This is a genomic window from Kitasatospora sp. LaBMicrA B282 (assembly GCF_050325825.1).
GTDB lineage: Bacteria > Actinomycetota > Actinomycetes > Streptomycetales > Streptomycetaceae > Kitasatospora.
The window spans coordinates 1-56,792 of record NZ_JBNQTI010000008.1 but is presented as its reverse complement, the minus strand read 5'-3'; the positions used below and the strand labels follow the sequence as shown (position 1 = coordinate 56,792).

At 73.2% G+C, this 56,792-nt stretch carries 49 protein-coding genes and 1 riboswitch (1 of these 50 running past the window's edge); of the genes, 28 read left to right on the top strand and 21 right to left on the bottom strand.

The genetic code is table 11. The annotated features are described in order from the left end of the window. The 5 genes from ACQRUO_RS04325 to ACQRUO_RS04305 all read left to right on the top strand — a co-directional run. Nucleotides 1-1,329, top strand: partial view of an MFS transporter gene (locus tag ACQRUO_RS04325; protein WP_428314348.1) — the 3' portion only. The gene continues 150 nt to the left of window position 1, outside the view; only the last 1,329 of its 1,479 coding nucleotides appear in the window; the start codon falls outside the window, past its left edge; its stop codon occupies nt 1,327-1,329. 93 nt (nt 1,330-1,422) lie between these two features. Then, a riboswitch (M-box (ykoK) riboswitch) is annotated at nt 1,423-1,602 on the top strand. Between the two features lie 263 nt (nt 1,603-1,865). Beyond that, on the top strand, nt 1,866-2,321 hold the full coding sequence (locus ACQRUO_RS04320; protein WP_428314347.1) for a hypothetical protein: 456 nt from the start codon (nt 1,866-1,868) through the stop codon (nt 2,319-2,321). 161 nt (nt 2,322-2,482) lie between these two features. After that, the gene (locus ACQRUO_RS04315; protein WP_428314346.1) at nt 2,483-3,805 is read left to right on the top strand and encodes a hypothetical protein; all 1,323 of its coding nucleotides are present in this window, start codon (nt 2,483-2,485) and stop codon (nt 3,803-3,805) included. Nucleotides 3,806-3,881: 76 nt separating this feature from the next. After that, complete coding sequence (locus tag ACQRUO_RS04310) at nt 3,882-4,235, top strand: hypothetical protein (protein WP_428314345.1); 354 nt, start codon at nt 3,882-3,884, stop codon at nt 4,233-4,235. A gap of 117 nt (nt 4,236-4,352) precedes the next feature. Then, nucleotides 4,353-5,348, top strand: a complete 996-nt coding sequence (locus ACQRUO_RS04305) for a LysR substrate-binding domain-containing protein (RefSeq protein WP_428314344.1) — start codon at nt 4,353-4,355, stop codon at nt 5,346-5,348. Between the two features lie 11 nt (nt 5,349-5,359). On the opposite strand, the gene ACQRUO_RS04300 is transcribed toward ACQRUO_RS04305, so the two are convergent. Further along, nucleotides 5,360-7,945 (bottom strand): glycosyl hydrolase, encoded by a 2,586-nt coding sequence (locus tag ACQRUO_RS04300; protein ID WP_428314343.1) that lies wholly within the window; start codon nt 7,943-7,945, stop codon nt 5,360-5,362. A gap of 415 nt (nt 7,946-8,360) precedes the next feature. On the opposite strand from ACQRUO_RS04300, the gene ACQRUO_RS04295 reads away from it, so the two are divergent. Then, a complete protein-coding gene (locus ACQRUO_RS04295) occupies nt 8,361-9,323 on the top strand; it encodes an SDR family NAD(P)-dependent oxidoreductase (RefSeq protein WP_428314342.1) in 963 nt (320 codons plus the stop codon). A 95-nt stretch (nt 9,324-9,418) separates the two neighbouring features. Here ACQRUO_RS04295 and ACQRUO_RS04290 read toward each other — a convergent pair whose 3' ends face one another. From ACQRUO_RS04290 to ACQRUO_RS04265, 6 genes are all read right to left on the bottom strand, one after another. Further along, a complete protein-coding gene (locus tag ACQRUO_RS04290; protein WP_428314341.1) occupies nt 9,419-10,012 on the bottom strand; it encodes a hypothetical protein in 594 nt (197 codons plus the stop codon). Beyond that, entirely contained in the window at nt 10,009-11,157 is a 1,149-nt protein-coding gene (locus ACQRUO_RS04285) for an MAB_1171c family putative transporter (protein ID WP_428314340.1), read from the bottom strand. Before ACQRUO_RS04285 ends, ACQRUO_RS04290 begins: the two co-directional genes overlap by 4 nt. After that, nucleotides 11,154-11,747 (bottom strand): hypothetical protein, encoded by a 594-nt coding sequence (locus tag ACQRUO_RS04280; RefSeq protein WP_428314339.1) that lies wholly within the window; start codon nt 11,745-11,747, stop codon nt 11,154-11,156. The genes ACQRUO_RS04285 and ACQRUO_RS04280 overlap by 4 nt, the downstream gene beginning before the upstream one ends. A 240-nt stretch (nt 11,748-11,987) precedes the next feature. Next, complete coding sequence (locus tag ACQRUO_RS04275; RefSeq protein WP_428314338.1) at nt 11,988-12,815, bottom strand: hypothetical protein; 828 nt, start codon at nt 12,813-12,815, stop codon at nt 11,988-11,990. A gap of 39 nt (nt 12,816-12,854) precedes the next feature. Continuing rightward, the gene (locus ACQRUO_RS04270) at nt 12,855-13,406 is read right to left on the bottom strand and encodes a SigE family RNA polymerase sigma factor (RefSeq protein ID WP_428314337.1); all 552 of its coding nucleotides are present in this window, start codon (nt 13,404-13,406) and stop codon (nt 12,855-12,857) included. A 61-nt stretch (nt 13,407-13,467) separates the two neighbouring features. After that, a complete protein-coding gene (locus ACQRUO_RS04265; RefSeq protein ID WP_428314336.1) occupies nt 13,468-14,190 on the bottom strand; it encodes a DUF2306 domain-containing protein in 723 nt (240 codons plus the stop codon). A gap of 216 nt (nt 14,191-14,406) precedes the next feature. Between ACQRUO_RS04265 and ACQRUO_RS04260 the strand changes: the two genes are divergently transcribed. The 3 genes from ACQRUO_RS04260 (at nt 14,407) to ACQRUO_RS04250 (ending at nt 17,045) form a co-directional block, all read left to right on the top strand. Continuing rightward, nucleotides 14,407-15,594: a sensor histidine kinase gene (locus ACQRUO_RS04260; RefSeq protein WP_428314335.1), complete on the top strand. Its 1,188-nt coding sequence runs from the start codon at nt 14,407-14,409 to the stop codon at nt 15,592-15,594. Beyond that, complete coding sequence (locus tag ACQRUO_RS04255) at nt 15,591-16,280, top strand: response regulator (protein ID WP_428314334.1); 690 nt, start codon at nt 15,591-15,593, stop codon at nt 16,278-16,280. The genes ACQRUO_RS04260 and ACQRUO_RS04255 overlap by 4 nt, the downstream gene beginning before the upstream one ends. Nucleotides 16,281-16,355: 75 nt before the next feature. Beyond that, nucleotides 16,356-17,045, top strand: coding sequence for a hypothetical protein (locus tag ACQRUO_RS04250; RefSeq protein ID WP_428314333.1), 690 nt, complete (start codon nt 16,356-16,358; stop codon nt 17,043-17,045). A 28-nt stretch (nt 17,046-17,073) separates the two neighbouring features. Here ACQRUO_RS04250 and ACQRUO_RS04245 read toward each other — a convergent pair whose 3' ends face one another. After that, on the bottom strand, nt 17,074-18,015 hold the full coding sequence (locus tag ACQRUO_RS04245; RefSeq protein WP_428314332.1) for a TauD/TfdA dioxygenase family protein: 942 nt from the start codon (nt 18,013-18,015) through the stop codon (nt 17,074-17,076). A gap of 140 nt (nt 18,016-18,155) precedes the next feature. Beyond that, on the bottom strand, nt 18,156-19,778 hold the full coding sequence (locus ACQRUO_RS04240) for an IucA/IucC family protein (RefSeq protein WP_428314331.1): 1,623 nt from the start codon (nt 19,776-19,778) through the stop codon (nt 18,156-18,158). Nucleotides 19,779-19,844: 66 nt separating this feature from the next. Between ACQRUO_RS04240 and ACQRUO_RS04235 the strand changes: the two genes are divergently transcribed. Continuing rightward, nucleotides 19,845-21,335, top strand: coding sequence for an IucA/IucC family protein (locus ACQRUO_RS04235; RefSeq protein WP_428314330.1), 1,491 nt, complete (start codon nt 19,845-19,847; stop codon nt 21,333-21,335). Nucleotides 21,336-21,455: 120 nt separating this feature from the next. Further along, nucleotides 21,456-22,229, top strand: coding sequence for a DUF427 domain-containing protein (locus ACQRUO_RS04230; RefSeq protein ID WP_428314404.1), 774 nt, complete (start codon nt 21,456-21,458; stop codon nt 22,227-22,229). Nucleotides 22,230-22,276: 47 nt separating this feature from the next. Here the strand turns inward: ACQRUO_RS04230 and ACQRUO_RS04225 are convergent, their stop codons facing one another. The 3 genes from ACQRUO_RS04225 to ACQRUO_RS04215 form a co-directional block, all read right to left on the bottom strand. Then, nucleotides 22,277-22,810, bottom strand: coding sequence for an SMI1/KNR4 family protein (locus tag ACQRUO_RS04225; protein WP_428314329.1), 534 nt, complete (start codon nt 22,808-22,810; stop codon nt 22,277-22,279). 678 nt (nt 22,811-23,488) lie between these two features. Beyond that, complete coding sequence (locus tag ACQRUO_RS04220) at nt 23,489-24,352, bottom strand: hypothetical protein (RefSeq protein WP_428314328.1); 864 nt, start codon at nt 24,350-24,352, stop codon at nt 23,489-23,491. A gap of 150 nt (nt 24,353-24,502) precedes the next feature. Further along, a complete protein-coding gene (locus tag ACQRUO_RS04215) occupies nt 24,503-25,984 on the bottom strand; it encodes a hypothetical protein (protein ID WP_428314327.1) in 1,482 nt (493 codons plus the stop codon). A gap of 724 nt (nt 25,985-26,708) precedes the next feature. Here ACQRUO_RS04215 and ACQRUO_RS04210 point away from each other — a divergent pair. From ACQRUO_RS04210 to ACQRUO_RS04185, 6 genes are all read left to right on the top strand, one after another. After that, nucleotides 26,709-27,305: an ATP-binding protein gene (locus ACQRUO_RS04210; protein WP_428314326.1), complete on the top strand. Its 597-nt coding sequence runs from the start codon at nt 26,709-26,711 to the stop codon at nt 27,303-27,305. Between the two features lie 234 nt (nt 27,306-27,539). Further along, the gene (locus ACQRUO_RS04205) at nt 27,540-28,175 is read left to right on the top strand and encodes a Tat pathway signal sequence domain protein (RefSeq protein WP_428314325.1); all 636 of its coding nucleotides are present in this window, start codon (nt 27,540-27,542) and stop codon (nt 28,173-28,175) included. A gap of 284 nt (nt 28,176-28,459) precedes the next feature. Further along, nucleotides 28,460-29,113: a DUF4360 domain-containing protein gene (locus tag ACQRUO_RS04200; RefSeq protein ID WP_428314324.1), complete on the top strand. Its 654-nt coding sequence runs from the start codon at nt 28,460-28,462 to the stop codon at nt 29,111-29,113. A 194-nt stretch (nt 29,114-29,307) separates the two neighbouring features. Then, nucleotides 29,308-30,552 (top strand): phthiocerol/phthiodiolone dimycocerosyl transferase family protein, encoded by a 1,245-nt coding sequence (locus tag ACQRUO_RS04195; RefSeq protein ID WP_428314323.1) that lies wholly within the window; start codon nt 29,308-29,310, stop codon nt 30,550-30,552. A 215-nt stretch (nt 30,553-30,767) separates the two neighbouring features. Then, a complete protein-coding gene (locus tag ACQRUO_RS04190) occupies nt 30,768-31,772 on the top strand; it encodes a 3-oxoacyl-ACP synthase III family protein (RefSeq protein ID WP_428314403.1) in 1,005 nt (334 codons plus the stop codon). A 77-nt stretch (nt 31,773-31,849) separates the two neighbouring features. Continuing rightward, a complete protein-coding gene (locus tag ACQRUO_RS04185) occupies nt 31,850-33,259 on the top strand; it encodes a condensation domain-containing protein (RefSeq protein WP_428314322.1) in 1,410 nt (469 codons plus the stop codon). 7 nt (nt 33,260-33,266) lie between these two features. Here ACQRUO_RS04185 and ACQRUO_RS04180 read toward each other — a convergent pair whose 3' ends face one another. Further along, nucleotides 33,267-36,044 (bottom strand): ATP-binding protein, encoded by a 2,778-nt coding sequence (locus tag ACQRUO_RS04180; protein WP_428314321.1) that lies wholly within the window; start codon nt 36,042-36,044, stop codon nt 33,267-33,269. A gap of 220 nt (nt 36,045-36,264) precedes the next feature. Between ACQRUO_RS04180 and ACQRUO_RS04175 the strand changes: the two genes are divergently transcribed. Both ACQRUO_RS04175 and ACQRUO_RS04170 read left to right on the top strand, forming a co-directional pair. After that, entirely contained in the window at nt 36,265-37,821 is a 1,557-nt protein-coding gene (locus tag ACQRUO_RS04175) for an MFS transporter (RefSeq protein WP_428314320.1), read from the top strand. Nucleotides 37,822-38,102: 281 nt separating this feature from the next. Beyond that, nucleotides 38,103-39,320, top strand: coding sequence for a hypothetical protein (locus tag ACQRUO_RS04170; protein ID WP_428314319.1), 1,218 nt, complete (start codon nt 38,103-38,105; stop codon nt 39,318-39,320). Between the two features lie 48 nt (nt 39,321-39,368). Here ACQRUO_RS04170 and ACQRUO_RS04165 read toward each other — a convergent pair whose 3' ends face one another. After that, nucleotides 39,369-39,959: a TetR/AcrR family transcriptional regulator gene (locus ACQRUO_RS04165; protein WP_428314318.1), complete on the bottom strand. Its 591-nt coding sequence runs from the start codon at nt 39,957-39,959 to the stop codon at nt 39,369-39,371. Nucleotides 39,960-40,078: 119 nt separating this feature from the next. On the opposite strand from ACQRUO_RS04165, the gene ACQRUO_RS04160 reads away from it, so the two are divergent. Both ACQRUO_RS04160 and ACQRUO_RS04155 read left to right on the top strand, forming a co-directional pair. Then, nucleotides 40,079-40,816 (top strand): SDR family oxidoreductase, encoded by a 738-nt coding sequence (locus tag ACQRUO_RS04160; protein ID WP_428314317.1) that lies wholly within the window; start codon nt 40,079-40,081, stop codon nt 40,814-40,816. A 113-nt stretch (nt 40,817-40,929) separates the two neighbouring features. Beyond that, nucleotides 40,930-42,837: a terpene synthase family protein gene (locus ACQRUO_RS04155; protein ID WP_428314316.1), complete on the top strand. Its 1,908-nt coding sequence runs from the start codon at nt 40,930-40,932 to the stop codon at nt 42,835-42,837. Between the two features lie 88 nt (nt 42,838-42,925). On the opposite strand, the gene ACQRUO_RS04150 is transcribed toward ACQRUO_RS04155, so the two are convergent. Beyond that, nucleotides 42,926-43,189: a HisA/HisF-related TIM barrel protein gene (locus tag ACQRUO_RS04150; RefSeq protein ID WP_428314315.1), complete on the bottom strand. Its 264-nt coding sequence runs from the start codon at nt 43,187-43,189 to the stop codon at nt 42,926-42,928. Between the two features lie 42 nt (nt 43,190-43,231). Here ACQRUO_RS04150 and ACQRUO_RS04145 point away from each other — a divergent pair, with 42 nt between their 5' ends. Then, nucleotides 43,232-44,074: an alpha/beta fold hydrolase gene (locus ACQRUO_RS04145; protein WP_428314314.1), complete on the top strand. Its 843-nt coding sequence runs from the start codon at nt 43,232-43,234 to the stop codon at nt 44,072-44,074. A 128-nt stretch (nt 44,075-44,202) separates the two neighbouring features. Here the strand turns inward: ACQRUO_RS04145 and ACQRUO_RS04140 are convergent, their stop codons facing one another. Both ACQRUO_RS04140 and ACQRUO_RS04135 read right to left on the bottom strand, forming a co-directional pair. Beyond that, nucleotides 44,203-44,325: a hypothetical protein gene (locus tag ACQRUO_RS04140; RefSeq protein WP_428314313.1), complete on the bottom strand. Its 123-nt coding sequence runs from the start codon at nt 44,323-44,325 to the stop codon at nt 44,203-44,205. Next, entirely contained in the window at nt 44,322-44,582 is a 261-nt protein-coding gene (locus ACQRUO_RS04135) for an acyl carrier protein (protein ID WP_428314312.1), read from the bottom strand. Before ACQRUO_RS04135 ends, ACQRUO_RS04140 begins: the two co-directional genes overlap by 4 nt. 278 nt (nt 44,583-44,860) lie before the next feature. Between ACQRUO_RS04135 and ACQRUO_RS04130 the strand changes: the two genes are divergently transcribed. Further along, a complete protein-coding gene (locus tag ACQRUO_RS04130; protein ID WP_428314311.1) occupies nt 44,861-45,961 on the top strand; it encodes a beta-propeller fold lactonase family protein in 1,101 nt (366 codons plus the stop codon). A 71-nt stretch (nt 45,962-46,032) separates the two neighbouring features. Here ACQRUO_RS04130 and ACQRUO_RS04125 read toward each other — a convergent pair whose 3' ends face one another. From ACQRUO_RS04125 to ACQRUO_RS04115, 3 genes are all read right to left on the bottom strand, one after another. After that, nucleotides 46,033-47,100 (bottom strand): gluconolaconase, encoded by a 1,068-nt coding sequence (locus tag ACQRUO_RS04125; RefSeq protein WP_428314310.1) that lies wholly within the window; start codon nt 47,098-47,100, stop codon nt 46,033-46,035. Between the two features lie 102 nt (nt 47,101-47,202). Next, the gene (locus ACQRUO_RS04120) at nt 47,203-48,345 is read right to left on the bottom strand and encodes a hypothetical protein (protein WP_428314309.1); all 1,143 of its coding nucleotides are present in this window, start codon (nt 48,343-48,345) and stop codon (nt 47,203-47,205) included. A gap of 51 nt (nt 48,346-48,396) precedes the next feature. Further along, a complete protein-coding gene (locus ACQRUO_RS04115) occupies nt 48,397-49,464 on the bottom strand; it encodes a gluconolaconase (RefSeq protein WP_428314308.1) in 1,068 nt (355 codons plus the stop codon). Nucleotides 49,465-49,861: 397 nt separating this feature from the next. Here ACQRUO_RS04115 and ACQRUO_RS04110 point away from each other — a divergent pair, with 397 nt between their 5' ends. Next, complete coding sequence (locus tag ACQRUO_RS04110; protein WP_428314307.1) at nt 49,862-50,863, top strand: LysR family transcriptional regulator; 1,002 nt, start codon at nt 49,862-49,864, stop codon at nt 50,861-50,863. On the opposite strand, the gene ACQRUO_RS04105 is transcribed toward ACQRUO_RS04110, so the two are convergent. Further along, nucleotides 50,794-52,236, bottom strand: coding sequence for a CoA transferase (locus ACQRUO_RS04105; protein WP_428314306.1), 1,443 nt, complete (start codon nt 52,234-52,236; stop codon nt 50,794-50,796). The two genes, ACQRUO_RS04110 and ACQRUO_RS04105, sit on opposite strands and share 70 nt — an antisense overlap. Before the next feature lie 301 nt (nt 52,237-52,537). Here ACQRUO_RS04105 and ACQRUO_RS04100 point away from each other — a divergent pair, with 301 nt between their 5' ends. The 4 genes from ACQRUO_RS04100 to ACQRUO_RS04085 all read left to right on the top strand — a co-directional run bounded on the left by ACQRUO_RS04100 (nt 52,538) and on the right by ACQRUO_RS04085 (nt 56,586). Further along, complete coding sequence (locus ACQRUO_RS04100) at nt 52,538-53,722, top strand: CaiB/BaiF CoA transferase family protein (RefSeq protein WP_428314305.1); 1,185 nt, start codon at nt 52,538-52,540, stop codon at nt 53,720-53,722. 77 nt (nt 53,723-53,799) lie between these two features. Then, complete coding sequence (locus tag ACQRUO_RS04095; protein WP_428314304.1) at nt 53,800-54,972, top strand: acyl-CoA dehydrogenase family protein; 1,173 nt, start codon at nt 53,800-53,802, stop codon at nt 54,970-54,972. Next, nucleotides 54,969-56,042, top strand: coding sequence for an acyl-CoA dehydrogenase family protein (locus ACQRUO_RS04090; RefSeq protein WP_428314303.1), 1,074 nt, complete (start codon nt 54,969-54,971; stop codon nt 56,040-56,042). The genes ACQRUO_RS04095 and ACQRUO_RS04090 overlap by 4 nt, the downstream gene beginning before the upstream one ends. Nucleotides 56,043-56,121: 79 nt before the next feature. Beyond that, on the top strand, nt 56,122-56,586 hold the full coding sequence (locus ACQRUO_RS04085) for a hypothetical protein (protein WP_428314302.1): 465 nt from the start codon (nt 56,122-56,124) through the stop codon (nt 56,584-56,586). The last annotated feature ends 206 nt before the right edge of the window (nt 56,587-56,792 follow it).

The window sequence follows — 56,792 nt, the reverse complement described above, 5'->3', positions numbered from 1 at the left end:
ATGCTGGACTTCTTCATCGTCAACGTCGCCCTGCCGACCATCGACCGCGACCTCACCGCCGGGCCGGCCACCCTGGAACTGTTCGTCGCCGGGTACGGGATCGCCTACGCGGTGCTGCTGGTGCTCGGCGGTCGGCTCGGCGACCTCTACGGTCGCCGCCGGTTGTTCATCGCAGGTGCGCTGGCCTTCGGTCTGACCTCGCTGGCCTGCGGCGCCGCGCCCACCGCGATCGCGCTCGTCGCCGCGCGGGTGGCGCAGGGCGCCGCGGCGGCCCTGATGCTGCCGCAGGCGCTGGCCACCATCCAGTCCGCCACCGAGGGCGAGCGCAAGGCCCGGGCGATGGGCATCTACGGCGCGGTCGGCGGGATCGCCGTGGTGATCGGCCAGGTGCTCGGCGGGGTGCTGCTCTCGGCGAACCTGTTCGGCACCGGCTGGCGGTTCATCTTCCTGGTGAACGTGCCGGTCGCACTGGCCGCCGCGGTCCTGGCGCTGCGCGCGGTGCCGGAGACCCGCTCCCCGCACCCGGCCCGGGTCGACCTGCCCGGTACCGCGCTGCTCGCCGGCGCGCTGCTCGCGCTGCTCGTCCCGCTGATGGAGGGCCGCTCGCTCGGCTGGCCCTGGTGGAGCTGGACGCTGCTGGCCGCCTTCCCGTTCGTGCTGACCGCCTTCGTCGCGGTGGAGCGGGCGGCGGAGCGGGCCGGCCGGATCCCGCTGATCCCGATCTCGCTGCTCCGGGTGCACGGGTTGCGGACCGGTCTGACCATGGCCGTGCCGTTCTTCGCCGGCTTCGGGGGCTTCATGATGGTGATGGCCGTCGCGCTGCAGCTCGGTCTGCACGAGGGTCCGATCGCCGCCGGCTTCGCGATGGTGCCCATGGCGGTCGGCTTCTTCGCCGCCTCGCTGTCGGGGCCCCGGCTGCTGGCCCGCTTCGGCTCCAAGGTGATCGTCAGCGGCGCGGTCGTCCAGGCGGTCGGCCTGGCGGTGCTGGCGCTGACCGTCCTGACGGACTGGTCGGGGCTGAGCCCGCTGACGCTGCTGCCGGGCATGCTGGTCGCCGGCACCGGGCAGGGGCTGGTGATGCCCCCGCTGATCCGCCTGGTGCTCTCGGAGGTGCCGCTCGAGTCGGCCGGTGTCGGCGGCGGGATCCTCGCCACCACGCAGCAGTCCAGCCTGGCCCTGGGGGTGGCGACGCTCGGCACGCTCTTCCTGTCGGTCTCGCCGTCCATGGGCATGCACCACGCGCTGGCGCTGGTCCTGGCGCTGCAGCTGGCACTCACGCTGGGCGTGATCGCGCTGTCCACGCGCCTGCCGAAGCGGGTGGGGCAGTGACCGGGCGGGGTACGGGTGGGGCGGGGTACCGGTGCGGCGGGGGCGGGGCTTGCATGATCGGTTCGTGGGGCTACAATGAGTGAGGTTTTTCAGAAGGCACCTCGTTCGGTGAGGCGTCTTCACGGACACAGGCCACTGATCCCAACCGTCGAGAGACGCTCCGGATCAGGACAGATCCTCCCGACCTAAGGGTTGATCCCAAGTGGCTTCCCGCCGCCGGTGCGGCGGGATCACGCCGTGGAGTGCCAAAGCTCTGACGAGTTGGGGTGTGCCGTCGGTCCGTCCGTCGGCCCGCTCCTTGCCGTGTCGATCAGGCGCCGCCGTGCGCCCCGGCCGGGAGGAGGCGAGAGACATGGACTGCAGTAGTCCGGGCCACCAGTGCCCCCGCACCCGTTCGTCCTCGCCCCAGCTCGGCACGCGCTGACCCGCACCGACCCACCCGCCACCTCTGCCCGCGGCCCCGCGCCGCGGTCACGGCGAGCCGTCGGTCTGCGCTCGCGTGCCCCGCACGCCGATGCGCCTCCCGGAGATCAGCCATGACCAGCCTGACGTTCCGCCGTTCCCTGACCGCCCCCGCCGCTGCTCCCGTCACGGGCTCCGCGCGACCCGCCGCCCGCGCCGGGCGCGGCAGCGGCCGCCTGTCGCGGGTCCTGCCCCTGGGCCGGACCGCCGTCGCACCTCGCGCCGCCGCGCGGCCCGTGGTGCTGCCGACCGCCGGCGGGTGCGAGGCACGCGGGTCGCTGCGCCTGACCCTGCAGGACGGCATCGCGCGGCGCTACCTCCTCGACTTCCGGGACTTCGCCACCACCACCTCGCCGGACGTCGCCTTCGACGCCCGGGTGCGGACCGCTTACCAGCTGGCCCTCCAGGGGCACGCCCCGCAGTGGATCGCCGACCAGCTCAGCCTGCCCACCGGTGCCGCCCACGACATCGCCGCCAACGCCGCCCGCTCCGGCCCGGCCGGCCCCGGACACCTGCCGTCCGACGTCTGAAGCGGCGCAGCGCACACCCGAGGTGACGACGGATCAACACCGCCCGCAGCGGCGGGCCGCGGCACCGACACGGCGGCGGTGCGTGTACGGCCGGCCGGTGGTGCCTATGCTCGCCCCGAGGGGCGGGGAGCGCGCGCGAGCCGGAGACCGGAGCCAGGACGATGACAGACCCTGCAGCGAACCCCGAGGGCGACGAGACCTTCGAGCCCACGGCGGACCCGGCGAGCGCCGCGCAGCTGCCGCAGTACGAGGGGGTGAACGTCTGTCGGGTGGCGGCGCTGTCCACCATGTTCGAGGGCCACGGTGAGGGCGGCGACGGCGAGCGGGTGCGGGAGCTGGCTGAGGAACTGGGAGAGATCGGGTTCTCGTCGGAGCTCAGCAGCGGGGAGCGCCGCTGGCCGGTCGGCGACCCGAGCGGTTTCCTCCCGGCCGCCGACCGACTCCCGGCGGCCGACGACCGCGTCGGGCTGTGGCAGGAGCTGAACGCCACGGCGCAGCCCCAGGTGGCGACGGCGTTCCTGTGCGCCGTGCTCGGGAGCCGGCTGGAGCGCGAATCCGCGGCGGCGGCCGCCGCCCTGTGGCGACGGATCAACGACTACCCGTTCCCGCCCCGCCGCGAGGTGAGCGAGATCTGGCCCGGGCTCCCCGGCGCCGCCGACATGGAACGCTGGGCCGGTCCGGGCCGCGTCGACTTCGACCCCGACGTGGCGGAGGTCGAGCCGGTGCCGTGGGATCCCGACCGCTGGACGGACGTGTTCGGCCAGGTGCCGAGGCCGGCGGGGGACTCAACGGACCTGATCCTCGACATCCACACCCTGGCCCGGATGCGCCTCAGCCTGGCCCTGCGCTCGCCCGATGCCATGACCCGCTCGCTGGCGATGGCGGCCCTGCTGCCCGCCGAACCGGCGGCGGCCGCCGCCCCTGCACCGCCCGCACAGTCCGCCACGACACCGGCCGGCGCCCCGCCGGTCTCGACGATGATCCACGGCACCTGGGGGTGGAAGGGCGACTGGTGGTACCCCGGGGGCGGGTTCCACACCTACATCCTGGGCGGGCCGCGCACGAACCTCTACAGTCGCGGCGCCGCCTTTGCCTGGAGCGGCGCCTACCGGGCCGGTCACCGCAGGCGGGCGGCGGTGCGGTTCGGCGACTGGGCGAGCGACCTGGCACCGGGCGGGTTGGAGACGGTGTTCGGGCACAGCTACGGCGGTGAGGTCGCGGCCCGGGCCTCGCTGGCCGGGACGACGATGAACCAACTGGTCCTGCTGAGTTCGCCGGCGACCGCGGTGGTCGACACTGCGGCTGCGTTCGTCCCGGTCGTCGACATCCGGTTGCGCCTCGACCCGGTCCTCGCCCTGGCCCGGACCCGGCAACGGCTGACGAAGCGGAGCAACGTCCGGCAGGTGCTGCTGAAGTGGTGGCGCATCGACCACGGCGCCACGCACAAGGAGGCGGTCTGGCTGAAGGAGGGGATCACGATCTGACCGGTGGCGCGTGAGAGAGCGCCGCTCCCGGGGAATACCGACACCCGACCCGAGTACCGGACCAGGGAGCCGCCGCATGCCCGCCCCACTCTGGAAGCAGCACCCCGAGCCGCACGACTTCCCCGCCGCCCTGGACTACCTGGAGATGCTGCTGGCGCCCGACGAGGCCGCGCGGGCGGTCGAGCGCCTCCAGCAGGCCGACACGGTGGTGAAGAAGGCCAAGGACATCCTTCGGGCCTCCGGCCTGCCCCTGCTGCCGAAGGAGAACACCCACGTGAGCGAGAACATCGCCAAGGTGCAGCAGGGCGAGAAGCTCTCCCCAGTCCTGCTGCTGCGGGGCCGACCCCTCGTCATCGCCGACGGCTACCACCGGGTGTGCGCCGTCTACTACCTCAGCGAGGACCTGGAGATCCCCTGCCGGCTCGTGTAGCGACGCGACCTGAGACCTGAAACCCAAGGCCTCTGACGGTGTGACATTTCACATGTGAACCAGAATGCGAGCTTCCGCAGTCTTCCGGGAGCCACCGGCTGCCCATAGCATCGCGTTATGGATCTAGAGGTACGGCACCTACGGATCATCTGCGCCATCGAGGAGGCCGGCAGCCTCAGCCGGGCAGCCGCCGCGCTGCGCCTCACCCAGCCCGGGCTGAGCACCCAACTGCGCAGAATCGAGGGGATGCTGGGCGGCTCGCTGTTCGACCGGACCTCCTCGGGGGCGGTCCCGACCCCGTTCGGCGAGGTGGTGCTCACCCGGGCGCGCGCGGTGCTGCCGACCATCGACGACCTGCTCGGCACGGCCGCGCTGGCCGCCCGCGGGACCGGCTGCTTCCGGCTCGGCTCGATCAACTCCCCGCTGCTCGGCGGGGTGATCGCCGCGATCCGGGAGCGGCACCCGGGCGGGCGGATCACCTCGCGCGGCCAGAGCTCGCCCAACCCGCTGCTGGACGACATCGCCCAGGGGCGGCTGGAGGCCGCGGTGGTGGGGGACAGCCCCGGGTACGAACTGGCGCACCGGGCCGGGATGGTGTTCGAACCCGTCGTCACCGAGCCGGTGTTCGTCGCGCTGCCGGCCGGGCACCGGCTGGCGGCGCAGGAGCAGGTCGAGCTGGCCGACCTGGCCGGGGAGGACTGGGTGTCGCCGCCGCCGGACGACGACCGCACCCGCGAGTACTGGCACGGCGTGTTCCTGACCACGGGGGCGCGGATGCGCACCACGCACGAGGCGGAGGGGCGGTTGCTGCTGGAACTGGTGCGCAGCGGCCACGCGGTGAGCCTATGCCAGGCGACCTTCGAGGAGGTGCCGGGCATCGCGGTCCGCCCGATCGGCGGCGACCCGTTGTGGTACCGGCACGTGCTGGCCTGGCACCAGGACGGGCCGGTCGCGGCGATCGGGCCGGCGGTCGTCGAGCAGGCGCGGGCGGCGTACGGCCGGGCCGCGCGGCGCAGCGCCGCGTACCGGCGCTGGTCGGAACGCACCGGTGCCGGTCGGGTCGGGACCGGCCGGACCGCCGAGCGTCAGGGGCGCGACGCACCGCGCCCCTGACGCTTGCCCCGCTAGCCCAGGTCGGCCAGCTTCAGCTGCCACAGCCCGCGGCCGTGGGTGGCGACGACCACCGAGCTGCCGTCGGGTGTCACGGTGAGGTCGGTGGCCACGGAGCTCGGCAGGCCGCGGCCGAGGCGGGACCAGCAGGTGGGGTCGGAGACGGTGGCGGTGTAGACAAGGTGGTCGGTGGCCAGGATCAGCCGGCCGTCGGCGATCACCAGGGCGTCGGCCGGCAGGTCGGGCAGGTTGCCGCTGATGTCCCGCCAGCTGGTGCCGCCGTCGTGCGACTCGAAGACGTGGCCGGTGCCCGCGCCCGGGATCCACTTGCTGGAGTACGCGCCGTACACGGCGTAGACGTGCGCCGGGTCGGCCGGGTCGCCGACCAGGCGGGTGACGTAGCGGTTCGGCAGGTTCGGCGCGGTCACCGGGTGCCAGCTGCCGCCGTAGTTGGTGGCGATGCCGCTGCGGAAGCCGGTGCCCTGCTGGTCGGACGGCTCGCAGGCACCGCACCAACCGACGTACTCCACCCCCTGGTTCGCCTCGACCGCGGTCGCCGAGGCGGTGGGGCCCAGGTCGTAAGCCTGCTGCCAGTCGCAGCTCGGGGTGGTCTTCGAGCAGACCGTGTCGAAGCCCTTGTGGGTCTCCCAGACGTACCGGCCGGCGATCACCCAGTGGTTCAGGTCGGCCCGGTCGGCGGAGTACGGCGCGATGAACTGCATGTTCGGATCGCAGGCGGCGATCGGTGCGTTGCTGTCGCAGCTGGGGCTGATCTCGCGGAACGCCGCGGCGGTGCCGTCCGAACGCCCGCCGGTGGTGGTCACCGTGAGGTCGCCGCGGACGTACTCGGCGGCGGCCCGGTCGGCGTCGGCCGGGTCGACGATGACGTCGCCGCCGTCACCGGCGAACGGCTGCAGCACGTCGTGCGAGTTGCCCCGGACGAGCGTTCCGCCGTTGTCCTGCAGGCCGCCCCAGAAGGCCGTGCCGCCCTGCGGGTCGCGGCCCGAGCCCACGTAGAAGTACTGGAGGGTGCGCAGCCCGGAGTTGAGGTCGCGCCAGTGGCCCGGGTCGCTGTCGGAGACCGGGCGGGACCAGACGCCGCCGTCGCTGCCGACGTACAGCGTGCCGTCCGTGCTGATCGCGATCGCGTGCTGGTCGGTGTGCACGGTGGGCGGGCAGCCGGTCGACGTGCCGTAGCACGGCAGGGAGTAGTTCCAGAACGGCGCCAGTGTGTGCCAGCTCGCGCCGCCGTCCCGGCTCTCGTAGATCTCCTCCAGGCCGAGGTAGAGGTGCTTGGGGTCGGCCGGGTCCACCTTGACGTACTGGTTGTACCAGGAGCCGACGCCGGGCTCGTAGCCGCTCGGGAAGCTCTGCGCGGAGCCGGACCTGGCCAGCGTGCCGGCGTCGGCGACCAGCGTCCAGGGGCCGTTCGGGTCGCCGTCGGCGGAGACGTACAGGCCCTTGAAGGCCGTCGACTGCAGCGGCGCGGGGCGGCTGCCGGCCAGGTACTTCGGGGACTGGACCAACGCGTACAGCGCGCTGCCGTCCGGCGCGTAGTCGAGACTGGTCCGGCCGATGTCCGAAGCGTCCAGCCCGGTCGGCTGGACGAGCCTGAAGGTGCCGGGCGCGCCGCCCTCGGTGGAGAGGTACAGGCCGTCGTACGGCGTGCCGCTGCGGTAGCCGAGCGCGGCCAGCACGGTGCCGCCGTGGCTGCCGGGGCGGACCACCACGCTGGAGATGATCGAGGTGCGGGTGGGGTCGTGGGCCGGGTTCGGGTCCGGCTTCAGCACGGGCTGCCAGGGCTGCTCCGGCCCGGCGTGCAGCGGGCGGCGCCACAGGCCCTGGCTGGTGGCCGCGAAGACCTGGTCGCCGGTGCCGGTGATCGCCGCCACCTGGCCGTTGAGGAGTTCGTCCCCGCCGACCCGGTGGAAGCTCTGGCCGTGGTCGGTGGAGCGGTAGACGCCCTGGCCGGTGTAGTTGTCGGCGCTGGTGTTGGCCTCGCCGGTGCCGACCCAGAGCGAGTGGTCGGCCGGGTCGACCCAGAGCGAGCCGATCGACGCGGTGGCCTCGTGCTGGAACTCGGGCTGCCAGTGCGCACCGCCGTCCGACGAGCGCCAGACCCCGCCGTCGGCGAACCCGGCGTAGACCCAGGGCCCGTCGGTGGCCAGCGCGGAGGCCCGGCCGGTCACCAGGCCCCAGCCCGAGCCGTAGTCGGAGAACGACGGGTCGGCGTACCCGGGGGTCTCGCTGTTGGTCGACCCGCTGGTCAGCTCGGTCCACCGGCCGCCGACGGACCACAACCCGTCGCCCGCCGCGGCGCCTTCGGCGAGCGCGGCGCCGGAGACCGTGGCTGCCGGGGCCGTTCGGGCGGCGGCGAACTGCTGGGCGCCCGCCACCGGGTCGTCCGGGTCGCCGCCGGTGTCGGCGTGGGTGTGCACCCCGGCGCTGACGGTCGGGTGCACCGACCGTTCGAGCAGGGCGAGTTGGCGCTGCGCCGAGGACGGCAGCGGATCGGGGGCGGCGCCGGCGGCGGTACTGCCGATCGTGAGAACCGCTGCGGCCGTGACGGCGACCGCGAGCAGGCCGGGGCGTCGGAGCATCGAAGGTTCCTCCTGGGCATGGGTCGATGTCGTCCGGTGCTCCCGCCACCAGGTGGACGCCGGTGAGCGTAGCCGGTCCGCCGTCAACTCGCCTAGAGGCGGCCCCAATTCCGGCCCGATGGCGATCGATGCAGGTCAGCCGGGCGATAACGCCGAATTATGGGCAGCTGGTACTTCCCCTCGCCGGCCTGGCCGCCGATGCTTGGAGCCAACACCCCTCCGGCGTACCAGTGGCCGGCGGCCGGCTCCCGCCCGGCCGATTCCCGGGCACAGCTGACTCAGTGCACGTGTCGACGTGACGCAGTATCAGCAGCGCTCGCAGGCCCGCCCCGACGCCCTGGCGCGCGCGCCTAGCATCACAGGCCGGAGCGCGGCTTCGCCGGCCGCGGCGGGGGCAGGGAGAGGGGAACTGGTCATGACCGTGCAGTCTTTCGGGCACTGGACCACGGCCGCCGAGGTGATCTCCGGGCACCGGCTGCCCGGGGTGCGCGCGGTGGTCACCGGCGGTGCCTCCGGGATCGGGGAGGAGACCGCCCGGGTCCTGGCCGGGGCCGGCGCCGAGGTGGTGGTGGCCGGCCGCAACCGGGCCAACGGCGAGGCCGCGGTGGCCCGGATCCGGCGTGCCACCGGCAGCGACCGGGTCGGCTTCGAGCTGCTGGACCTGGGCTCGCTCGCCTCGGTCGCCGAGTTCACCGAGCGCTACCTGGCCGTCGGCGGCCCGCTGGACCTGCTGGTGAACAACGCCGGGGTGATGGCCGCACCGTTCAGCCAGACCGCGGACGGCTTCGAGCTGCACTTCGGCACCAACCACCTGGGCCACTTCGCCCTCACCCTGGGACTGCTGCCGGCCCTGCGGGCCGCTGCGGCGCCCCGGGTGGTGGTGCTCTCCTCCCGGGCGCACAGCCTCAGCGACGTCCACCTGGACGACCTGCACTACCAGCGCCGCCGCTACGCCCCGTGGGAGGCCTACGGCCAGTCGAAGACGGCCAACGTGCTCTTCGCGGTGGGCTTCAGCCGGCGCTTCGGCCCCGAGGGCATCCAGGCCAACGCGGTGATGCCCGGGGTCTTCCTCTCCCCGCTGTGGCGGCACACCGGCCAGTGGAGCGAGTCGAGCGAACGCCGTCAGGAGCGCGGCGACCGGCGCAGCCCGTCCGGCTGGAAGACCATCGAGCAGGGCGCGGCCACCTCGGTCTGGGCCTGCGTGGCACCGGAGCTGGCCGGGGTCGGCGGCGCCTACCTGGACGACTGCGCGATCACCCCGGCGATCCACGGCCGCGGCGGCGCGGGCATGCGGGACGGGGTGCACATGAGCTACGCCTCCGACCCGGAGCGGGCCGAGCTGCTCTGGGAGGTCTCGGAGAAGCTGATCGCCCGCTGAGCCCGGTAGTACGAGGCGAACGCACGGGCCCCTGCGCCGCTCGGCGGTGCAGGGGCCCGGGTTTCGGCTCGCGGCGCGCAGCGCGCCGGCGGTGCTCAGCGGAGCAGCTGGAAGACCGCGCCACCGACGACCGCGCCGAGGAAGGTGCCGACGACCACCTGGGCGAGGGTGTGGTCCCGGAGCTTCACCCGGGACCAGCCGATCACGGGAACCAGCGGGCTCAGCAGCAGCGGCCAGGGCCCGTAGGCGAGGACGAGGATGGCGATGGCACCGGCGGAGACGGCGGTGTGCACGGAGACCTTCCACCACACCGTGATCGCGAGCACCACGAAGAGCGAGACGAGCATCGCGATGACGAGCGCGGTCACCTCGCGCGGGCCGCCGAGGCAGTAGGTGAGCGTCAGACCGGCGGCGACCGAGAGCAGGATCCCGGGGATGACGTAGAGCCGGTCCTGGCGGCGCCGGACGTGGCGGTCGCCCCAGTGGCCCTTCTTCTCGCCCCACTTGATGAACAGGATCGGGATCACGGCGCTGAACAGGGCGGCGACCAGGCCCCAGCCGATCCCGGCGAGCCGGTCGGCGTGCCAGCCCACCAGGAGGGTGACCAGGATGACCCAGTTCTTCGGCTCCAGACCGTCGGTGATGAGCCGGGCGGGGCGGGAATCGGGCTGGGCGGGCGCGCTGGTCATGCGTACTCCTGGACGAAGGCGGTGGCGGCGGGGGAGTGGTAGGCGTGGTTGAGCAGGTGCAGGCGCTGGATCTCGGCGTCGAAGTCGATCCCCTCGGGGGTGGCGGCGTCCTCGGTCTCCGAGGCGACGGGGGAGTGGGCCCGGCCGGCGCTCTTGGCCCGGTAGGCCGCGTGCAGGGTCATCGCCTCGACCATGGCGTCCAGCTCGTCGCCGCTGAGCCCGCGGGCCCGGGCGGCTTCGATGGCCCGTCCGTGCACCTGGTCGGGGGCGTAGAGGGTGAGGGCGAGGCTGGCGTCGCGGATCTCGATGGCCAGGCGGTGCAGGCGCAGCCGGGGGCTCTGCCCCTTGGGGGAGTGCAGGACGATCTCGGGGACCTGGGTGGTGAGGGTGGCCCACAGCGGGCGCAGCTCGCGCAGGTGGCGGCGGTCGCGCAGGGAGCGGGCGGCGACGCCGCAGGCGGGGATGGTGTTGCCGGTGACGATCAGGGCGACCGCCACCCAGAAGGTGTCGTTGACCAGCTTGTGCGGCGGGGTGGCGTGGGGGGCGACGATCGCGGTGGTCATCTGGACGATCCGCAGGGCCGCGTAGAGGAAGCCGACGGCGGTGCCGGCCGCCAGGACGCGCAGGCCGACGCGGAGCGTGGCGGCGCCGGCGTGGCGGCTGTTGCTCCAGAAGAGCCAGCCGGCGATCGCCATGACGACGCCGAGGTAGGTCTCGAAGACGCCGGAGAACGCCGCGGCGGTCACGCTGCCGCCGTAGGCGAGGTAGAAGTCGTCGACCTCCTGGTGCATCCGCAGGTGCGCGAAGAGGACGCAGAGCGCGGTGGCGGCCGCCGCGGCGAGGGCGAGGTGCGGCCGCAGGACGCGTCGGACCAGGTCCGGGCGCACCATGTTGGTCACCCACTGCGTGACGGCCAGGCAGCAGACCACGCCGAGCAGCAGCTTGAGCAGGACGTAGAGGTTGGTGACGCCCAGCGCGTGGTCGATGCCGTGCGAGACGGCGGGGATGCCGATGGTGTCGACCACGGCCAGGGCGGCGAAGCCGAGCCACAGGGCCCGCTGCTGCGGGACGCGGACGGCCGAGGGCAGGCGCCAGATGCTGATCATCCACAGCACTGCGAAAACGACGTACTTCGCGGGACTCATTTGCGTACCGGGTGTCCGAATGCGGTGTTGAGGCGGTCCACCACGCCGGCGGCGTGCTGGGGGGTCGTGGCGTCCAGGACGGCCTCGTTGCGGGAGGCGCGCTCGAGGATGAGCGTGGCGAGGTGCTCGGCGTCGTGTTCCTGCGCGGAGTCGTACCGGGTGCGCCCCAGGAGCTGGCGGATGCGGTCGGAGTCGAGGCCGAGTTCCTCGTCGACGGGCGTGCGCGCCGTGGTGGCGCGGATCCGGGCGGCCTCGGCGCGGACGGCGGCGGTCGCGGAGTCGTCGGCGTCGAAGTCGGGGGTGCGGTGGCCCAGCAGCATGTGGCTGATCTCGTGCAGCACGATCTGGGTGCGCAGCAGGGGTGCGGCGGAGCCCTCGTAGAAGATCATGTCGGCCGTGTCGAGGCCCAGCCAGATCCCGCACGGCATGTCGGGATCGCGGGGGCCGTCGAGGGGGAGGAGGACCAGGGGGCGGCCGCGCTGCTCGGATATCGAGGCGCAGAACTCCTCCAGGTCGAACGGCTGGGGGATGGTGAGCCTGCTCGCGGCGTCGGCGCACACGTCCGGGCGCGGGCGCTTCCACCACCTCATCGGTCCCACCCCTCTGCCCAGGTCGCCTGCGCAGTGGCGGAAGGTCCCGTTCGGGATGGTGTGTCCGCTTCGAGAGGTCGCCGTTCCGCCGCTGCTCAGGGGGCAGCTTAGAGGATGGGATGAAGGTGGGAGAAAAGCCCGCAGCGCGGCCCGGGCACCCGCTGCCGTGCGGGGTGTCCGGGCCGCGTGCTGCCCGTTACCGCCGCAGGGGCGGCCACTTCGCGCTGAGCGCGATCGCCTTCAGCCGGTCCAGGGTGGGACTGCCGGCACCACCGGCACCCCGCGCCAGACGACCGACCAGGCCTGCTGGTCGTCGGCGACCGCGAGGAGCCGGTCGAAGGAGAGCGGGGGATCGGTCCGGCTCTTCGGCCCCTGGCTGTCGGGCGCGTTCAGCTCGGTCACGACCATCAGCCGCCCGTCCGGGTACTCCACCAGGACCTCCCGCCGCACGATGCCGGTGGCGGCATCGGAACCGGGGACCGCGGGGGCCCGCTCCATGCTCTCCTGCACCCGACCGCCGTCGGGCCGCGAGCTGATCACGCACGAGATGAACGTCGTGCCGGCGCAGTTCAGCCTGCTCCCCCCGCCGACCGGCAGCCGCTCGACCACGGCGTTGATCTCCGCCGGGCCGGCGCCGTCGTCGAACACCACGGAGGCGATCGAGGGCCCGGCGGCCGCGCCGGTGCCCTGGGCGAGCGTGGCCGTCGCCCCGGTGATCCGCCCGTGCGGCAGCGCCGCCTCGAAGGAGTGGATCAGCTGCTGGTCGGTGAACCCGAGCCGGAACGGCCCCGAGGCGCCGGACCCGGCACCCGGCACCACCACCGACCGCTCGGCGCCCGGCGAGAGCAGCAGCGCACCGCCGGTCCCCGCCAGCACCACGGCGGCCAGACCGACCGAGAACGCGGCGGTGCGCCGCCGGCGGCTGCGCCGGCCACGGGCCAGACCGGCGGCGATCAGCGGTTCGGGCGCTGTCGAGAACTCCTCGCCGGCCCCGGCCAGCGCTGCGATCAGGTCGTCATCCCCCGGGCCGTCCGGCTCCGGGTGGTACTTCGGCGCGTCAGCGGGCATGCCCGATCACCGTCTCCCAGTTCGAGGTTGAGCTGCGCATCAGGACAGGGTCGGCTCGGTCGGCGCACCGGCCAGCAGCGCGCGCAGCCGGGCCAGCGCCCGCAGGCTCTGCACCCGCACCGCACCGGGACTGACCCGCAGGGCCTCCGCGGTCTGCTCGACGCTGCGGTCCTCCCAGTACCGCAGGATCAGCACCGCGCGGTCCCGCGGCGACAGCCGACCCAGCGCCTCCAGCAGGGTCAGCCGCAACTCCGGATCGCCCTCGCGGGCGGCGCGGTCCGGCAGTTCGGCGATCGGCTGCTCACTGCTGCTGCGCCGCCGCCGGTGCGTCAGGTAGGCCCGGACCAGGACGGTGTGTGCGTAGGCGGCGGGGTTGTCGATCCGGTCCTTCCGGTCCGTGCCGGTGAACCCGGAGTGGCGCTGCCACAGCACGTACATCCGGCCCAGGGTCTCCTGGACCAGGTCCTCCGCGAGGTGGGTGTCACCCCCGGTCAGCAGGCAGGCCGAGCGGTAGAGCTGTGGCGTCCGGCCCGCCGCGAACTCCAGGTACTCGGCCTCCCTGGCCTCCCGTGCCGCACCGTTCCGGAACACCCGGACCCCCCTTGCTCGAACCACCCTGTCACTCTCATGACGCGACGGGCGAGCGGGCCTGTTACAGCGGTCGCGCCGTGATCGACGGGACCCGGCGACCGGACCCGATCCGCACGATCAGCCACTGGGCGACCAGCAGGTCGATCGGCCAGGAGAGCCAGGCTCCGCTCTGGTACGCCCGCTCGAAGGGGAGGCCGGCGTCGGAGAGGACCGCCAGCCAGAGGCGGAAGGTGACCGCGGCGAAGATGAGGGCGTAGGACCTGATCATCCAGATCCGGTGCTCGGGGACCGCCCGGCGGCGGATCGCGGCGAACGCCAGGCCGGTCGTGATCAGCAGCGCGGTCGCGAGCCCGGCGAACCCGAGGGGCGCGACCGGCCAGTAGAGCCCCTTCGGCACCAGCAGCAGGCCACCGATCCCGGCTGCCACGGCGCCGATCAGGTAGGTCCGCCCGATCGCCCGGTGCACGACCGGATGCCGTGCCCTGATCCGGGGCACGAACTGCCACGGACCGACGGCCAGGGCCAGGACGCCGCCGCCCACGTGGAAGAGCAGCGGGCCGAGGTTCGCCAGGTAGACGGCGCGCTGCTGGGCGAGGAAGAGGTCGGGGTCGCGGGTGAAGTAGCGCGCGGCGATCGCGGCCGTCAGGGTGGCCAGGACGGTCATGCCGAGCCAGCCGGCCCGGGTCCGGCGCGAGGTCCTCCTCCCCGTGCCGCTGCCGGTCGGGTCGGGCTCGGCGGGGGCGGACGGGCTGCCGGTGGTGCTGCGGGAGACAGGCGGATTCATGCCGGGGAAGCTACGGCCCGCGCCATCGGCGCCGCGTCCACCTGCGGGGGTCGATCCCGCTACCTCGGCGGGGGTACCGGCGAACGGGCGCGCCCGTACCCCGCCAGGGGGACGGGCTGCCTACCCTTCCCGGTCGATGTGCGGCCCGTCGCGGGTCGCTACGCTCGGTTCGATCAAGTCGCCGCGCCGGCGGTGACGCCACCTCACGGAGCTGCGATGAGTCGGCCGAACTGGACCAGTGCGCGCGCCGCCGCCCGGCGGATCCGGTCGCTGCCGCCCGGCGGCGCCGCCTGGCCCCGGCGGCGCCCGAGCAGCACGGTGCTCGACCTGGCGCTGGCCGGCGCGTTCCTGGCCGCGATGCTGGTCGAGCGGCTCGGCGCGGCGGCGCGGATCGGCGGGCGGCTGCCCGCGGCGCTCGTGCTGAGCGGGCTGATCGCCGGCGCGCTCGCCGCCCACCGCCGGCTGCCGCTCGCCGGGTACCTGGTCGGCTCGGCCGCGCTGTCCGCCGAAGCGCTGTTCGTTCTGCCCAGCCCGGTGTCGCCGTACGCGAACCTGCTCGGCCTGTACTCGCTCGGCCTGCGCGGCACCCGCGCCCGGGCCAGGCTGGGACCGGTCATCGTGCTGCCCGGCATGGTCGCGTACTTCTCCGGCCCCACGCACACCGGCCGGATGGTGCCCGCCACCGTGCTGTTCGTCTGGCTGCTGGCCTGGGCGCTCGGCTACGGCCGGACCCGGCGGCAGGAGGAGCAGGAGGCGGCCCGCCGGGTGCTGCGCGAGCAGGTCGTCACCGAGGAGCGGGTGCGGATCGCCCGGGAACTGCACGACCTGGTCGGGCACACCCTCAACGTACTGCTCGTGCAGGCCGGCGCCGCCCGCCGGCTGCTCGACCGGGACCCGGAACAGACCCGCGGCCTGCTGGGCACCATGGAGCACACCGGCCGTCAGGCGCTGGAGGAACTGGACCGGGTGCTCGGCCTGCTGCGCCAGGAGGGGCCGGACCAGCAGCCGGGGCTGGCCCAACTGGCGTCGCTGACCGAGCGGATGGCGCAGGCGGGGATCCGGGTGACCGCGCGGGTCGACCCGGCCGTGCACCGGGTGCCGCGCACCCTCGACCTGTCGGCCTACCGGATCGTCCAGGAGGCGTTGACCAACACGGTCAAGCACGGGCGCGCCGCCCGGGCCGAGGTCTCGGTCCACTGCGACGGAGACGTGCTCGACGTCGAGATCCGGGACGACGGCGTCGGCGTGGCCGACGGTTACCTGCCCGGCCGGGGCCTGCGCGGCATAGCGGAGCGGGTCCGCGAGTTCGGCGGCAGCGTGGAGCACGGCGCCGGCGAACGCGGCGGTTTCCGGCTGCACGCCGTGCTGCCGATCCCGCGCACCCCGGCGGCGGTGGTCCGGTGACCATCAGGGTGGTGATCGCCGACGACGACGCCCTGCTGCGCGCCGGGGTCGCCCTCGTCCTCGGCAGCGAGGACGGGATCGAGGTGGTCGGCGAGGCCGCCGACGGGCTGCAGGCCGTGGAGCTGTGCCGGACCGCGGGGCCGGACGTGGTCCTGATGGACGTGCGGATGCCCGGCATCGACGGGGTCGAGGCGACCCGCCGGATCGTGGCGGCGCGGTTGCCCACCCGGGTGCTGGTGCTCACCACCTTCCACCACGACGACTACGTGTGGGGCGCGCTGCGGGCCGGCGCCGCCGGGTTCCTGCTCAAGCGGGTCCCCCCGGAGCGCCTGATCGACGCCGTCCGGACCCTCGCCGGCGGCGAGTCGGTGCTGGACCCGGCGGTGACCCGCGACCTGATGGGCCAACTCGCCGCCGCCGGCCCGGGCCGCGAGCGCCCCGGACCACGCGATCCGCGGCTGGCCCGGTTGACCGCCCGGGAGCGGGAGGTGCTCCGCCAGGCCGCCGAGGGCCATTCGAACGCGCAGATCGCCGACCTGCTGCTGCTCGCCGAGTCCACGGTGAAGACCCACCTGAAGCGGATCCTCGCGAAGATCGACGCGCGCGACCGCGCCCAGGCGGTCGCGATCGCCTACCAGAGCGGGCTGATGGCAGCCGAGGGCGATGGGCCCTGGGACGGGGACTGACCCGAGCTCGTTGTCGGTGCTCGTTGTCAGTGCTCGCTGGCAGGATCCGGGCACCGTCAGAGGAGAGGAACGACAGTGGACCTGGTCGCCGCACTCGAGGCCGTGCTCGCCGAGCACGGGGAGCCCGACGCGCTCGGCACCCCGCCCGCCCGCGGGCGGTTCCGGCCGGCCGGCTCGCTGCTGGTGCGGGACGAGGTGATGCTCCGCCCGTTCGAGGGCTGGGGCGAGTGGCTCACCTTCGACGAGCTGCGCCCGGGGCGGTACGACGCGTACCTCGCCCACGCCCGGCCGGCCGCTGACGAGCCGTCGATCGTGACCGCCGTCGCCCTGGTCGCCCCGCACGCCACCGCCGAGACCATCGCCGGCGCGGACTACGCGGAGCGGTGCGACGACGCCACCATGCAGGGCGAGACCCTCTCGGCGGTGACGGGCTGCGCCGCGGACCTCGGCCTGCGCCGCTTCGCCGAGGACTTCGCCGTCGAGACGGCCGCGGTCCGTGCCGCCGCCGAGCAGAAGTACGCGGGCGCCGACCCCGCCTACGTCGAGCAGGCCGTCACCGACCACCTCGAGGCCGAGCTCAGAAACCTGCTCGACGCCCAGGAGGCCCGGGGCAACCCCGCCCCCGTGCTCGACCTGACCCTGGACCGGGACGGCGCCAACGCCCTGGTCTTCCGGGTGAACTCGCTGGGCTGCCAGAGCATCCTGCTGGGGACGGACGCAGGCGGGGAGGCGGTCTGCCTGCTCTGGTCGGTGTTCGACGACTGAGCGGCACGGCGCCCGCCGGTCTGCCGGATCAGTGCCCGGTGAGGGACTCCGACGGTTTGCCGTCCACGCCGATCGGCACGTCCCCGGCGATCAGCACCCGGTGCATGATCCGTGGGACTTCCAGGTGCGCGGCATCACGAGGGGCCAGGTGAATGGTGGCCCGATTGTCCCAGAGGGCGACACTGCCCGGCTCCCAGCGGAAGCGGACGGTGTACTCCGGGCGGACCGCCTGCTCCAGCAGCAGGTCCAGCACCGCCCGGCTCTCCGGGCGGGAGAGGCCGAGAATCTGTTCGACGTAGTACCCGTTGACGAACAGGACGCGTTCCCCGGTCTCGGGAAGGACCCGCACCAACGGGTGCGCCGTGGCCATCTGATGACCGAGCAGGTGCTCGACGTACGCGTCACGGCCGGGCTGCGGCTGGTAGCCGACGCCGAGCCGGTGCTCGGCCCGCAGCCCGTCCACGAACGCGCGCACCGGCGCCGACAGTCCCGCGTAGGCCGCCGCGAGGTTGGCCCAGGTGGTGTCGCCACCGTACGGCGGCACGCTCTCGGCCCGCAGGAGCGTCGCGGCCGGCGGGGCGAGGTGGTTGCTCCAGTCGGAGTGCCAGGGGTGCAGCAGCGAGTCGTTGCGCCGGTGCAGCCACTCCGCCCGCTCCATGCCGTACCGCCCGGACAGTTCCAGCCGATCGGCCGTCGTCTCGATCTCGGGCACGTCCGGCGGGGACGCGCTGCCGCGTCGCGGCATGACGATCGTCTCCCCGAACCGTCGGGCGAGCGCCACCTGCCCGGCGTGGTCCAGCCGTTGCCCGCGGAAGAAGACCACCTTCCACCGCAGCAGTGCCGCTCTGATCGTCGCCACCACGGCGTCGTCGAGATCGTCCGTCAGATCGACGCCGGTGATCTCCGCGCCGATGTGTCCCGCAGCCGGGTTCACCTCGACCCCGGCAGCACGAACAGCTTCTCCGGTCACCGCAGCCCCAGTATCCTCGGTCGGCTTCGCTTCCCCCGGGGCGTTCCCGTGACGCCCCAGCAGGCAAGCTTCCCAACGCGGCACCCTTCGAACCCCGGGTGCGTGACGACCGTGGCACACCGTCCCCACGCCCGCCTCGCCTACGGGACGCACCGGTGGGCGACCAGCGGATTGGGTACGGGCACGAACTGCGGCCGGGTGCCGTCCGCGTCGATCCAGCGGGAGAGCAGGTTGGCCTTGCCCGGGACCGTCGCCGCGGCCAGCAGCGCCGTGGTCTCCGGCAGGCCGAGTTCCTTGTCGCACCGCTCGAACTCCTGCCGCGCGGCCGGCCACAGCGCGCCCGCCGCCCGGGGGAAGCGGTGCGCGAGGGTGGCGGCGACCTCGCTCAGGTTGTTGACGACGAGGCAGTACACCAGGCGCCGCCAGGCCACCTCGCGCGGCGTCTCGGGGAGGATCCTGACTCCCTCGGCGTCCCGGAAGACGACTTGGACGGGATCGCCGGCCGCGTCCACGGCGATCAAGGTGTTCTGCAGGTGGCACTCGACCGCCACGCCGTGGCGCGCGTAGGCCGCCAGCACCGGGGGGACCAGGTGGCCCAGGTAGGCCGACCACCAGCGCAGCGGGTCGGCGAGGCGGTCGAGCGGACTGCCGTCGAACCCGTCGGTGAGCGCGGCGGCCAGCACCGCGGTGGTGCCCGGCAGCAGGTGCCCGTCCAGGCCGTCGCGGAGCAGGACCGGGAAGATCTCCTCGAGGCCGCGCACCGTGCGGTACCCCGGTTCGCCCAACCAGGCCGCGGGGCCGTCCATGGCCGCGAAGGCGGCCGCGACCAGCGGGTCCGTGCGGCGCCCCTGGCGCAGCTCGTGCCGTCGCATCCGCCGGATGTCGTTGGTGATCTGCACCTCCAGGCTGAACTTCAGGAACAGGTCGGCCGATCCGGGACGCTCGGGGCTCCCGGGCACGTGCACCGTGCGCACCGAGGACGTCGCCCGGGCCCGCCAGGGGGTGCTGCCGAGCCGGATCAGCCGTCCCTCGGCGAAGGCGGCGCGGACGGCCGGCAGGTGGTGGGTGAGCGCGAACTGCCAGGGATGGGCGGGCAGCAGGCGGTAGCCGGGCGGAGCATGGCCCAGGGCGTCGAGGGCGCTGGTGTCGCCCTCGCCGATCACCGCGTCCGCACGGATGCCGAGCAGGACGAGCGGGAAGCGCCCGTACGCCTCCGGAGCGTACGGCAGCCAGGCGGCCGGCGGGCCGCCACCGCTGCGGGCCTTGGGGGCCGGGTGGCAGGGGTGGCCCGTGACGAGGGACTGCTCGGAGCGGAGCCACGGATCCTCGGGTGGGGTGGCCCGGGCCCGGGCTTCGAGAATGGCCGCCAGGGCCGCGCGGCTGGCCGTCGCCTCGGCGACCAGGGCGGGGTTGGAGCGCCCGGTGGCGGCACGCATCTCCTGGGCGGCGACCTCGAGGAGGTCGGCGTGCTGCAGGGGGTGCCAGCCTGCACCGGTCCACAGCTCGGGCGAGGAGGGCCGCCGGCCGGTGCTGCGCACCCGGAGCAGCCGGCCGCTGGCGCGCAGCCGATGGACGGTGTGGTCGGCATGGTCGGCGGCGGTGCTCACCGTCGGGTCGAGGCCCGCTGCCGGGTCGACGCTCGCCGCCGGTCCGGCGCTCGCCGTCGGTTCGACACTGGCCGCCGGTTCGACGGCTTCGCGCAGCAGACAGTTGAGCAGCGGAACGACGGACAGTGCGTCAGCCGCCCGGGCGAAGTCATCCATCAGCCACCAATATCATCCACCGGACATCATGATGGAGGGAACGTACCGCTTCTGACGGGAGGTCACATGGCCGGGAGCGCCGCCGAGCGGCAGCTGGCAGCGCAGCTGGGCCAGGTCCGTCCGGAGACGGTCGACGCCTATCTCGCCGCGCTGCCCGGAGCGCGGGCCGCGGTGCTGGCACGGCTGTGGCGGGGGCTGGTGCACGAACCGCTGCCCTGGATCGCCGGACGCGTGAGCAGCCGGGACGGCGTCAGCCTGCGGCTGGCGGACGGGCGGTTGCTGCACGGCCCGCCGTCGGACCCGTGGGCGACGGGGACGGCCCTCGCCCGCGTCGAACTGGACGGCCGTCCGTTCGACCACCCGGCCCGGTTGCTGACGGCCCTGGCGGTGCCCGGCGGCCGGCGCTTCGCCACCGAGCTCGACCACAGCGCCGCCTCGATGGCGCTCTCCCGCACCGCCCCCGACCCCGCGGGGCCGCCCGCGACGCCGTGGGAGTGGGAACAGCGGTCACCCGACGGACACCCCTACCACCCCACCTGCCGCTCCCGCCCGGGCTTCACGGCCGCCGAGCAGCTGGCGTACGCGCCGGAGCACCGGCCGGTGGTGGGCCTGCGGCTGGCGCCGGTGGCCGAGGCCGTGGTGCGCGGCCGGTGGCCGGCCGAGCTGCGTGACGGCCGTTTCGCGCTGATCCCGGTGCACCCCTGGCAGGCCGAGCACACCCTGACCGGACGGCCGCTGCGCCCCGGACCGGACGCCCATCCGCTGCTCTCCCTGCGCACGCTCGACCTCGGCGGGAACCTGCACGTCAAGACCGCGTTGAGCGTCCAACTCACCTCCGCGGTCCGCGACATCTCCGCCTACTCGGTGGAGCACGCGCTGGCCACCTCCGAGCTCGTCGACCGGGTCGCGGCGCGCCTCGATGGCCGGTTGCAGATCGCGCGGACCCTGGCCGCGGCGGGGGACGGCACACCGGAGCTGGCGGCGATGCTGCGGCAGTCCCCGTACGCGTACGCCGGGGCGGGGGAGCAGGTGGTGCCGGTGGCCGAGCTGCCCGCCTGCTTCGCCCCGCTGCCGCCCGACCAGCGGCGGGACCGGATCGCCGGGTTCGCCCGCCTGGCCGTGGGCGTCTGCCTGGACCTGCTCGACCTGGGGGTGGCCCTGGAAGCGCACGGGCAGAACCTCCTCGCCGTGCTCGACCGGCAGGGCCGGACCCGGCGACTGGTCTACCGCGACCTCGCCGACATCCGGATCAGCCCCGCCCGGCTGGCCCGCCACGGGCTCCGCGCGCCGATCACCGGTCGGCTGCTGGACGACGACCCCACCAGGCTGCGCCGCAAGGTCTTCGGCTGCCTGCTCACGGGCGTGCTGGGCCCCCTGGCCGGCAGTGCGGCCGACCTCGGCACCATCCTCGAAGCCGCCACCCGGGACCGCCCCGCGACCCCCGACCTGCGCGCCCTGCAGGCGGACCCGCTCCCGGTGAAGGCCCTCACCCTGATGCGGCTGACTCCCGGCGGCGACCACTGGGCACAGCTCCCCAACCCGGCCCGGCTCCACTGAACCCGCTGACCCGGCGACACGGCCGAGGCGGGCACCGGGTGCGGGAGCGGCGGCCGTTGACTGCCTAGGCTGGGCAGACCGAGCCGCCGCCGCAGCACCAGGGAGCCCGCAGTGTCCGACCTGCCCGAGTACCCCGACTACCCGGCGTTCAACGTGCCGGTCAACCACGTGCAACCGGTGCCGCGGCGGATCCGCGCCGTGCTGGCCGGCCGCACCGTCATCGACACCACCCGCGCCCGCTACGTCTGGGAGGTGCCCTACTACCCGCAGTTCCACATCCCGCTCGACGACGTGGCGGCGGACGCGCTGGTCCCGGACGACGGCCCGGTCGAGGAGACCTCGCGCGGCCCGGCGCGGTCGTTCGGGCTGCGGGTCGGCGAGCAGGAGCGGCCCGGCGCCGCGCGGGTGCTGGACCAATCGCCGATCGCCGGCCTGAGCGGCACCGCGCGCTTCACCTGGGACGCGCTCGACGCCTGGTTCGAGGAGGACGAGCAGGTCTTCGTCCATCCGCGCAACCCATACGTCCGGGTGGACGCGCTGCGTTCGTCCCGCACCCTACGGGTCGAACGCGAGGGCGTCGTGCTGGCCGAGTCCACCTCACCCGTCCTGGTCTTCGAGACCGGACTGCCGACCCGCTACTACCTCGACCGCACCGACGTGGACTTCGCCCGGCTGGTCCCCAGCGACACCGTGACCGCCTGCCCCTACAAGGGCACCACCAGCGGCTACTGGTCCGCCCGGATCGGCGACCGCACCCACCCGGACCTGGCCTGGGCCTACGACTTCCCCACCCGCCAACTGCTCCCCATCGCGGGCCTGGTCGCCTTCTACAACGAACGCGTCGACCTCTTCCTCGACGGCCACGAGCTGCCCCGCCCGAAGGGGCGACGCTGAAGGGGAACGCCGCCGCACCACCCGCGAAGAGCGAAGGGTCAGCTGAGCTACCGGATGCGCGTGTCGTTGAGGCCACCCCGGTCGGCGAGGTAGGCGTAGTGCCCGGCTTCCAGCGCAGCGGCGAACCCGGAGAGGACGTGCAGCCGGGAGGGGGCGTGCATGCCGTCGGGCACACCCTGGTCGGTGCGGACGAGCTGCCCGTAGCGGCCCTCCGGGCCGGGATCCAGATCGAGCACGACGTGGGAACCGTCCGGCTCGAGGGTCACTGGCATCCAACCCGGCCGCCAGTCCCAGTCGTTGCGGATTTCGTCGCCCGGCCGCTCCGCGGACCGCGACCGCAGGTCCATCTCGTCCCGTCGGGACGCCGGCGCGGTGACGTCCCAGTGCCGGACGGCGTCCCCCTGAAGCCCCGGGATGGCGATCTCGCGGTGAACGGCTAGAGAGGCGGCGAAGTCCGCCGGAAGCCCGAAGCCCAGCCTCGTCTCCTGCTCGGCGATCTCGTCCGCGCCGGCCGGCCCAGCCAGTCCGGCCAGCGCCCCGGGGGCGTGCTCGGCGAGGTGGGCCTCGATCCTGCGCCACACTGCGGCGAGCTCTTCGCGAACCCGGGCCGCCACGGCGGCGTCCGGGGGCCGGTCGGCGGATGGCGGCGCAGCAACTCCAGGGCCACGGCCTGCGCCTCGGCGTCGACCGCGCCGAGCCGGTCGGCTGCCCGACGCCGCACCACAGGAGGGTTGCTCCGCGTCGCGTACCACCAGCGACAGGACGCGGGCGAGGTCCTGGTCCCAGTCCGGTCCCAGATGCTGCACCGCGGCGACCACGTCGTGGCGTTCATGGTGCAGGCGGTGCTCGGACGGCAGGTACTCCTTCGGTGTCAGGGCGAGGGAGCGCAGTGCGACGGCGACCGCGTGCGGACGGTAGGCCGGGTCAGCCCGGTCAGCGGCCGGACCGGCATCCCCAGCGGCACGCCGCGGCGCCGGTGCTCCAGCCCCGCGCCGGGAGCGTGGAGCACCACCTCCAGTGCCCCCGTGGCCCCCCGCACCGTCGAGTCCACGACCGCTTCCCCGCGGAGCAGCACCTCGACCGGGCAAGGCCCACTGTTCAATCCCTGCACCACAACACCCCCGCGCTCCCTTGCTGTGTGCGGTGGTCGTACATCATGCGGTCTTCGCGCTCGCGCGGCGTGGCCCTGGCGTTGGTGGCGTTCGGCGGCGGACGACTGCCCGCCCGGCCCGCGCGCGTTGGGCGAAGTCGGCGTCAGATCACTGATGGTGGAGCTGCGCCCACGCCTCCAGGACGTTCTGGGTCGTCAGGTGGTCCTTTCCCAGAGCACGTATGCAGTCTTTCGCCAAGGGGCCGCAGACTTCGGCGATCTGGTCGGCCCGTTCGTCGGCGAAGTGCCAGACGAGGGTGCTGAGGTGTTGCCAACGGCGGTCCAGTGAGTGGGGGTGCGAGGGGCCGAAGGCATCGCCACAGCGGGTGGCCTCGATGGCGTAGCAGTCGGCCTCTTGCTGATGGTCCCCCAGTTCACAGCAGTCGTCGCCGTACATGGACCAGGCGCACAGGGTGTCGGGATGATTCGCGCCCAGGGCGAGGCCGTGGTCGAGCACCAGACCCGACCACGTCGAGAGGGTCACGGCCGGCGGTTCGCCGCGGGGGCCTTCGCCGTGGTGTTTGGTGTACCGGGTGCGGGCCCGGGTCAGCTCGCGCTGTGCGGTGAGTGCGTGGTGATCGGTGCTGCCGTGGCGCTGTGCCTGTTCGGTGGCGAGGAGCTCGAGTGCCTCGATGCCGGTCGTGTGCAGTTCCTCGGCTTCGCTGTCCAGAGCGTCGCGAGCGGCCTTGATCCGGGCTTGCACGGTCGTGGGGTGCCACACCCCCAACGCCCGCTTGCAGTCGGTGGCGAGAGTCTCGCTGACTTCGAGGCCCTGCCGGAAGTCGACGCTGTGGGGCAGGAGGTCCAGGCGGGCATGGAGGGTTTCCGGGTGGCTGTGTCCGAATTTCAGGGTCAGCTGCAGCACTTTTTCGTGACGGCTTTCGAGGAGGGACTTCCGCTGCCGCCGCAGGGTGCCCAGGGCCTTCTCCCACTCGTTGTCCGTCCAGCGAAATCCAAGCAGTTCGGTGTCCATGATTTCCCCTCGGGAGACTGATGTCCGGCGATCGCTGAAGGTGACCTGCGTCAGGGCGACCGATGGTGTGGTCACTCGCCACTCGGTGTGCAGAGGCTGCGGGAGCGGCTGTCGGTGACGCGGGGACGGCTCTGTCGGTCCGTCTCCGCGTCAACTCTCTGTCCTTCTGCCCTCGAAGAATTCCGCGAGTTCGCCGGGCCGGCCGGTCGGAGTCTCAGGGGACTGCTGGGTCGGACCCGTGCGCCGAACAGCTGCCGGGTTGTCAACGGGAGGATGTCCGTAGAACTCGTCGGTCGCGGCGTTGCGCTGTCCGGGGACCGTCGGCAGGAATTCGACTGCCGCTCTGACGGGATCGAGATGGGCATACCGCTGCAAAATGTTCCTGGATTTCTCCACGACGCGGCGGACGGGAGTTGCGGATATCGAAAGTGCCTCCCGGACGGCCGAGACCGCCGCTTCGACGTTCCCGACGGCGAAGTGTGCCTCGGCAACCTTGAGGAGGCATCGCATCTCTACGATCGGAAGTGGCTGGTAGTTCGAATCGGTGCGACTTTCGCAGTGTGTCTCGTAACGCTCCAGGGCCTGGCGCGGGAACCGTGCATCGAAAAGGACTGAGCTTGCCGCCGCGTGCAGCCACGTCTCGTTGACCGCCGCATAGTGCTCGTCGACAAAGCTGGCACGAGTGTTCATGATGACCGTGGCTTGTTCGACGAGGCGGAGACTCGCCAGGACGTTCCTCATCCTCGCCTGTGCGCGCGCTTCGTGAATCGTCAGCACCACTTCGTTGTGCGGTGACGCCGTCGTGGCCGATGCAGCCGCGGTGATCGTGAGAACATCACGCGGATCTCCTGCGGCCAGGTGGAGGCAGCAGAGTGCGTCCAGCGAGCGCTCCGTCATCAGCTTGGATCCGGATCCGCTGGCAAATCGTACGGAATTCAGCGTGAAGTGTTCGGCGCGTTCGGTGTCGCCCAGTCCGATGGCAAGTCGTGCGCACTGCTCGGCGGCGGAGGCCACGCAGTAGTAGAGCCGTGCGCCGACGGAGCGGTCATAGGATCCGTAGTCCGTCAGCTGCCGGAGCGCGTGGTACTCGGCCTGGGCAACCCGGTAATGAGAGAGTGGCGGAAGGTGGAAGGACTGCTGGCGCAGCGATGAACAACTCGCCTCGAGTACGCTGATCGCGACCGGAGTGACGGGAGTGCCGCCGTGGGCCGCAGGTGCCGGGCCGGCCTGGGCCAGCGTGCTGCCCAGAAAGCTGGCGAGACGCGGGCCGGCGAACGAGATTCCCGTTGGCGGCATTGTCTCGCCCGCGCTCGCGCGATTGGACGCCGCCGAGCCGCCGGCCAAACGATCGCGGTGGTCCTCTCGGGCCGCCGGCTTTCCCCGGTAAAGCCAGAGGGGCCAGGCAACTTTCCCCAGGACTTCTTCCGGGATGTGATGGACGTAAGCAATGGCGAGCTGCGTCTTGTAGGTCGGAGTGACCTTCCAGTTTTCCCATCGATTTACCTTTTCTCGGGTGGCCTGGATTCTTCCGAGTCCCAGGGTTGCGTACGTTTCCGAGATGAGCTGCGCATAGGACGACTGCGTTTCCCCGCTGAGCTGACGAAGACGGGCGAGAGGATGCTGTCCTGGCAATAGGATTCCTGGGTTCGTGGTATCCGGCAATTGGTACGTAGACGGGGGAAGGCTAGCAGGATCTGTGTCGCCATGACTACTCTGCGCCCTTTTGCAACGCTTTGTTGAAGGGTCAAGCAGTCTCGATGATTGGACTAGACCGCAAGGGCGGGGTGGCCCAGGAGTTCGATCCGGGCGGGGACGTCACACGGAAGTCACATTGCTGCTGCTTGAAAGTCGGCGGGCATCGAGGTTGTACTGGGGCAAGCCCACCGGAGGTATGGATCGCGAGATGCCGGAGGAGGTCGAAGGCGTGCTGGTCACGTTCGAGAGAAGGAAGAACAGAACCTTCGGCAGGTGTGGTGGAGTACCGGGTCATCCCTGAGGCGGAACGGAAGTCCTCCGTGATCGACCTCAGAGTGCCGGCGGCCAACTCGTCACCGCGCGCCATTCGATCGTGCTGACGGCCGAAGAGCCCTGATACGGGCCGGATTCCTCGGCCGGCGAAGGGCGGCCAGGAAGAGGGTCGTGAGCCGCCGACGATTGTTGCCGGCAGAGTTGGTGCTCGATCCGGCGGCAGCAGCTCGTATCGCACAGGGGCCGGATCGTGCAAGGACAGGGCCGAGTTGGACAACGCACCCGCTCAACTCGGTCACCACCGGACTCAACCGGGACACAGCCCACGACGCTCTCGGTACAGGCTCGCAGAGCTCTGTATCGCCACCGTCATCTTCCTGGAGGCATCGTGTCAACGATCAGCACTTCCCGCGCCGATGGACAGGAGCCTGCCGCCGACACCCGGGACGCGGCACAGCCCGAGCTCGGACAGGACGGATCACGGAGACCTTCGTCCGCCGCCGGCGTGCTGCCGGACGTGCAGGCCTGGGCAGCCCATCGGGTGACCCTTGATGCGACCTACGCCGCACCCGTCAACCGCTTCGCCCCCGTCCGGCGCATCCGGGGCGAGCTGCGCCGCATCGCCGCGACGTGGGGCGTGCGCGGCACGGTCCTGGACGACCTGGTGGCAGTCGCCTCGGAGTTGATCGCGAACGCGATCTGCCACAACCAGCCTGGCGTGCTCGGTGTCATGATGCGCATTCGGCAGGGAGAAGACCGGATCCGGATCGAAGTTGCGGATCGTGGCCGCCGGCTGCCGCGTCCTACGGCAAGCTTCGCCAGTGACCAGGCCGAGTCGGGCCGCGGCCTGCTGATCGTCGAGGCGCTTTCCGCGCAGTGGGGCATGCGTCTGACGCCGATCGGCAAGACGGTCTGGGCCGAGCTCGAGCTTCCCACCCCCGGTGGCCAGGAAGCGGATGAGGGCGACAGCGGTCCTGGGCAGTGATGGTGTGGCCTGCTGGCGGTGCACCGAATGCCTCCCGGCCGTAACGGGTTTCGGCGAGGCGAGGAGACCGCCCGGACATGTCGTCCGGGTTCGTCTCGATCAAATGCTCGGTCGTTCCGGTGTGAGATGTCTGCCGGTCGATCGGATGTAGATGCGTCCAAACATCAGCCGGGAATCCAGTCGCGGACTCTCCTGCCCGCCCTGCTCCCGCACTGACTCAAGAAAGAGGAGATCATGCGAATCACGAACTTGCTTGCCGTCATGGCGGCCGCGACGTCCCTCGCGGTGTCCGGTGCAGCCCCGGCCTTCGCGCAGGGCCCGAACGACGGCCCGGCCATCCTGACCCTCGGCGGCCCGGCCGGCACTGCGGTTCCGGTCGGCGACGTGCTCTCCGGCACACTCGTCCCGGGAACGTTCCAGCTCACCATCGATGGGTTCCTGGGCGTGACCTGTACGTCGTCGTCCGGCTCCGCCACGGTCACCAGCAACCCCGCGGCGCCGGGCACCGTGACCGCGAGCCTCAACGGCGCCCCGGCGCCCGGCGGGTGCACGGGCATTCCCGGCGTCAGCCTGCAGAGCGTCGACCTCGGCCAGTTCAACGCGTCGGCGAGCGACACGGGAAGCCCGCAGAGCTTCCCCGTCCGAGCCACGGTGACGGTCAGCACCCTCCTGGGACCGATCAGTTGCACGTACCAGACCGCTGTCGCGGCCAGCCTCGACCGTGCGTCCCAGAGCCTGGCGATCACGGCGCAGTCCTCCGGCGTGTCCGACAACCCGGTCGTCTGCCCCGCCTCCGCCTCGCTCTCGGCCACGTACGGCTCCTTCACCGACACCAGCCGCCCGGGCAACCCGAGCGTGTACGTCAACTGAGGGGTCCGCGGCCACAACCGCACGGCGTGCGCAGTGGGAGGAAGGCACCTGGGGCGACCGGATAGAACCTCGGGGCGCTTCCCGGGCCGGGTTCACCGGGGTGGGCGACGTCGCCTCTGCCTAGTGGCCCGTCCTGCCCACTGACACGGAGAACGACTGGCGGGGTGACGGGGACGGAGCCCAGGAGGAGCCCCGCCAGTCACCGTGAACGGAAAGCCCATCGCTTTCCTCCGGAGTCCGTACTGCTTTTGACCATTCGAATCGAGACCTTGACAGGAGCAACCGTGTTCCGTCCTGCAAGCGCCGCCGCCTTTTCCGCCACCGTGCTCTGCGCGCTGGCATTCTCCGGGCCGGCACAGGCCCTCACCTTTCCGCCGGTGCCCTCCGGCCCCGGGTTCACCATCGGGCTGGTCAGCCTCAACGGTTCGGGCTGCCCCGACGGCACCGCCGCCGTCGCACCCTCTCCCGACGGCACCGCGTTCACCGTCACGTACAGCGACTACCTCGCCAAGAGCGGGGCAGGCACGGCGCCCACCGACTCCCGCCGCAACTGCCAGCTCACCGTCCAGGTCCACGCGCCGCAGGGCTTCACCTATGCCGTCGCCGAAGCGGACTACCGCGGCTACGCCAGCCTCGCCGCCGGGGCCTCCGCCCAGGAGCAGGCCAACTACTACTTCCAGGGCATGCAGCAGACCGGCACCATCACCCACCCGTTCAACGGACCGCTGAACGACGACTGGCAGGCCACCGACACGACGAACATCGCCAGCCTGGTCTGGTCCCCGTGCGGCGAGGTCCGTGACCTCAACATCAACACCGAACTGCGAACCGACCAGGGCACCGCCGACCCGACGACCACCAACTACATGACCATGGACTCCACCGACGGCAGCCTCACCACGACCTACCACCTCGACTGGGCCCAGTGCCCCCGCTGAGAACCCACCCCCACCCAGGTGGTCCGGTTGTTCCGGGCTCTGCTGCCTCCCCCACCGCGGGGGCAGCAGAGCCCGGCCGCCGCGGACGAACGATGCAAGCGGGCAGCCGGCCGGGGCACGGGTCCGCGCCGCCACAGCCGGCCCCATCACCAGGACTTCGGAAGGAATCAGCCATGCAGCGCCTGCTATGCCCGGTGGAAACACTCTACGTCGGTCAACGCATCCGAGCCGTCGTCGCCTCCACGGTGGCCGGCGGGGTGGATCCAGAGCTGCTCGCGGCGGCCTTCACGGACCTGACCGCCAGGCATCCTCCGCTGCGGTGCCGGATCGCCCACGCGTCCTCCGGCTTCGTGCTCCAGGAACTCGAGGCGCCGCCCCACCTGATCGTCCGCGAGGACAGTGGAGACGGCTACGCCGAGGAGCTCAACTCCCCGTTGCCCGTGGGCGGGCCGTTGGTCCGTGCCACGCTGCTGCGCGGAACCGGCTACGACATCGTGGTGCTCGTCGTCGATCACGTGATCAGCGACGGGCTCAGCGCCGCGACACTGCACCACGCACTGTGGGAGCGCTACGGTCGGCTCGTCGCCGACCCGATGACCACCCCCGAGCGGCTCGGCAGCGAGTGGCCCCCGCCGGTGACCTCGTTGCTGCCGCCCTGTCCCGTCGAGGAGGTCGAGCGGTACCTCGACCAGCGGCTGTTGCAGGTGCGTGCCCGTCCGGTGGAGCTGCTCTCTTACAACGCCCCCCGGTCCTCCCCGGGCGGCCGGATCGAGGCGACCCGACTGGTGCTTGCGCCCGGGCCGACCCAGGACCTGCGCCAGGCCGCTGTTGCTGCCGGCGTCTCGGTGCACGGGGTGGTCGCGGCGGCGCTGTTGATCGCAGCCCGGTGGCGGCTGTCAGGGGAGGGTCCGCGCACCCTCGGTTGCCTCTCGCCGATCGACCTGCGCTCGCGGCTGACCGAGCCGCTCCCGCGCGAGGTGATGGTGGCCGCCGCCACATCGCACACGCAGACCTTCGACGTCACGCCCGAAGAGGACCTGCTGGCCCTGGCCGGCGCCGTGACTCGCGGACTGCGCACCGCCCTTGAAAGCGGACAAGCGCTGCTGGAGGCAAGGATCATGCCGCGGGCGCCGGAGTTCCCGCAGCTGCTGGCCGCCACGGTGATCGCTACCAACGTGGGCAACCTCGCCGGTCCTCCGCTACCCGCCGGACTCGAACTGCTGGACATGCGTGGCAGCCCCGCCCGCGAGCAGTACTACCCACGCGCCGGCCGCAGCCCGGTGATGGCCGCCGTGAGCACCTTCGCCGGGCGGCTGGCGATCGAGTTCCCCTACTGGACCGAGTGCTTCTCCGGTCCGTTCATGGCCGACTTCCGTGACGAAGTCCAGGCGCTCCTCCTCGACCTCGCCGCCTGCGGTGCAGGGATCCCGACGTCCTGACGTTCCGTACGCCGCGACCGGTCGAGGGGCCGACGACCGGGCGCGAGCCTGTCGCACCCACCCAATTCCAGGAAGACAGCCATGACCCGACCAGAGGCTCGACCGACACAACCACCGACGGTTGCCGCGCAGGCCACCGCGACCGACGCCGCCACCGGCGGGCAGGAGGGCTCCCAGTGATCACGGGCAACGACCGCGCCATCGGCGTGCTGGGCATGGGCACCTACCTGCCGCCGGCCCTGCGAACCAACGAGGAGGTGGCCCAGGCCGCCGGGGTCACCGCCGCGTGGATCTCGGAGCGCACCGGCGTGCTGCGCCGCCACACGGCGTTGCCCGCCCAGGCCACCTCCGACCTGGCCGCCCATGCCGTCCGCATGGCCTGCGTGGCCGCAGGGGTCACCGCGGGTCAGCTGGACCTGCTGGTCTGTGCCAGCTCCTCGCCCGACGAAGTCTCCCCGGCCACCGCCTGCCGAGTGCAGGCCCATGTCGGTGCGTCCCGCGCCTGCGCATTCGACGTCACCGCGGCCTGTTCCGGATGGCTGTTCGCCACCCGCGTCGCCCACGACTGGCTTCGAGTCGAATCCGGCGTCCGCTACGCGGCCGTGGTCGGGGCCGAGGCCCTGTCGAGGCTGACCGACCCGTCGGATCGGGCCACCGCCGTGCTGCTGGCCGACGGCGCCGCGGCCGCGATCCTCGGCCCGGTTCCCGCGGGCGGCGGCTTCCACGGCTTTCGGCTCGGATCGGATGGCACCGGCGCCCATCACGTGGTGATTCCGGCCGGCGGAAGCCGCCGGCCTGCCAGCGCGGAAACCCTCGCCGAGGGAGGCCACCGAGTCCACATGGACGGCCGGGCGGTGCGCGACTTCGTCACCGAGACCCTGCCCGTTCTCGTCGAGGACGAACTCGTCCGGCACGGCCTGACCATCGACCAGATCGACGCGGTCGTGGCCCACCAGCCCAACCCACGGCTGCTGCGACACCTGGGCGAGAAGATCGGCATCCGGCCAGGCCGGCTCATCGTCACCGGCGACCGGACCGGCAACATCGGCGCAGCCAGCGCACCCTACGCGCTGGCCACGGCGGCCGCAGAGGGGCTCCTCAAGAGCGGCTCGAAGGTCCTCCTCTGCGTCTTCGGAGCCGGTCTGACCTGGGGGAGTTCCCTGCTCACCTGGACCGGCGCCACTGCACTCAGCAACGCACCGCTGGCCGGTCGTTTCTGATCAGCCCGTTCCCCGTGAACCTGCCACCGCAGGCTCAGCCCACAAACCTGGCGACGACGTGCGATGGGAGAGCACTCGTGTTGCTGCAGACGAAGTCCATCCTGGAGTGGCAGCCGGAACCGGGCAAGCTGGTCCGGTTCGTTCCCGAAGCCACCCCGACCGCTGGCTGGATCCATCCCTCGCCGCCCACCGCGCTCCAGGAGGCCCACGTCAAGAAACGAGTGCTCGACGCACAACTGGGCCACGTCGATGCGCCCTGGCTCGCCCTCGCCTTCGACCTACCGGGTCCATTCGACACCGCCGCCATGGAACGGACCCTGGTGAGGTGGGTCCGACGTCACGGCACCCTGCGCACCTGGTTCACGCAGGACAACCGAGGCCGTCTCCAACGGCGCTCCGTGCACCGCGACTCCGTGAAGTTCAGCACGGTCGCGCTCAGCGGCCGCAGGTCCTCGGACGAGCTCGGGGAGTGCATCCTGGACTACTTCAGGCAGGCCACGGACCCGACCCGCTGGCCCTTGCTGGCCGCCGGCGCCATTGTGCGAGAACAACGTAGTTCGACGTTCTTCCTCGCCGTGGACCACGCACACAGCGACGGCTTCTCGGTGCTCCTGGCGCTCCACGAGTTGAACGCCATCTACCGGGAAGAGACCGGCGGCCCGTCGGCTTCGCTCCCCGATGTGGGAAGTCACGTCGAGTTCAGCGCACTCGAGCGCGAACGAGAGGCGAAGATCTGTGCGACCCATCCGGCGGTCAGGCGCTGGGTCGACTTCTGGCGACGCGGGCCGCTCGACTTCGCCGTCCCCCTCGGCGTCGGCCCCGGCAACTCCCACCCTGGGGTCGTCGTCCTCGAGGAACTCTTCGACGCCGCCGAAGCGGAGGCGTTCTCCAAGGCTTGCACCGCGCATGGTGGTGGGACCACCGCAGGGCTCTACGCCGCGTTCGCCGTCTGCGCCCACGAGTTGGTCGGGCAGGACCTGTACCGGGGGATCGGGGTCGTGCACACCCGGGACAGCGCCCGGTGGCAAGCGGCCCAAGGATGGTTCGTCAAGACCATCCCGGTCACGGTTCCCGTCGTCGCCGGCCAGCTGTTCAGCGAGGCGGTCAGCACCGCCCAGCGGTCCAGCTCCACCATGCGAAAGCTGGAGGCCGTCTCCCCTTCCCGGCTTGCCGAGCTCAGCCCGGATGTCCAGCAGGCGGCCGCAGGGGTGGCAGCCCCCCTGTTCTCCTACATCGACACGCGGCACGTGCCGGGCTCCCTCGACTGGGGCACCGCGAACTGTCACGTGCTGCTCGACCGGCCCCACACATCGACCGTCTCGATCTGGGTGAACCGATACTGGGACTGCACGCGGCTGGGGGGCTATTACCCGGACACCCCGATCGCCCGGGTGACCGTGCCCCTGTTCCTCGGCGAAGTCAAGCGGGTACTCAAAGAGGTGGCGCACAGCGGCGATTACCGCGTCGGCCGGAACAGCAAGCATTGACGTCGACCTAGAGCAGCTGCAGCCGGTGGGCCAGCGCCGCCGCCTCGGTGCGGGAGGTGGCGCCCAGTTTGGGGAGCAGGTTGGAGACGTGCACCCCGGCGGTCTTCGCCGAGATGAAGAGCCGCTCGCCGATCTCCCGGTTGCTGCGGCCCTCCGCGACCAGCCTCAGCACCTCCAGCTCGCGCGGCGTCAGGCCGATCCGGTCCACCGCCGCGCCGGTCAGCCGCTCCCGTGCGGTCAGCTCGGCGATCCGGTCGGCGAGCGGGCGGGCACCCAGCCGCTCGGCCGCCTGCGCCGCCTCGCGCAGCAGGTCCGCGCCGGCGGTGCGGTCGCCGGCGGCCAGTGCCGCCGCGCCCGCCCGCAGCAACGCCCGGGCCAGCGGGTACGGCTGTCCGAGGGTTCGCCAGGCGGCCACCGCGGCCGTCCAGTTGCCGCTCTCCCAGGCTTCGGCGGTGGCCCGCTCGGCCTGCTGCACCGGCCCGGGCACGGCGAGCTGCGCCGCCAACGCGCCGAGTTGGCCGGCCCGTCGGCTCACCACCTCGGCGGCCTCCGATTGCCCCGTGGCGCCCAGGTCCGCGCCCATCGCGTTCGTCTCCTGCCCGGCCAGGACCAACGCCCAGCCCTGGGTGGGGTGTTCGGCCAGGGCGGGATCGGCCAGCAGCTCGCCCAGCACCCGGTCGGCCGTTGCCCAGTCGCCGCCGGCAAGCGCGGTGAGAAGCGTCAACTCCCGTTGGGGCAACAGGAACTCGCGCCCGGGGTAACCTGCGGCGAAGGGCGCCGCAGCGGCCTCGGCCGCAGCCAGTGCCTGGGCGAGGTCGCCCTCGGCCAGGTCGAGCAGCCCCCGGGTGGTGAGCAGCACCGCCCGGTAGAGCGGCGGCGGCTCCTCGGCCAGCGCCTGCACCAACACGGCCCGGGCCTGCGGCCAGTGGCCCAGCCGGAAGAGTCCGTCGGCCAGCATCGAGGCCAGCACCGCGCCCCGGTTGCCGGCCAGCCCGCGCCGGGTGGCCAGCGCCAGGCCGCGTTCGGCGGTCCGCACCGCCTCGGGGTAGTCGCCGGCGCCCTTGTGCGCCATGGTCAGCATCACGGCCGCCAGCACCAGCGTGTCGTCGTCCTCGGCCAGCGCCGCCAGCCGCTCGGCCTCGGCGCAGGCCGCCACCGCCGCCGCGTGCTCACCCGCCCGCGCGTGCCCGGCGGCCAGCGTGACCAGGGCCAGCGCCCGCACCGCCGGGTCGTCCGCGCGCTCCCCGAGCAGCAGCGCCTGCGCCGCGGCCTCGGCCGCCTCGCCGGGCCGGGAGAGCACGGCGAGGCGGCTGGCCAGGGTGGCCAGCAGGCGCCCGCGCACCCCGGACGGCTCGCCCGGCAGCAGGGCCAGTGCCTCCCGCAGGTCGTCCAGCCCGTCCTGGCCCTGACGGTGCTTCAGCAGACTGCGGGTCTCCAGCAGCAGGGCCCGCTCGGCCGGTTCGGGGGTGACGGCCAGCGCGGCGTCCGCGAGCTCCAGGCCGCGCACCGTCGCCCGGGCGTCCAGCGCGGCCCGCACGGCCGCCCGCAGCACCTCGGGCTCGGCCGACGACTCCGTCAGCATCCGTTCCAGCAGCCGCAGTTCCTCCCTGTAGGCGTATCCGGCCCGGGCCGCGCGGGCCGCCGTCCAAGCCGCCCGGTAGGCGGCCTCCCGGTCGCCCGCCGCGTGCCAGTGCAGGGCCAGCGCCGCCGCGGCCTGGCCGGGTGGCACCAGGGCGGGATCGGCGGTCAGCGCTCGGGCGCAGGCCGCGTGCAGCCGCCGCCGCTCGCCGGGCAGCAGTTCCTCGGCGACGGCCGAACGCAGCAGCGCGTGGCGGAAGGTGTAGCCCTCCTCGCCGGCCAGCAGCAGCCCGCGCCGCACGGCCGGCCGCAGCGCCGCCTCCAGCTCGGGTTCCGGCTGCCCGGTCACGGTGGCCAGCAGCGCCGGACCGACGGGCTCGCCCAGCACCGCGGCCACCCGCAGGACCGCCTGGGCCGGCTCGGGCAGCCCCCGCACCCCGGCCAGCAGCAGCTCGCGCAGCGGCGCGGGGGTGCGCTCGCCGGGGGAGTCGAGCAGCGCGGTGGCGAAGAGCGGGTTGCCGCCGCTGCGCCGGTGCACCTCCTGGACCCGGGCGGCGGAGAGCGCGCTGCCGGCCAGACGGGCCAGGTCGTCGCGGCCGAGCGGGCCCGGATCCACCCGGCGGACCTGCGGCAGCCGGGCCAGCGCGGCCAGCAGGGCGCGCACCGGGTGGTCCTCGGCCGGCTCGGCGTCCCGGTGGGTGACCAGCAGCAGGGTGCGCGGCGCGGCCAGGTTGCGGACCAGGAAGAGCAGCAGCTCCGCGCTGGCCGCATCGACCCAGTGCACGTCCTCCAGCACCAGCACCAGACCGCGGTCGGCGGCCGCCGCCTCCAGCAGTGTCAGCACCTCCTCGAACAGCCGGGCCCGGCGCTCGCCCTCGGGGGCCGCACCGAGGCCGGGCAGCCAGCCGGCGAGCGCGTACGGCCCGGGGCCGGGCAACCGGGCGGTCAGCCACTGCGGGCCGTGCAGTCGCAGCAGCCGGCGCAGCACGGCGGTGAACGGCGCGTACGGCAGCCCGTCCGCGCCGAGCGCCAGGCAGCCGCCGGTCAGCACCAGGTCCGGCAGCGCCGCGGTGAACTCGGTGACCAGCCGGGTCTTGCCGATCCCGGGCTCACCGCCGACCAGCACGGTGACCGGTTCGCCGGCCGCCGCTGCGCGGTGGGCCTCGGCGAGGGCGGCGAGCTCGGCGTCCCGGGCGAGGAAGGTCATGCAGGGATCCTAGTCCGGCGGCTGAGCCCGGTGATCATGGGAGCTGAGTATCCGTCGGCCGGATCTGAAGAGCGCTCTGAAGAGCTATCTGAAGAGCCGTCCGACGGATCTGAAGAGTCGGCTAAGCCGTTTGCCCAAGGTGCCCGACGGTCTCCGCGGGAGAAGCTCGGTGCCGGCGGCGCCCGCCGCCGAACCGCCCACCGAAACGGGGACGCACCCGATGATCGACACACTGCGCCGGAAACTGCTGCTCCCGGTGATCCTGCTGGCCACCTTCATGGCCTCCTTCGACTACATGGTGGTCAACGTGGCCGCCCCCTCCCTCGCCCACGACCTGCACGCCGGGCAGGCCGCACTGGAGTTGGTGGTCGGCGGCTACGGGTTCACCTACGCCGCCGGGCTGATCACCGGCGGCAAGCTGGGCGACCTCTTCGGCCATCGGCGGGTCTTCCTGCTCGGGATCACCGCGTTCACGGTCGCCTCGGTGCTCTGCGGGCTGGCCGGCAGCCCCGGGCAACTGGTCGCCGCCCGGCTGCTCCAGGGGCTGGCCGCCGCGGCGATGGCGCCCCAGGTGCTGGCGCTGATCACCGCGCTCTTCCCGGCCGAGCAGCGGTCGCGCGCGCTCGCCTGGTTCGGGGTCGCGCTGGGCGTCGGCGGCATCGCGGGGCAGGTACTGGGCGGACTGCTGCTCCAGGCCGACCCGTTCGGCCTGGGCTGGCGGGTGATCTTCCTGGTCAACCTGCCGGTCGGGGTGGTCGCCGTCGCCGCGGCCACCCGGCTGCTGCCGCGGCCGGCGCCGGCGGTGCCGTCGACCACAGTGCTGCCGACGACAGTGCCGCCGACGCACCCTCAGCCCGCCGGCAGCACGATCACCGCGCCTGCCGTCCCTGCCGCCCCCGCCGGTCGGCTCGCGCTCGCCACCCGGCCGGCCCCGACCGTCACCGCGGCGCCGGCCCGGCCCAGGCTGGACCTGCTCGGCGTGCTCGGCCTGGCCGGCTCGCTGGCTCTCGCCCTGGTCCCGCTGGTGCTCGGCCGAGGGGCCGGCTGGCCGCTCTGGACCTGGCTCAGCATGGCCGCCGCCGTCCCCGTCCTGGTCGCCACCCTCGCCTGGGAGCGCCGGCTCGCCCGGGCCGGCCGTGAGCCGCTGCTCGACCTCGCGCTCTTCCGGGGCCGTGCCTTCAGCACCGGGCTGCTGGTCAACGCGTGCGTGCTGGGCGCGGTCGGCAGCCAGCTCTTCACCACCACGCTGCTGCTGCAGGCCGGCCTCGGTCTGGACTCGCAGGACGCCGGACTGGAGTTCCTGCCGCTCGGCCTCACCACGATGGCCGCCTCGCTGCTCGGCCGTCACCTGATCGCCCGGTTCGGCCGGCGGGTGCTGGTGGCCGGCACCCTGATCAGCACCGCCGCGGCCGTGCTGCTCGCGCTGACCCTGCAGTTGGCCCAGGGCGCGCTGAGCCCGCTCGACCTGCTGCTGCCGCTCGCCCTCACCGGCTTCGGCAACGGCCTGACCCTGCCCGCCCTGATGGCCACCATCCTCGCCACCGTGACCCCCACCCGGATTGGCGCCGCCTCCGGCGTGCTCACCACCACCCAGCAGTTCGCGGGTGCGACCGGGGTGGCCGCGGTCGGCGCGGTGTTCTTCGCGGCCCTCGGCGCCGGCAGCTCGCGGGCCGCCTACGCCTCGGCCGCCGAGGCGGCCGCCTGGGTGATCGCCGGGCTGATGGCCGCCGCCGCGGTTCTTGTCGGGGTGCTGCTGCGGCCCCGGGCCCGGGCGTGACAGCGCAGACCGACTCTCGATCCGGCGGGCCGGCCCCGGGCCCGGCGGACCCGGCTCCTGCTCCGTCGGACCGGCTCCTGGCCCTGCAGAGCGGCCCTTGACTCGCCCCTGCCGGGAGAGGAAGGTCGTACGTATACAAGGTGCGTTTCGGGCGTATACGTACACACGTAACGTACGGGCTCTCGGCCTCGCACACCGCGCACACCGATTCCCCCGCGCCCGGCGGCGCACGGCCGCCGGCACCCGCTGGTGCGACCCCGAGGCGGACGGGAAGTGGAGCGATGAACAGCATCCAGGGCCTGGCCTACCAGGAGGTCTCCTTCGACCAGGACGGCGCCGAGCTCGCCGGCGGACAGCAGTTGATCGACGCCGCCGTCCAGGGGCAGGCCAAGGACGTCTTCGTGCTGGTCCACGGCTGGAACAGCAGTGAAGCCGGGGCCCGCGGCATGTACCAGAACATGTTCCGCCTGCTGGCCGGCATGCTCGGGCCGAACCTCACCACCAGCGTCGCGGCCGGTGTCTTCTGGCCGGCCCGGGCGCTCGCCGAGGACGACGGCGCCGCGCCCGGCACGGCCCCGGGCCTGCCGGGTGGCAGCCCGACGCTGGTGGAGCAACTGTCCGACGCCTTCCCCCGTCCCGAGCAGCAGCGGATCCTGCAGCAGGTGGACGCGGCGCTGGACGCGCCCGACCCACAGCTGTTCGGGCCGAACGGGATCCACCGCATGCTCGCCGCGCTGCCGACCTCGCCCGCCAGTCCCAAGCCGGAGTTCGACGAGGACGCGCCGCTGGGCCGGCCGAACCGGATCGAGCTGGACCTCGAACGCGCGGCCGAGCACATCTGTGGCAGCGCCTGCGACGTCATCCGACTCTTCACCTACTACGAGATGAAGAACCGGGCGGCGGTCGTCGGCCAGCAGGGACTGGGACCGTTGCTGAGCCGGCTCGGCGACGCGGCCCACGTCAGGATCCACCTGATGGGCCACAGCTTCGGGGCCCGGCTCGTGGCGCACACCCTGGTCGGGATCGGCGGTGCGGAGCAGAGCCCGATCGCCTCCCTCACGCTGCTCCAGGGAGCCTTCTCGCACTTCTCCTTCGCGCCCGCGGTCACCCACGCCCCCGACCCGGGTGTGCCCGGGGCGCTGAATCCGCTCGTCGGACTGGTGGCGGGGCCGCTGCTGGCCACCTTCACCGGTGCGGACCGGGCGCTCGGCGACTGGTACCCGATGGCGACGATGCTCCAGCGCGGAGACCTCGCCCTGCTGGACCACCCGACCTACCGTTGGGGCGCGATGGGCCACGACGGGTTCCAACAACCGGATGCCGTGACGCTGCCGCTCGGACCCCAGGGCACCCCGTACGGCTTCGGCAAGGGAGGCATCTACCGCCTGGATGCCAACGCCGTGATCAACGCGGACCTCTCGGCCTTCTCCGGTGCGCACAGCGACATCTGCCACGCGGAGGTCCTCTGGGCCGTGGTGAGCGCCGCCCGGCTGACCTGACGGTCACCACTCCAGGACAACGCCAGGACGTCGCCGCCGCCGAGGGCGTCAGCGGCCGGTGCGCAGCCCGTCGAGGGCGATGCGCAGCAGGCGCTGGGCGCGCTGGTCGGGGTCGTGGCCCCAGTCGGTGCGCCAGAGGAAGCCGACCAGGAGCAGGACGTCGGGCGCCTCGACGTCGGTGCGGACGAGTCCGGCCTGCCGGCAGGCGTGCAGCAGGCGGTCGATCGCGTCGACCACGGGCTGGTAGTGCTCGGCGGACAGGTTGCTGCGGGTGGCCGCGTCCAGTGCGTCGGCGAGCCCGTGCTTCACGCGGCCGAACGCGGCCAACTGGTCGAACCACAGCTGCAGCGCCTGCCACGGCTCCTGCTGACTCAGCAACGCCGCTGCCGAGTCGACGAGTTCACCGACGTCATGCCGGTAGACCGCGAGCACGAGGGCCTCGCGGGTGGGGAAGTGGCGGTAGAGCGTGCCCTGTCCGACGCCGGCCTCCTTGGCGATGGAGTTCAGCGTGACGTCGCCGGAGCGCGCCAGGGCGTCGCGGGCGACCGCCAGGATGCGCGCGCGGTTCTGCTGCGCGTCGGCGCGCCGTGCCGGCTGGGGGTCCTGGGATTCCTGCGGTTCCTGCGGTTCCTGGGTCATGCCGAGCCTCTCCGATCGCTGCCCCCACACCTTACCGGACACGTGTCCGGTAAGGTGTGCCGAGCGTTCCGGACACGTGTCCGGTTCGACTCCGAGTTCGCTTCCAGAGGGGTACACGTATGTCCGGAATCGAGGGCAAGGTCGTCGCCATCACCGGTGCCAGCAGCGGCATCGGCGAGGCCACCGCGCTGCTGCTGGCCGAGCGCGGAGCCCGGGTCGTCCTCGGGGCCCGCCGCACCGAGCGCCTGCGGGACCTGGCGACCCGCATCACGCAGCGCGGCGGCCAGGCCGCCTGGACGGCCGTCGACGTCACCCGGCGCGCCGACCTGGCGGCGCTGGTGGCACTCGCGCACGAGCGGTTCGGGCGCCTGGACGTGCTGGTCGCCAACGCCGGCATCGGGCCCCTCTCCCCGCTCGACGAGCTGCGGGTCGACGACTGGGAGGCGATGGTCGACGTCAACCTCAAGGGCGTGCTGTACGGCATCGCCGCCGCCCTACCGGTCTTCCGCGCGCAGGGCGGCGGCCACTTCGTCCACGTCGTCTCCACGGCCGGCCTGCGCGTCGTGCCCGACCAGGCCGTCTACGCCGCGACCAAGAACGCGGTGCGCACCCTCTCCGAAGGCCTGCGGCAGGAGGCCGGAGAGACCGTCAAGGTCACCGTGATCTCACCCGGATTCGTCCGCACCGACTTCATCGACTCCGTCCCCGACCACCAGGTCCGCGCGGAACTCGCAGCCAGGAAGGACAAGTTCGCCATCCCGCCGGAGGCCGTCGGCGAGACGATCGCCTTCGCGATCGCCCAGCCGGCCACGGTGGACGTCAACGACATCGTCGTCCGCCCGACCGCGCAGAGCTGACCACCGTCGGAGGAGGCGCGCGGACGGCATGCGCTCCGGGTACGCGCCTCCGTGCGTGGAAGTCGGGGCGCGTCGTGCCGGTGTGGCTCGTGGGCCCTGGGCAGGGAGGCGGAATGCACGCTCTCGCGCAGTCCTCCTCCCCGCACACCAGCGTGTCCTGGTTGCCTTCACCCGCGCCCGCACGGCGCAATCCCCAGGCCGACTCGGTACGTGCCGAGCATCTGCAATGGGTGACCGAGCACGGGCTGGTGCCTGCCGACGGCCTGGAGCGGGCCGCCTGGTGCCACCCGGACGTGCCGGCGGCCGAGCTCGGTCTGCTGGCCGCCTGGTACTCCTGGGCCGGGCAGCCGCCGGCGACGCCCGCAGCGGTTCGTGACCGGGCCCGGCGCAGTCTGTGGGACAGGACCATGGCACAGCGCCCCGCCGACTGGTGCCGGCGGTTCACCGACCGCGTGGCGGAACTCCGCGGCCCGGGCCCCACGGCCGGTGAGCTTCCGGCGGCTGACCTCATGGCGCACCTCCAGGTCCGGCGTTCGTTCCGACGGTGGGCGGCCCTGCTGGTGGAGCGGGCGGGCGGGCGCCGCCCGACGCCGTCGGTCGAGAGCGCGTTCGCGGACGTGTCCGTGCTGTCCGGCGACCTGGCCCACGCGGCGGACCGGCCGGATGCCCTGGGAGCCCTCGCCCGCCTGCTCGGGTGCGATCGGCAGACCGCGGTCCCGGTCGCGAAGCGCCTGCGGTCGGCACGTCTGGCGGAGTTCGAGGCGGGCGGTCCCGACCAGGGGCTACGGGACTGGCTCGCCGGTGACCACCGAATCCGGCAGCACCGCACCGGCCGCCACGGCACCTGGCAGCGGCACGCCGGGTCCGCCGCCCGGCACGGCGTGCTCCCGACCGGCCCCACCGGGCTGGGGACCTCCGCCGCCCGGCCACTCGGCCCACGCACCCCACCACGCCACGACCGGGCCGCCCACCACCGCCCGGGCGCCCCGAACCGGACGACGGCCGGCTACCCCTTCCTCCTGCCGCCGTTCACCCTGCCCTGGCTCGCCCGCGTCAACCCCCACCTGGAACGGGCCCGACGCGAGGCCAAGGACTGGGCCCGCTCCGTCGGACTGCTGGCCCCGGTGCTGCTCCCGCCCGGCCCGGCCATCTGGACCGAAGAGAGCTTCGACAGCGACGACTGGCCCCTGTTCGCCGCACTCACCCACCCCGACGCCCCGGCCGCCCGGCTGACGACGATCGCCCAGTGGGACGTGTGCCTGCTCGCGTTGGACGACTACTTCGTGACGGCCTACAAGCTGCCCCGCGACCCCGCCGGAGCACGGGCGTTCGTCGCACGCGTGCCCTCGTTCATGCCCCTGGGAGACGAACCGGCGCCACCCCCGGTGAACCAGGTCGAGCACGCCCTCGCAGACCTGTGGGCCCGCACGTCCGCGGCCATGCCGACCGGCACGCGGGAGAGGTTCGCCCGCTACGTGACCGAGTTCGTTGCGGCCAACCTCGACGAGCTCGACGCCGCGCTGCGCCGCCGCGTCCCCGACCTGGTGCACTACCTGGAGTTCCGGCGGGCCAGCGCGGGCACGGACCTCTCCATCGGCCTCACCGGCACCCGCCCGGCCGGCACCCCGGCCGTGCAGCGCCTGGAGGACGCGTTCGCCGACACCGTCGGCCTGCGCAACGACATCCACTCCTACCGCAAGGAGATCGACGAGGAGCAGGAGGTCTGCAACGCCGTTCACGCCTTCCACCGGCTGCTCGGTGGAACCCTGCAACAGGCGGTGGACGTGACCTACCGACTCTTCGAGGCGAGGGTCCAGGAGTTCACCCGGGTCAGCGAACGCGAGATCGGCGCCGAGCACGCCGGGTACCCGGCCGTGCTGCGGCACTGGATGGCCGGCGACAACCAGTGGTACCGCCAAACCGGACGCTACCGACAGGGCACCAGTCGAAGCCTGCCCGCAGCCGGGCCGGGCGGTGCCCGTCCGGTCACGGGTGCAGCACGGTGCGAGCCGGCCGGTTGACGAGCGGCTGTCCGGCAGCCACAACGGGCAGCGGGGTGGCGCCCTGGTCCTGGCCGGCACCGTCATCGGGCCTCCGTACCGGTCGCCGTCAGGTGACGGTGGTCAGGGCGTCGGCCAGGTGGAGGTCGCCGGTGAAGAGGGCGCGTCCCACGACCGCGCCCTCGACGCCGACGGGTGCCAGCGCGGCGAGAGCGCGGAGGTCGGTGAGGGTCCTGATGCCGCCGGCGGCCAGGACGGGCGTCCGGGTGCGGGCGCAGACCTCCTGGAACAGCTCGAGGTTGGGGCTGGTACCGGTGCCCTCGCGGCCGACGTCGGGGATCGTGTAGCGGGCGCAGCCGGCGTAGTCTCGCATCGACCGCCACCCACCTGACCCACGACGTCTTCCGGTGATCCGATGCCCACTGTCAACGCCCATGAGATCGCCCTGGGCATCGAGTCGTTCGGCGACGACGACGCACCGCTCGTCCTGCTCGTGGGCGGCCCGACGATGCTCTCCTGGCCCGATGCGTTCTGCGAGCGGCTGGCCGCCGGCGGGCGGCGGGTGGTGCGCTACGACCTGCGCGACAGCGGCGAGTCGACGACGAGGAATCCCGACGCACCCGGCTACACCCTGCGCGACCTCGCCGCCGACGCGGCGGCGCTGGTTGACGCGCTCGGCGGGGGACCTGCGCACCTCGCGGGGATCGGCGTCGGCGGGCTGGTCGCCCAGGTGGCCGTGCTCGACCATCCGGGTGCGTTCTCGGCGCTCACGCTGGTCGGTACCCGCCCGGTTGCCCCGGGCCCGCCCGACGACGACCTCCCCGACCACGACCAGGCGACGATGAGCCGGCTGTTCGCGCGTCCGATGCCCGACTGGTCCGAGCGGGAGGCGGTCGCGGAGTTCGCCGCCGCCGGCGCGGAGATCCGCGGCGACGACCCGGTCGCGGCGCGCGCCATCGCTGCGCGGATCTGGGACCGCACGCCTGGCACCGCGTCCCCGGTCCACTTGGCCAACCAGCTGGGCCTGGTGTTCTCCAGGCTCGACTGCCGACCCCGCTGGCGCGAGCGCCTGCCCGGGATCGGGGTCCCCACGCTCGTCGTCCACGGCCGCCGCAACCCGCTCTTTCCGGTCGGCAACGGCGAGGCGATCGCGCGCGAGATCCCCGGAGCCCGGCTGCTCGTCCTCGAGGAGGCCGCCACGGCGATCCCCGATGCGGCGGTCGGCGAGGTCACCGGGGCGATGCTCACGCTCGGCTAGCGGACGGCGGGTGCCGCGCGGGTCCGGCCGCCACGCAGCGGTGGACGTCGGAGGTCGATCCGGCCCACGGCCCTGCCGCCCGTCGGGGAGGCCGCCGGCCGGGGAGGCCGCGAGCACGGACCCGACGATCACCGCCCGACCGCGAGGCCGGACCGGATGACCGGGCTGCGCCCAGCGGTCGGTGGGCCGGTGAGCAGGCCGTGCAGGGCGATGCGGGCGCCCCAGAGCCAGGCCAGCAACCGTCGGTTCATCGGTCCGCCGCCTCGGCGCGGGTGGCGAGCAGGGGGCGCAGGTGGGCGGCGAGGCGGTCGACGGTGGGGTGTTCCCAGGCGGGGGCGGTGTCGACGGTGAGGCCGTAGCGGTCCTCGATGTCCGCGCAGATGGCGATGGCGGCGACCGGGTCGAGGCCGTGGTCGGTCAGGCGGACGTCGCCGCCGATCGACTGGGCGGGAAGCCCGAGGTACAGGGCGACCCGGGCGGTGAGCCAGCCGTGCAGGGCGTCGGGCATGCGTCGGGTCTCCTGGAATCGGGGCCAGTCGGGGCGAGTCGGGTCGGGGCGGGGCGGGCCAGTTGCGGGCGCCAGCGTAGGGAGGGGGCCGGGGCGGCCCGAACCGTCGGGGCGCACATCTGTCAGGTCGACCGGCGCGGGCCGGCTGCTGTGGGAGGCCGGCTGAGCGCCGGCCAGTCCTTACGGGGTTCTTTCGGACGGGCTTCCGGCCTGCCGCGGCCGCCCGGCAGGCCGCAGGGTGGTGCTCACGAAGTCCTTCGCCAACCGAGGAGCCTGACGTGAGATCCCCCGCGAAGAACCTGCGCATCCGTGCTGCCCTGGCCGTCACCGCCGCGCTCGGCGGCGCGTTGGCCGTCGTCGGTGCCCCCGGCGTCGCCGCCGCGTCGAGCGGGCGCGCGGCCACCGTCTACACGCTGTCCAACGCGGCGGCCGGCAACACCGTGCTGGCCTTCCACGACCGCCACGGCGTGCTGACCCCGGCCGGCGCCTACCCGACCGGCGGCCGCGGGTCGGACGCGGGGCTCGGCTCGCAGGGCGCGGTCGTGCCGGCCGACCACGGGCGGGTCCTGCTCGCCGTCAACGCGGGGTCGAACTCCGTGACGGCGCTGCGGGTCGCCGAGGACGGCGCGCTGACCGCGGTCTCCACGGTGGCCGCCGGCGGCACCCAGCCGGTGAGCGTGACCGTCCACGGTGACCTGGTCTACGTCCTCGACGCCGGCAGCGCCACGATCGCCGGGTTCCGGCTGCAGCACGGCATGCTGGCCCCGCTGGCCGGTTCGACCCGCGCCCTGTCCCCGGGTGCGGCCGGGGCGGCCGAGGTCGCCTTCTCGCCGGACGGCAGCCGCCTGGTCGTGACCGAGAAGGGGAGCAACTCGCTCGACACCTTCACCGTGGACCGGCACGGCCGGGCCTCCGCCGCCTCCCGCACCGCCTCGGCGGCCGCGGTGCCGTTCGGCTTCGACTTCGACGACCGCGGCGACGCGGTGGTCTCCGACGCCGCGGCCAGCGCGGTCACCACCTACTCCGTCGCCTCCGGCACGGCCCGCCAGCTCGCCTACCTGCCGGACGGCGGCGGCGCGGCCTGCTGGCTGGTGGTCTCGCACGCCACCGGCACCGCCTACGTGGCCAACGCCGCCACCGGCACCATCTCCACGTACCGGGTCCGCAACGGCGCCCTGAGCCTGACCGCCCCGATCGCCGCCACGGTCGGCGGCCACCCGACCGACGAGGCCCTCGGCCGCGGCGACGTCCTCTACGTCCGCGACGCGACGGGCAACCGCCTCCAGGCCGTGCACTTCGGCGCCGGCGGCGCGCAGGTCGCCGACGCCCCCGCGGTGCTGCCGGCGAGCGCGGCGGGCATCGCGGTCGTGAACGGGTGAACAGGTGACCGGTTGACCGGCTGAACCCCCAGCGCCCGGCCGACCATGGCCGGGCGCTGGGGGTTCAGGCGTCACACCCGGTAGTAGGGCTCCTTCTGGCTCGCGTAGTCGAGCGATTCGGGCTGGAAGACCCGGTGCTCGCCGATCCGGGCGCCGGCGACTGCGGCCGTGCCCGTCTGCAGGAAGCGCCGGCCGTCGTCGGCCAGGTCGAAGTGGCTCGGGTCGTCGGCGACTTCGCCGAGTTTCCAGGTGATGACCTGGGCGTACCGCGGGGTGCCGGCCTGTGGCGGAGTCTCCTTGACCTCCACCGGCTGCGGGTAGTAGAGCGCGAGGTAGCCGCCGAAGGTGACCGGGAACTCGAAGCCGAACTGGCGCAGTTCGCGGCGGACCGTGGCCAGCACGTCCACCCGGCTGCCGAACTGCACCTGCAGCGACGACGAGTGGTTCCACTCGGTGGTCAGCGACCCGCTGACCGAGGCGGAACCGCCGAGCATCAGCTGCGCCGAGAGCTCCCCGGTGCCGGTGGCGCTGCCCGTGGCCGTCGTCGAGCTCGTCGACTGCGTCGTGGACGCGGTGTCCACGCCCTGGTCGTCCTTGCTGTTGAGCTGGGTGGTCGTCTGGGAGTTGTTCAGCTCCACGCTCTTCTGCAGCGCCTGCTCCAGAGCAGCACTGGCCGCCGCTCCGAAGGTGAGCTGCACCTCGCCCGCGAGCGACCAGCCGATGGTGTTGGACACCGAGAACTCGACGGTGTCCGTCGCGGTCACCGTGATCGGGTCGGTGCCGTTGACGTAGGTCTGCTTGGATACCAGGTCCGGGGGCGGCTGCTCGATGTCCCCGAGCTCCTCGACGACCGGCACGCCGACGTTCAGGTAGGCGCGCCAGCCGCGGTCGTAGGCCGTCTGCTCGGTCGGCGGGAAGCCGCCGTAGCGCACCTTGTTCAGGCAGAACCCGATGGGGGCGACCGGATCGCCGCCGCCTTCGGGTGCCCGCTTCAGCGTGCTCGACTGCCGGGCGAGCAGGGCGTCCGCCTTGGCGGCGATGTCGAGCTCCTGCTGGTTGCGGTTGGTGAGTGGGTGGCGCATGAACACGTCGCCCAGGTAGGCCCGGCCCACCGCGGTCCGCATACTGCCGTCGCTCATGGCGTCAGGCCTCCTTCCCGCGCGGCGCCGGAGGTTCCTCCCGGGCCGTCAGGTTCTCCCGGGGAGTCACGTCCTCCCGGGGAGTCACGTCCTCCCGGGCCGTCACGCCACGACCTTGCCGATGCCCCCGAGGGCCGTGGCGGCGCGCTGGGAGAGCCGCCAGAGCTGGCCCTCCTGGTTGCTGAGGTAGAGCCGGCCGTTGCCGCGGTCCAGGGCGAGACCGTAGGGGTGGCCGAGGCCGCCGGCCACCACGCGCTGGGCGCCGTCGGCCAGGCCGACCAGGTAGAGGCGCCCGCCGGCGGAGTCGGCGAGGTAGGCGCCACCGGCACCGTCGAGCGCGACCCGGGTGGCCCACGCCCCGGGCGGCAGGGTGGCCACCACGCGCTTGGTCCTGGTCACCAGGTCGACCTCGTACAGGGTTCCGCTCTCCCGCAGCGCGACGTACGCCTTGCCGGCGCCGTCCAGCGCCACGCCGGAGGCGTAGCCGAGACCGTCGGCGACCGTGGTCCGCTGGCCGCTCGCCAGGTCGACGGCGACCAGCTGGGCGTTGGCGTAGTCGGCGACGTAGGCCTTGCCCGTCCCGTCCAGCGCCACTCCGTAGGCGCCGGGGACGTCGGCGAGCTTGCGGAAGGTGCCGGCGGCCGGGTCCACCGCGATCAGCTGCGCGCCGCCGTAGACCGCGAGGTACGGCGTGCCGGTGCCGTCCAGCGCCACGTCGCCGACGTCGCCCAGGCCGCTGGCCGCCACCCGCTTGGCGCCGGTGGCGAGGTCGACGACGGTCAGCTTCTGGCCGCCGCGGTCGGCGACGTACGCCTTGCCCTGCACCGGATCCACCGCGAGGCCCTCGGAGGACCCGAGGTCGGTGGCGAGCAGCAGGCTGGGCCGCTCGCCGGTGTTCGAGGCGGTCGGCAGGTCCTCCTCGCGGATCTCCACCTTCAGCGTCGAGGCGGCCTTGTTCATGGCCGAGGAGGCCATGTCGAAGGTCGAGGCGGGGTCCTGGGCGGCGGTGAGCTGATCGGCGGAGGCGTCGTGGAACTTCTGGAAGAGCGGGTTGAGGAATCCCATGACGTCGAATGCGCCGTGCGCCGTCTGGCGCACCAGCCACGGGTCCTGCGCACTCTCCTGCGCGCGTACCTTTCCGGAGACGTCCCCGGCACCCGGGACGTCCCCGTTGAGCGCCTCGGCGGCCTGCTTGGCGGAATCGGCCTCGTTGCCGCCGCTGTCGAAGATGTTCTTGAACGTCATGGGGTTCCCCTCCTGGTCTTCGGCGTTTCCCGGATTCCGGTGGACTCGACGTCAGACCTGGTAGTAGGGCTGCTTCTGGCTCGCGTAGTCGAGCGATTCGGGCTGGAAGACCCGGTGCTCGCCGACCCGGACGGTGACGATTTCGGCCGTGCCCTTCTGCAGGAAGCGCCGGCCGTCGTCGGCCAGGTCGAAGTGGCTCGGGTCGTCGGCGACTTCGCCGAGTTTCCAGGCGATGACCTGGGCGTACCGCGGGGTGCCGGCCTGCGGGGGAGTCTCCTTGACCTCCACCGGCTGCGGGTAGTAGAGCGCGAGGTAGCCGCCGAAGGTGACCGGGAACTGGTACTCGAACTGCCGGATCTGCCGGCGGACCGTGGCCAGCACGTCCACCCGGCTCCCGAAGGTCACGCTGACCGTGGAGGTGTGCTTCCACTGGGTGGTCAGCGAGCCGCTGACGGACGCGGTGACCCCGAGCATCAGCTGCCCCCACAGCTCTCCGGTGCCCGTTGCGGTGCCGGTGGCCGTGGTGGTGTCGGTCGACTCGGACAGCGACTCGACGTCGACGCCCTGCCGGTCCTTGCTGTTGAGCACGGTGGTCTTCTGGGAGCTCTTCGCCGCCATGCTCTTCTGCAGCTGCTGCTGCAGTTGTGCGGTGGTCTTGGCACCGAAGGTGAGCTGCACCTGTCCCTGGAGCGACCAGCTGACGGTGTTGGAGACGGAGAACTCGACGGTGTCCGTGGCGGTCACGCTGATCGGGTCGGTGCCGTTGATGTACGTCTGCTTGGAGATGACGTCCGGGGGCGGCTGCTCGATGTCGCTCAGCTCGGAGATGACCGGCACGCCGACGTTCAGGTAGGCGCGCCAGCCGCGGTCGTAGGCCGTCTGCTCGGTCGGCGGGAAGCCGCCGTAGCGCACCTTGTTCAGGCAGAACCCGATGGGGGCGACCGGGTCGCCGCCGCCCTCGGGGGAGCGCTTCAACTTCTCCAGCTGGCGGGCGAGGACGGCGTCCGCCTTGGCGGCGATCCCGAGCTCCTCCTGGTTCCGGGTGGTGAGCGGGTGACGCATGAACACGTCGCCGAGATAGGCTCGGCCCACGTCGTTCTTCATGCTCGTGTCGGCCATGCGGAAAGGCCTCCTTCCGTCGCGGTACGGAATCGTTCGCAGCGCAGGATGAGACGAACGGTCGAGCGGCGCTTTCGTGGTTCGTACCTGCAGTACCGGCGGAACCAGCGCCGCCGACAACTGCCTTCCCCCCAGGCCCGATTGGGGCCGACTTCGAGAACATCGCATCCGATGCAATCCCGCCGGTGATTCCCAGGCCTGTCACTCGAACGAGTGAAACTCGATATGCGTGGTTGACGGATATCGGTGAAAGCGACCTCGGCATACCGGATGGCGTGCGAAATACGCCGCTGCGCATGGTTCGTGGGCCGACCGGGAGCGGCGGAGCGCGGCGGCGGCCCCCGGCCCGAACCCCGTGGCGTTGATCATTTGTCAGGCGCGTTCTAGGGTGACCGGTATGGAGCTCACCCCGCGCCTGTTGGAGCAGTTCGTGGTGCTCGCCGAGGAGCAGCACTTCGGACATGCCGCCCGCCGGTTGTCGATGAGCCAGCCGCCGCTCAGTCAGGCGATCCAGCGGCTGGAGCGCGGCCTCGGGGTGCTGCTGCTGGAGCGCACGAGCCGAGGTGTGCGGCTGACGGCGGCCGGGGCGGCCTTCGCGGCCGACGCCGGGCGGCTGTTGGAGGCGCAGCAGGCCGCGGTGGCGCGGGTGCGCCGGATGGCGCGGGGTGTCGAGGGCACGGTCCGCCTCGGCTACGTGAGCAGTCTGGGCTACTGGCACCTGCCCCGGCTGCTAGCGGTGGCCGCCCGGGAGCTGCCCGGCATCCGACTGGAGGTCCGGCAGCGGGGCTCGGCCGAACTGGCCGAGCAGGTCCGGCAGGGGGCGGTGGACCTGGCGCTGGTCCGGCTGCCGGTCGGCGACCTCGCGGAGCTCGAGGTGCGGGAGGTCGCCGAGGAGCGCACCGTGCTGGCCCTGCCGCTCGGCCACCCGCTCGCCGGCGGCGATCCGGTGCCGCTCGCCCGGCTGCGCGACGAGGAGTTCGTCACCGCCGCCCCGCCCGCCATGGCCCGGATCCGCGCGCTGATCGACGACGCCTGCCGGCAGGCCGGCTTCGAACTGCGCACCCGGGCCCAGGCCGAGGACCTGACCAGCATGTTGGGCTACACCGCGGCCGGGGTCTGCCTCTGCTTCGTCCCGGAGCGCGTCGCGGAGCTCGGCCACCCGATGGTGCGCTTCGTCCCGCTCGACGGCGGCGACCGGCTGGTCACCACGATCGCGGCGCTGAGCCGCCCGGCCGGCGGCGACCCGGCCGTCGCCACCCTGCTGGAGCTGATGGAGCGCCTCCGCCCGGAGATCGAAGGCCCTGCGGCGGACACCCGGGACAGCGGCGGTCACCAGCCGAGCGGCGAGGCGCCCAGCGGCTCCGCGGTGCGGGTCAGGCGCGGCGCCAGCGTGGAGTAGCGCACCTGGGCCGGCAGGTAGCACACCTCGCCGAACGGCCCGTGCACGGTGGCCAGTTCGACCGCCGCGTGCGCGGGGTCGGGGGCCGGCAGCTCGACCACCGCCGCGCGGGGGAGCAGGCCGAGGTCCTGCACCCACATGCAGACCTTCGCCAGGTCGACGTGCACCCGGTAGCTGCCGCCCTCCCGTGCCCGGCGACGCAAGGCCTCCAGGGCACCGGCGGCGCCCAGTACGGCGGCGAGGTAGTCGTTGAGCAGGTAGGTCGGCGGCAGCCGGGGTGCGTCGAACGAGCCCTCCTCGGCGGCGAAGCCGGTGGCGGCGGAGGCCAGTTGGTCGAAGCCGCCGCGTCCCGCCCACGGCCCCTCGGTGCCCCAGCCGAGGAAGTCCAGCACGACCAGGCCGGGCCGCCGCTCGACCAGCGCCGCCGGGCCGAAGCCCTTGGCGTCGAGGCCCAGGTAGTTGCACACGTACAGGTCCGTCCCAGCCACCGTGGCCCCGAAGGCGGCGGCCTGGGCCGGGTCGAGCAGGTCGCAGAAGGCCGCACGCTTGCCGATGCCGGTCTCCACGACCATCCCGACCGGGTCCGGGTGGGCGGGCGTGGAGACGTGCAGGACGTGGGCGCCCAGTTCGGCGGTGATCCGGGCGGCGATCGGGCCGGCGATCACATGGGTGTTGTCCAGGACCCGCACCCCGGCCAGCGGCAGGCCCCCGTCCGCCGCCGAGGACCGCACGGCCGGGAACGGCTCCGGTGCGCTCTCGCCGACCTTCTCGATCCGGATCAGCGGGCCGTCCGCGAGCAGCCGGCCCTGCGGGTGCTCCTGCCACTCCTCCCGGGTGCGCACCGCGACCGCGGTACCGCCGCGCGCGCAGATCGCCTCCTCCAACTCCAGCGCGTTCCACCGCTCGACGGCGGCGGCGATCCGCTCCCGGTCCGGGGGGCAGTCCAGCACCCGGCAGGCGATGTCCCGCAACTGTGGGTAGGAGAGCAGCACGTAGACGAAGCGCCCGTCAGCGGCGCGGTAGAAGTCGCTGTTGCCGAGCAGGTTGGGGTCCTCCTGCAACTGCTCGACCGGCACGCCGCGCATCCGGGTGAAGAAGACCGCCATCAGCTGGTGCACGGCCGCCGCCACCGAGACGGTGACGTCCTGCGCCGCCCCGCCGCGCTCCCGGTGGACGGCCGCGACCTCGGTGCCCAGGGCCGCCAGCGCGGCCGCCGCCGCGTCGCCGATCCGGTGCACCGAGGGCGTCACCGGGTCGGCCCCGTCGATCACCACGGCGCCGCCGGCGTCGGCCGCGGTGATCCCCAACTCGCGGTACAGGCCCGCCAGGGCGCCGTACGCGGTGCTGGTGTGCTGATCCTGCTCGATGGCCATCTCCGGCTCTCCTCGGGGAGTCGACGAGCCGCGTCCGCCGCGGCGGCCGACCCGATCGGGCGGCCACCTCCAGAACAACCGGTGCGGCCGGGGACCGTCCAATACCGGTTCCCCGAAGCACCGATATCCCCGGCCGTATGACCGCAGTCGGGGCCGCGTGCATATCCTCCGCCCTATCGATGGCGCACCCGACTCGTATTGGACGACGCCGATTTCCCCCGGGTTTCCTGGAGCGCGGAACGAGCCGGCGCGGCGCCGCCCGGCCCGCCCCTTCCCCCGACACCTCAGGAGGTACCGGCAGATGACCGAGCAGCCCAGCGGCCCGTCCGGGCGAGGACTCCTCGCCGGAGTCCGCGTCGTCGAACTGGCCAGCGTGATCATGGCACCGTACGCCGCCCAGCAACTCGGCGACCTGGGCGCCGACGTGATCAAGGTGGAGCCGCCCACCGGTGACATGACGCGCCACTACCCGCCGCAGCGCCACCCGGGCATGGGCGGCGCTGCGCTCAACCTGAACCGCAACAAGCGCAGCGCCGTCATCGACCTCAAGGCCCCGCGCGGCCGCGACGCCCTGCTCGCACTGCTGCGCACCGCCGACGTCTTCATCACCAACCTGCGCCCGCAGGCCCTGGCCCGGCTCCGCCTGGACTACCCGGCGGTCTCGGCCCTCCAGCCCGGGTTGATCTACGCCAACGCCCAGGGCTTCCGCAGCGACAGCGCCTACGGCACCCACGCCGCCTACGACGACATCGTGCAGGCGGCCAGCGGACTGGTCTGGCTCAACCACCAGGTCTCCGGGCAGCCGCACTACGTGCCCACCGTGCTGGCCGACAAGATCTGCGGCCTGCAGATCGCCCAGTCGGTGCTGGCCGCGCTGCACTACCGGGAGCACGGCGGCAGCGGGCAGCACATCGAGGTCCCGATGGTCGACACCATGCTCGCCTTCAACCTGGTCGAGCACCTGGGCGCCGCCAGCCTGGAGCCCGACGGCGCGTTCGGCTCGACCCGCTCGCTCAGCCCCGAGCGCCGCGCCCAGCGCACCGCCGACGGCTGGATGTGCATCCTGCCGCAGAGCGACCGCAACTGGCGGGACTTCACCGCCTTCGTCGGCCGCCCCGCACTCGCCGACGACCGGCGCTTCGCCACCGGCCCCGACCGCGCCCGGCACGCCGACGAGCTCTACCGGCTGATGGCGGACCTGACCCCGCGACACACCAGCGCCCGGTGGCAGGAGTTCTGCGACCGGGTCGGCATCGCCGCGGCTCCGGTGCTCGACCTGGAGACCGCCGCCACCACCGCCTACGCCCGCGAGGGCGGCCTGCTGCGCGAGGCCGAACACCCCACCGAGGGCCGCTACCGGGTGATCGGCCGCCCGGTCCGCTACTCGGCCGACCCGCAACCGCCGCTGCGGCCCTGTCCGGCCATCGGCGAGCACACCGAGGAGGTCCTGCGGGAGGCCGGCTTCGACCCCGCGCTGCTGATGTGACCCGCAGTTCCCGAACCAGCATGACCCGAACCCGCCTGCCCCGCCTGCCCGTCGACACCTCCCGGAGTGGACCAACCGTGCCTGCCGCCACCGACTCCCAGCTCTCGTTCCCCGAAGTCTCCCTCCCCGCATCGGCCCGGCAGCTGCGCGCCGAAGTCCGGGCCTTCCTCGACGAGGAACGGGCCCGCGGCACCGTGCTCGGCCGCCCGGACTCCTGGCTCGCCGGCTGGGACCCGGAGTTCAGCCGTCGGCTCGCCGGGCGCGGCTGGGTCGGCATGGCCCTGCCCACCGAGTACGGCGGCGCCGGGCGCGGCTTCCTGGAGCGCTACGTGGTGATCGAGGAACTCCTCGCCGCCGGCGCCCCGGTCAGCGCGCACTGGGTCTCCGACCGGCAGGCCGGCCCGTCCGTGCTCCAGCACGGCACCGAGGAGCAGCGCCGGTTCTTCCTGCCCAGGATCGCCGCGGGGGAGTGCTTCTTCTCCATCGGCATGAGCGAGAAGAGCAGCGGCTCCGACCTCGCCTCGGTCCGCACCCGCGCCGAACGCACCACCGACGGCTGGCGATTGACCGGCACCAAGATGTGGACCGGCGGCGCCCACGCCAACGACTACGCCATCGTGCTGGCCCGCACCGACGACGCGGACGACAGGCACGCCGGGCTCAGCCAGTTCATCGTCGACCTGCGCGCCCCCGGCGTGCGGGTCGAGCCGATCCACCTGATGAGCGGAGAGCACCGGTTCAACGCCTTCCACCTGGCGGACGTCCACGTCCCCGACAGCAGGCTGCTCGGGCGGCGGGGCGACGGCTGGCAGCAGGTGACCGGCGAGCTGGCCTTCGAACGCAGCGGCCCGGAACGCTACCTCTCCACCTTCCCGCTGCTGGTCTCCCTGCTGCGCGAGCTGGAGCGGCGCGCCGCCACGGCCGCACAGCTCACCCAGGTCGGCCTGCTGACCGCTCGCCTGCACAGCGTCCGCCGGCTCTCCGTCGGCGTGGCCGCCGCGCTGGACGCCGGAACCTCGCCCGACACCCAGGCCGCCCTGGTCAAGGACCTCGGCACCCGGCTGGAGGGCACCCTGATCGACACCGTGCGCGGCATCCTGCCGACCCCGGCCGACCCGCACGCCACCCCCGGCAGCCACGCCGAACTCCTCGCCTTCGCCCTGCTGCACAGCCCCGGCTACACCCTGCGCGGCGGCACCAACGAAATCCTTCGCGGCATCATCACTCGTGGACTGGAGCAGCACCGATGAACACCCACACCATCGACACCACCACCCCGGTCATCCCCGCCGACGCCTACGACACCGCAGCCTTCTTCGCCGACCCGGACGCCATCGCCGTCGTCACCAACACCACCGCCCCGGACGCCGTCCCGCTCCCCGCTCCCGACGCGGCCACCGCCGACCTCCTCACCGCCGCGCGGCAGGCCGGCCGCCGCGCCGTCCCCGCCCCGCTCGCCGAAACCGCCCTGGTCGCCCGCCCGCTGCTGCACCGCGCCGGCCTGCCCACCCCCGACGGCCCGCTCAGCTACGCCATCGCCCCCGAGCTGACCATCCGCTTCGCCCACCCGGCCGACTCGGCCGTCGGGTCGGCCGGCTGCGCCGGCGCGGACGACACCCTGCTGGTCACCGGCACCCTGCGCCGCGTCCCCTGGGCCCGCACCGCAACCGCCGTGGTCGTGGCGGCCACCGCTCCGTTCGGCCCGGTCCTGTTCACGCTCACCCCGGACCAGGCGGTGCTCACCCCCGGCGCCAACCTCGCCGCGGAACCGCGGGACGACCTGCACCTCGCCGCCGTCGAGATCCCCGCGGCGCAGGTCCGCCGGATCACCCCGGACCTGCTGGCGGAGGCCGAGCTGCGGGCGGCCCTGGCCCGGGCGGCGCTGATCGCCGGAGCCGCCGAACGCTGCGTCGAGCTGACCGTCGCGCACACCACCGCCCGCACCCAGTTCGGGCGCCCGCTCAGCGGCTTCCAGGCCGTCAAGCAGGAGGAGGCCCGGCTGATCGAGGAGGCCGCCCTGGTCCGCGCCGCCGTCCAGGCCGCCGCCGCGCCACTGGACGCGGGCGGCTGCTCGCCCGCCACCTGGTTCGCCGTCGCCGCCGCCAAGACCCAGGCCGCCGCCTCGGCCGCCGAGATCGCCCGGATCGCCCACCAACTGCACGGCGCCATCGGCATCACCACGCTCCACCCGCTCCACCTGGCCACCACCCGCCTGTGGTCCTGGCGCGACGAGGACGGCGACGAGACCACCTGGGCCGCCCGCCTGGCCCGCACCCTCTCCGCCGCCACCCTCTGGCCCACCCTCACGGCCACCCCCTGAAGCCCACCGGCGGCACCGACCGCACCGGCCGCCGACCGGGTCCCGCACCATCGTCGGACCCTGCGCCTATACTCCGCCGGTGGCCATACCCGAACTCATCCCGATCGCCTACCTGCCCGAATACCGCACCGCCATGATCGGTCACTACGACCATGGGCAGTTCTGGGCGAGCCTGACCGGCGCCTACCCCCAGAGCTTCGACTGGCGAACCATGCGTGCCCAGTGGCGCGAGCACCAACGCTTCTACGCCGTCCTGCACCGCTTCGACCACGACGGACACCACGTCGGATCGGACGTCCGGCGAGCGCCGGCGGCGGGGGGAGTGTCGGAGGCCGAGGCCGAGGTCGCCACCTGGCTCGCCGACCTTCCCGGCCTCACATACGGAGCCATCGCGGTCCGGCCGTTCCGGATCGTGGTCGACGACGTCGTCTTCGGCCTGATTCCGGAGCAGTACACCGAGGCCGGTCGGGACTGGGAACGGGTCGAACTCGTCCCCGAGGGCCTGAGCTTCGCACCCCCGTGGAACGGGATCTACGACACGTAGCAGGCACCGGCTCCCGAGGCGCGGCGCGGCCTCAGCACGGCGGGGTGAACGGCGGTGCCGTGCCCCGCCGCGCGGTCCTCCGGCTAGGCAGTGTCGTCAAAGTGATCTTGGATAGTGGATCATGATGTGGTGATACGTCGCCATGAACTCTCCGATGCCGAGTGGGGCCTGGTGGAGCCGCTGCTTCCCAGGTCCGGCAAGGGTCG

Coding starts and splice junctions, on each gene's coding strand:
- ACQRUO_RS04135 (WP_428314312.1), bottom strand. CDS start 44,582: ATGCCCGACGCCCTGCACGGCTGGCTCACCGCCCGGGTCGCCCTGTAC.
- ACQRUO_RS04280 (WP_428314339.1), bottom strand. CDS start 11,747: ATGAGGTGGTGGAAGCGCCCGCGCCCGGACGTGTGCGCCGACGCCGCG.
- ACQRUO_RS04315 (WP_428314346.1), top strand. CDS start 2,483: ATGACAGACCCTGCAGCGAACCCCGAGGGCGACGAGACCTTCGAGCCC.
- ACQRUO_RS04105 (WP_428314306.1), bottom strand. CDS start 52,236: ATGGCCATCGAGCAGGATCAGCACACCAGCACCGCGTACGGCGCCCTG.
- ACQRUO_RS04155 (WP_428314316.1), top strand. CDS start 40,930: ATGCACGCTCTCGCGCAGTCCTCCTCCCCGCACACCAGCGTGTCCTGG.
- ACQRUO_RS04170 (WP_428314319.1), top strand. CDS start 38,103: ATGAACAGCATCCAGGGCCTGGCCTACCAGGAGGTCTCCTTCGACCAG.
- ACQRUO_RS04100 (WP_428314305.1), top strand. CDS start 52,538: ATGACCGAGCAGCCCAGCGGCCCGTCCGGGCGAGGACTCCTCGCCGGA.
- ACQRUO_RS04110 (WP_428314307.1), top strand. CDS start 49,862: ATGGAGCTCACCCCGCGCCTGTTGGAGCAGTTCGTGGTGCTCGCCGAG.
- ACQRUO_RS04160 (WP_428314317.1), top strand. CDS start 40,079: ATGTCCGGAATCGAGGGCAAGGTCGTCGCCATCACCGGTGCCAGCAGC.
- ACQRUO_RS04205 (WP_428314325.1), top strand. CDS start 27,540: ATGCGAATCACGAACTTGCTTGCCGTCATGGCGGCCGCGACGTCCCTC.
- ACQRUO_RS04140 (WP_428314313.1), bottom strand. CDS start 44,325: ATGAACCGACGGTTGCTGGCCTGGCTCTGGGGCGCCCGCATCGCCCTG.
- ACQRUO_RS04300 (WP_428314343.1), bottom strand. CDS start 7,945: ATGCTCCGACGCCCCGGCCTGCTCGCGGTCGCCGTCACGGCCGCAGCG.
- ACQRUO_RS04090 (WP_428314303.1), top strand. CDS start 54,969: ATGAACACCCACACCATCGACACCACCACCCCGGTCATCCCCGCCGAC.
- ACQRUO_RS04125 (WP_428314310.1), bottom strand. CDS start 47,100: ATGAGCGACGGCAGTATGCGGACCGCGGTGGGCCGGGCCTACCTGGGC.
- ACQRUO_RS04275 (WP_428314338.1), bottom strand. CDS start 12,815: ATGCCCGCTGACGCGCCGAAGTACCACCCGGAGCCGGACGGCCCGGGG.
- ACQRUO_RS04150 (WP_428314315.1), bottom strand. CDS start 43,189: ATGCGAGACTACGCCGGCTGCGCCCGCTACACGATCCCCGACGTCGGC.
- ACQRUO_RS04295 (WP_428314342.1), top strand. CDS start 8,361: ATGACCGTGCAGTCTTTCGGGCACTGGACCACGGCCGCCGAGGTGATC.
- ACQRUO_RS04320 (WP_428314347.1), top strand. CDS start 1,866: ATGACCAGCCTGACGTTCCGCCGTTCCCTGACCGCCCCCGCCGCTGCT.
- ACQRUO_RS04265 (WP_428314336.1), bottom strand. CDS start 14,190: ATGAATCCGCCTGTCTCCCGCAGCACCACCGGCAGCCCGTCCGCCCCC.
- ACQRUO_RS04220 (WP_428314328.1), bottom strand. CDS start 24,352: ATGGACACCGAACTGCTTGGATTTCGCTGGACGGACAACGAGTGGGAG.
- ACQRUO_RS04165 (WP_428314318.1), bottom strand. CDS start 39,959: ATGACCCAGGAACCGCAGGAACCGCAGGAATCCCAGGACCCCCAGCCG.
- ACQRUO_RS04235 (WP_428314330.1), top strand. CDS start 19,845: ATGGCCGGGAGCGCCGCCGAGCGGCAGCTGGCAGCGCAGCTGGGCCAG.
- ACQRUO_RS04175 (WP_428314320.1), top strand. CDS start 36,265: ATGATCGACACACTGCGCCGGAAACTGCTGCTCCCGGTGATCCTGCTG.
- ACQRUO_RS04310 (WP_428314345.1), top strand. CDS start 3,882: ATGCCCGCCCCACTCTGGAAGCAGCACCCCGAGCCGCACGACTTCCCC.
- ACQRUO_RS04305 (WP_428314344.1), top strand. CDS start 4,353: ATGGATCTAGAGGTACGGCACCTACGGATCATCTGCGCCATCGAGGAG.
- ACQRUO_RS04120 (WP_428314309.1), bottom strand. CDS start 48,345: ATGACGTTCAAGAACATCTTCGACAGCGGCGGCAACGAGGCCGATTCC.
- ACQRUO_RS04190 (WP_428314403.1), top strand. CDS start 30,768: ATGGGCACCTACCTGCCGCCGGCCCTGCGAACCAACGAGGAGGTGGCC.
- ACQRUO_RS04285 (WP_428314340.1), bottom strand. CDS start 11,157: ATGAGTCCCGCGAAGTACGTCGTTTTCGCAGTGCTGTGGATGATCAGC.
- ACQRUO_RS04260 (WP_428314335.1), top strand. CDS start 14,407: ATGAGTCGGCCGAACTGGACCAGTGCGCGCGCCGCCGCCCGGCGGATC.
- ACQRUO_RS04290 (WP_428314341.1), bottom strand. CDS start 10,012: ATGACCAGCGCGCCCGCCCAGCCCGATTCCCGCCCCGCCCGGCTCATC.
- ACQRUO_RS04145 (WP_428314314.1), top strand. CDS start 43,232: ATGCCCACTGTCAACGCCCATGAGATCGCCCTGGGCATCGAGTCGTTC.
- ACQRUO_RS04180 (WP_428314321.1), bottom strand. CDS start 36,044: ATGACCTTCCTCGCCCGGGACGCCGAGCTCGCCGCCCTCGCCGAGGCC.
- ACQRUO_RS04115 (WP_428314308.1), bottom strand. CDS start 49,464: ATGGCCGACACGAGCATGAAGAACGACGTGGGCCGAGCCTATCTCGGC.
- ACQRUO_RS04240 (WP_428314331.1), bottom strand. CDS start 19,778: ATGGATGACTTCGCCCGGGCGGCTGACGCACTGTCCGTCGTTCCGCTG.